Source organism: Pseudomonas artemisiae (genome assembly GCF_057128685.1).
This window is the reverse complement of record NZ_JBSKHS010000003.1, coordinates 1-57478: the sequence shown is the minus strand read 5'-3', so window position 1 is coordinate 57478 and position 57478 is coordinate 1. Positions and strand designations below refer to the sequence as shown.

Genomic DNA, 57478 nt, shown 5'->3' with positions numbered 1-57478 from the left:
CGCCATGCCCTTGAAGAACGCCTTGCCCACTTCATACGGGATTTTTTCCTGGGTCAGCTCTTGCTCGGTGCGGCCGATGGAGCTGATTTCCGGAATGGTATAGATGCCAGTCGGCACGTCGTTGACGAAGCGCCAGCTGCCATTGTCGACGATGGTACCGGCGGCGGACCGCCCCTGGTCATAGGCAGCGCTGGCCAGGCTTGGCCAACCGATCACGTCACCGGCGCCATAAATGGTGGGCACGCTGGTGCGATAGCTTTCGTCCACTTCGATCTGGCCACGGCTGTTAACCTTGATACCGATGTTTTCCAGGCCCAATTGGTCGGTATTGCCGGTACGACCGTTACACCACAGCAAGGCGTCGGCCTTGATCTTCTTGCCGGATTTGAGGTGCAGCACCACACCGTTTTCCAGCCCCTCCACCCGCTCGTATTCTTCCTGGTGGCGCACCATCACGTTGTTGTTGCTGAAGTGGTAGCTCAGGCCTTGGGAAATTTCCGAGTCCAGGAAGCTTAGCAACTGCTGGCGGTTGTCCACCAGCTCGACCAGTACGCCAAGGCCACTGAAGATCGAGGCGTACTCGCAGCCGATCACACCCGCGCCGTAGATGATCAGCTTGCGCGGGGTATGGGTCAGGCTAAGGATGGTGTCACTGTCATAAATGCGCGAGTGGGTGAAATCGATGTCTGCTGGGCGATAGGGACGGGAGCCGGTGGCAATGATCACCTGCTTGGCGATCAGCTTTTCCTGAGCGCCGTTGACGGAGATGACCTGGATGGTTTGCTCGTCGGAAAAGCTGCCGCTGCCGAAGAACACGTCCACGCGGTTACGCGCGTAATAGCTGGTGCGTGATGCCACTTGCTTGGCAATCACCCGTTCGGCGCTCTTGAGCACATCGGGGAAAGAGAACCAGCGAGGCTCGCCGATGATGCGAAACATCTCGTTGGTGTTGAACTGAATGATCTGCTTGACCGAATGACGCAGCGCCTTGGAAGGAATGGTCCCTAAATGGGTGCAGTTACCGCCCACCTGCCGGCGGTTGTCGACCATGGCCACCTTGCGCCCTCCCTTGGCGGCGTTCATGGCCGCCCCCTCACCTGCTGGACCGGACCCCAGCACCACTACGTCGTAGTTGTAGACAGCCATGCGTACTCCTTCAGAACAGGCCGCGGCGCCCATTGGCTGCCTACGGCTCGAAATGCCCGGGCCGGCATCAATTCATGTGCAATCCAGCCAAGCCTGCAAGCGGCGAACATTAACTGTTAGCTGGCTAATTGGCTATCTCAGTGTCGAGACAATTGTAGTTACACGCCCGGTAATAATCCGCTGTGCAGGCGTTCTTTGAAAGCAAAACCTAGTCACGTTTGGCCGCTACGAACTGATTTCATTTGCTCAGGTCCACTGCTAACACATATGGTTACAAATTCGCCCACCGCCATGCGAGCCGAGCGCAACATGAGCGTCAAGGCGTCTATTACGGGGACTCCCTCCATTCCAATCGATAATCGGGTACCTTCATGGCCTCATCACCAGGCAAAGGCAAAGCGATTTTTCGCGTTGTCAGCGGCAACTTCCTTGAGATGTTCGATTTTATGGTCTACGGCTTTTACGCCACGGCCATTGCCGCCACGTTCTTCCCCACCGATAGCGCCTTCGCATCGCTGATGCTGTCGCTGGCCACCTTTGGCGCGGGCTTCCTGATGCGCCCATTGGGCGCCATTGTATTAGGCGCCTATATCGACCGTCATGGTCGACGCCAGGGGTTGATTGTGACCCTGGGCATGATGGCCATGGGCACGCTGCTTATCGCTCTGGTGCCGGGCTATGCCAGCATCGGAGTGGCCGCGCCCATCCTGGTGCTGCTGGGCCGGCTTCTACAAGGCTTCTCGGCAGGGGTTGAGTTGGGTGGCGTGTCGGTGTACCTGGCGGAAATCGCAACGCCTGGGCGCAAAGGGTTTTTCGTTAGCTGGCAGTCCGCGAGCCAGCAGGTTGCGGTGATCTTCGCCGGGCTATTGGGCGTTATCCTGCATCATTTCCTCTCGCCGCAGGAAATGAGCGAATGGGGCTGGCGCGTGCCCTTCCTGATTGGCTGCCTGATCGTGCCGGTGATCTTCTTCATACGCCGCTCGCTGGAAGAAACCCCTGAATTCCAGGCCCGTATCCATCGCCCGACGCTGCGCGAAGTGCTCAGATCTATCGGCCAAAATTTCGGCCTGATCATCGCTGGCATGGCCATGGTGGTGATGACCACGGTGTCTTTCTACCTGATCACTGCCTACACCCCGACCTTCGGCAAGGCTGAACTGCATTTATCTGAATTTGATGCCTTGCTGGTGACCCTGTGCATTGGCCTGTCGAACTTCATTTGGCTGCCGGTGATGGGCGCGGTGTCAGACCGTATCGGGCGCAAGCCCTTGCTGGTGTCCACCACGGTATTGGCGATCATTACCGCCTACCCTTTGCTGGCATGGCTGGTGGGCTCGCCAAGCTTTACTCACCTGCTGATGGTGGGCCTCTGGCTATCCTTCCTCTATGGCTCGTACAACGGTGCCATGGTAGTGGCCCTGACCGAGATCATGCCCAAGGAAGTGCGTACTACAGGTTTCTCGCTAGCCTATAGCCTGGCCACCGCCACCTTCGGCGGCTTCACCCCCGCAGCCTGCACCTGGCTGATCCACGCCCTGGGCAACCAGGCAGCGCCTGGACTGTGGCTGAGTGGCGCGGCGGTGATGGGCTTGATCGCGACCCTGGTGCTGTTTCGCACCAACCCGCATTTGCGCACGGCCCACGCAGCGTAAAAAGTAGCAGCCTGGCTTGCCAGCGATCCCGTGATGCTACTGTTCGCCAGCTTCGCTTGCTCCTACAAAAAGGCCCCTTCTACGGTAAGGGGCGCAATAACAAAAAGCCCCGGGCCTTTACAGGCATCGGGGCTTTTGTACAGCGGGCTAACGCTTACTTGGGAAAGGCAGGCGGGTTGACCCCGGCCATGTCTTCCATCACGCGGATCACCTGGCAGCTGTAGCCGAACTCGTTGTCGTACCACACGTACAGCACAACACGGTTGTCGTTGCAGATGGTGGCTTCGGCGTCGACCACCCCGGCGTAGCGGGAGCCGACGAAGTCCGTCGATACCACTTCGGTGGAGCTGACAAAGTCGATCTGCCGAGAAAGGTCCGAATGCAGCGCCACATGGCGCAAGTATTCGTTCATCTCTTCACGGTTGCTTGGCTTGTCCAGGTTCAGGTTCAGGATGGCCATGGACACGTTCGGCGTAGGCACACGGATGGCGTTGCCAGTGAGCTTGCCGGCCAACTCTGGCAAGGCCTTGGCAGCGGCGGTGGCGGCGCCGGTTTCGGTGATCACCATGTTCAACGCCGCGCTACGACCGCGGCGCTCGCCCTTGTGGAAGTTGTCGATCAGGTTCTGGTCGTTGGTGTACGAGTGAACGGTTTCGACGTGGCCGTTGGCAATGCCGAATTTGTCGTTGATGGCCTTGAGCACCGGCACGATGGCGTTAGTGGTACAGGAAGCGGCCGACACGATCTTGTCTTCAGCGGTGATCGTCTGGTGGTTGATACCGTGAACGATGTTCTTCAGCTTGCCCTTGCCCGGGGCGGTCAGGATGACCCGGTCGATGCCAGGACACGCCAGGTGCTGGCCCAGGCCCTCGGCGTCACGCCATACGCCCGTGTTGTCCACCAGCAGGGCGTGCTGGATGCCGTACTGGGTGTAGTCCACCTCGTTGGGCGCCTTGGCGTAGATCACCTGAACCAGGTTACCGTTGATGTTCAGGGTATTGTGCTCTTCGTCCACCATGATGGTGCCGTCGAAGGAGCCATGAACCGAGTCGCGGCGCAGCAGGCTGGCCCGCTTGGTAAGGTCATCGTTGGAGCCCTTGCGCACCACGATGGCACGCAGGCGCAGGCCATCGCCACCGCCGGTTTTCTCGACCATGATGCGCGCCAGCAGGCGGCCGATGCGGCCAAAGCCGTATAGCACCACGTCCTGGCCCTTGCGGTGGCCCGCGTCGGTCGCCTGTTTGCCCACTACATCGGCCAGCTCGTCACGCACGAAGGCTTCGGGGCTGCGGCCGTTGGCTTCGGCCTTGAATTTGACCGCCAGCTTGCCCAGATCCACGGAAGCGGCGCCCAATGCGAGCTGGCTCATGGCCTGAAGCAGGGGGAACGTTTCGTGAACCGACAGCTCGCTCGAATCGACCTGACGGTGACGAGCGAAGCGGTGGGCCTTGAGCAGCGCGATCACGGAACGGTTGATCAGGCTGCGGCCATAGATCGAGGTCACCACGTTATTGTTGCGGTAAAGCTGACCAATCAACGGGATCATCGCTTCGGCGAGCGCTTCACGGTCGATCCATTCACCAAGACACTGGTCGGGCTTCTGATTCACGGTAACCTTCCACATGTAGGGGGACAAAAAAGGGGCTACATTATGGCTTCGACCGTTGCGTTCATGCAATCAGCACCCGCCAACACGGCTGCATAGACCGCCTGGGCATAGGTAAGTTCGCGCCCGCCATAGCCTTCTTTTTAGCCCCCTCACCACTGACAGCCGGCCTGCTCCACCGCTACAATCCTCGTTTGACCAGCACCTGGAGCCTTACCTTACCGTGCCAGTTCTGCGCCTTCCGCCGCTACCCTCCATGGCGAGTTCAGCCTCGCCGGTCAAACAGGCCTGGGGCAACCTGCCAGGTGCCGCCCTGAGCCTGGCCATTGCCGAGGCCGCCAGCACTGCCAAGCGCTTTACGCTGCTGCTGACGCCCGATAGCCAGGCCGCGGATCGGCTCGAACAGGAACTGCGCTTCTTCGCGCCAGGCCTGCCGGTGCTGCATTTCCCCGATTGGGAAACCCTGCCTTACGACCTGTTCTCGCCCCACCAAGACATCGTTTCCCAGCGCATTGCCAGCTTGTATCGGCTGCCTGAGCTGAGCCACGGCATTTTGGTAGTGCCCATTACCACCGCCCTACACAGGCTGGCGCCCACCAACTTCCTGCTTGGCAGCAGCCTGGTATTGGACGTGGGGCAGCGGCTGGATGTCGAAGCCATGCGCGCCCGCTTCGAGGCCGCTGGCTATCGGTACGTGGACACCGTGTACGAGCATGGGGAATTTACCGTACGGGGGGCGCTTATCGACCTGTTCCCCATGGGCAGCAAGCTGCCGTATCGAATCGACCTGTTCGACGACGAAATCGAAACCCTGCGCACCTTCGACCCCGAAACCCAGCGCTCCATCGATAAAGTCGATTCGGTGCGTTTGCTGCCGGCACGAGAATTCCCGTTGCAGAAGGAGGCCCTTACCCGCTTCAAGGCGCGTTTCCGGGAGCGGTTCGACGTGGACTTCAGGCGCAGCCCGATTTTCCAGGACCTTAACAGCGGTATCACGCCAGCAGGCATCGAATACTATCTGCCGCTGTTTTTCGAGCAAACCTCTACCCTGTTCGACTACCTGCCACACACCACGCAAGTGTTCTCGTTGCCGGGTATCGAGCAGGCGGCCGAACAGTTCTGGAACGATGTGCGCAATCGCTATGAAGAGCGTCGCATCGACCCATTGCGCCCGCTGCTACCGCCCGCGGAACTGTTCCTGCCCGTGGAAGATTGCTTTGCGCGGCTTAAAACCTGGCCACGCGTCGTTGCCAGCAGTGACGACCCAGGCATTGGAGCTGGCTTCGAGCGCTTCCCGGCCAGCGCCCTGCCCAACCTGGCCATCGAAGCCAAGGCCAGCCAGCCAATGGCGGCCTTGGCCAAGTACCTGGATGAATTCCCTGGCCGGGTATTGTTCACCGCCGAGTCCGCCGGCCGCAGGGAAGTGCTGCTGGACATGCTGGCGCGGTTCAAGCTCAAGCCGCAAACCGTCGATGGCTGGCCAGGGTTCGTGGCCAGTGACGCGCGTTTGGCGATCACCATCGCGCCCTTGGACGAAGGCCTGCAACTGGACGACCCAGCCCTGGCCTTGATTGCCGAAAGCCCGCTGTTTGGCCAGCGCGTGATGCAACGCCGGCGCCGCGATAAGCGCAGCGACGGTGGCAACAGCGACGCGGTGATCAAGAACCTGGCCGAGTTGCGTGAAGGCGCGCCCGTGGTACATATCGACCATGGCGTTGGCCGTTACCTGGGCTTGGCTACGCTTGAAATCGAAAACCAAGTGGCGGAATTTCTGACGCTGGAATACGCCGAGAACGCCAAGCTGTATGTGCCGGTGGCCAACCTGCACCTGATCGCTCGCTATACCGGCAGCGACGATGCCTTGGCGCCTCTGCACCGCCTGGGCTCCGAAGCCTGGCAGAAAGCCAAGCGCAAGGCAGCCGAACAGGTGCGCGACGTGGCCGCCGAGTTGCTGGATATCTACGCGCGGCGCGCGGCGCGCAAGGGTTACGCTTTCGGCGACCCGGCCTTGGATTACGAAACCTTCAGCGCGGGCTTCCCCTTCGAGGAAACCCCCGACCAGCAAGTGGCCATCGAGGCAGTACGCAGTGACATGCTCGCGCCCAAGCCCATGGATCGTCTGGTATGTGGCGACGTAGGCTTCGGCAAAACCGAGGTGGCCATGCGCGCGGCCTTTATTGCGGTGCATGGCGGCCGTCAGGTAGCCATTCTGGTACCCACCACCCTCCTCGCCCAACAGCACTACAACAGCTTTCGTGACCGCTTCGCCGACTGGCCAGTGCGGGTGGAAGTGATGAGCCGCTTCAAGTCCACCAAAGAAGTGAACGAAGCCGTGGCAGAGCTGGCCGATGGCAAGATCGACATTGTGATCGGCACCCATAAGCTGCTGCAGGATGACGTGAAGGTGAAGAACCTGGGCCTGGTCATCATCGACGAAGAACACCGTTTTGGCGTGCGCCAGAAGGAAGCCCTCAAGGCCCTGCGCAGCGAGGTGGACATTCTTACCCTCACCGCCACGCCCATCCCGCGTACCTTGAACATGGCCATGGCCGGCATGCGCGACCTCTCCATCATCGCCACCCCGCCCGCGCGGCGCCTGTCGGTACGCACCTTCGTGATGGAGCAGAACAAAAGCACGGTCAAAGAAGCCCTGCTGCGTGAACTGTTGCGCGGCGGCCAGGTGTACTACCTGCACAACGACGTCAAAACCATCGAGAAATGCGCCGCGGACCTGGCTGAACTGGTGCCTGAGGCACGCATCGGCATCGGTCATGGGCAGATGCGTGAGCGTGACCTTGAACAGGTGATGAGCGACTTCTACCACAAGCGCTTCAACGTGCTGATCGCCTCGACCATCATCGAGACGGGTATCGACGTGCCCAGCGCCAACACCATCATCATTGAGCGGGCCGACAAGTTCGGCCTGGCGCAGCTTCACCAGTTGCGCGGCCGCGTAGGCCGTAGCCACCATCAGGCCTACGCGTACCTGCTCACGCCATCGCGCCAGCAGATCACCCCAGATGCGGAAAAGCGCCTGGAGGCCATCGCCAATACCCAAGATCTAGGCGCAGGCTTCGTACTGGCCACCAACGATTTGGAAATTCGTGGCGCGGGTGAACTGCTGGGCGAAGGCCAGAGCGGCCAGATTCAAGCCGTGGGCTTTACGCTCTATATGGAAATGCTGGAGCGGGCAGTCAAGTCCATCCAAAAAGGTGAACAGCCCAACCTGGATAAACCCTTGAGCGGCGGCCCGGAAATCAACCTACGCCTGCCGGCGCTGATCCCGGACGACTACCTACCTGACGTGCACGCGCGGCTGATTCTGTACAAGCGTATCGCCTCTGCCGTGGACGAAGACGGTTTGAAAGACCTGCAAGTGGAAATGATCGACCGCTTCGGCCTGCTGCCAGACCCTACCAAGAACCTGGTACGTCTGACGTTGCTCAAGCTGCAGGCTGAAAAGCTAGGCATTCTGAAAATCGACGGCGGCCCCCAGGGCGGGCGCATCGAGTTTGCGGCCGAAACACCCGTGGACCCGATGGTGCTGATCAAGCTGATTCAAAGCCAGCCGAAGCGGTATAAATTCGAAGGGGCCACGCTGTTCAAATTCCAAGTCCCCATGGAACGGCCAGAGAAGCGCTTCAATACCGTCGAAAGCCTGCTTGAACAGTTGGCCAAAGCCGCGCGCCCTAATGGATAGCCTGTATCCGGCCCTGCCCGCCCGGGTGGCCCCCGCACCATGAACATGAGTGTGAATGCCTCCACCCAGGCGCGACCACGCCTGTGGTTGGGGAGTGTCGAGTTCACCGCGTTCGAGCCGCGCAATGGGCGCATGCAGCGCCAGGTGCAGCACCGTGCGGCCCTGGCCTTCGGCTATGGCGCCCACTACCTGCCAGCCTCCAGCCTGGCGCCGGCGAAAGTTAGTGGCGTCAAGCGTGTGACTCGCGATCTGGACCGTGAACGCGATGCCCGCAAGGCCCTCACCGACCTTGGGTTTCGTATCGCCACTCGGCAGAGCAAGGCGGTGCCAGAAAGCGCCGGTGAGCTCTACGAATTGCCCTCCGATGCCGCCTGGCTACGCTTTGTACTCCATGACCTGCCGCGGCTGCGGGACCAAGGTTGGGAAATCGAATTCGGCGAACATTTCAGTTTCCAGCTTACGCCGGTGGATGACTGGTACGCCGTGGTTGAAGAGGCTCGGGACCATGACTGGTTCGACTTGGAACTCGGGATCCTGGTCAACGGCGAGCGCCAGAGCCTGTTGCCCATTTTGCTTAATCTAGTGCGTAGCCACCCAGATATGCTCAAACCCAGCAGCCTGGCCCGCAAAAAGGATGATGAGCTGTTGGTAGTAGCGTTGCCTGGCGTACCGGGCGCCAAACGCGCCACCCAGGTGGCCCTGCCCTACGCCCGCCTAAAGCCCGTACTAGCGGCGCTGGGCGATGCGTACCAACAAGAAACAGGCGCGACCCGTTTGCGCCTGGCCACCCCGGACGCCTCGCGCCTCAATGCCCTTTCCAATTTGCCATTACAGTGGGAGGGTGGTGAGCGGCTACGGGCTCTGGCCACGCGCCTGAGTGATTTGGGTAATCACCCTAGCGCAGCGCCAGCAGGGCTCAGCGCTACCTTGCGTGGCTACCAGCTCGAAGGGTTGAGCTGGATGCAGAGCCTGCGAGCGTTGGAGGTGGGCGGCATCTTGGCAGACGACATGGGCCTGGGTAAAACCCTCCAGGCCTTGGCACACCTTCTTGCGGAAAAAGCCGCAGGCCGCCTGGACCGGCCGGCGATGGTCGTGATGCCCACCAGTTTGATCCCTAACTGGCAGGATGAAGCCAACCGCTTCGCGCCCAGTTTGCGAGTGCTTACGCTACAAGGCATCGGGCGTAAGCAACACTTCGATCAATTGCATACCTACGACCTGCTGCTGACCACCTATGCCCTGCTACCCAAGGATATCGATCGCATCAGTGGGTTGAAACTGCATGTACTCATTCTTGACGAAGCGCAGTACATCAAAACCCCTGGCAGCAAGGCTGCCCAAGCGGCGCGGCAGTTCGACGCTCGGCAGCGATTGTGCCTGAGCGGTACGCCGTTGGAAAATCACTTGGGCGAGCTATGGTCGCTGTTTCATTTTCTGATGCCGGGGTGGCTGGGAGACGCCAAAAGCTTCAATACCCAGTACCGCGTGCCCATCGAGCGACATGAAGACCAAGAACGCTTGCAGCACCTGAATGCGCGCATCAAGCCGTTTCTGCTGCGCCGCACCAAGGAGCAAGTGGCCACCGAGCTGCCCGCCAAAACCGACATCATCCAATGGGTTGAGCTCAACGATGCTCAGCGGGACCTGTACGAAACGGTGCGCTTGGCCATGGACCGCAAGGTCCGCGCGGAAATCACCCGAAAGGGCATGGCCCGCAGCCAGATCATCATCCTTGAGGCACTACTTAAACTCCGCCAGGTCTGCTGCGACCTGCGCCTGGTGGACAAAACGCGCGTGGGCGGCCCAGCCAGTAGCTCCGGCAAGCTACAGAGCCTGATGGAGATGCTGGAGCGTCTGATGGCCGAAAACCGCCGCGTGCTGGTGTTCTCCCAGTTCACCTCCATGCTGGAGTTGATCGAAGCAGAGCTGCAACAACGAGGTCTGGAGTATGCCCTGCTCACAGGTGCCAGCCGGGACCGCCGGGCACCGGTGGAGGATTTTCAACAAGGGCGCAAACGGATTTTTTTGATCAGCCTCAAAGCCGGCGGCGTGGGCTTGAACCTTACGGCCGCCGATACGGTGATCCACTACGACCCTTGGTGGAACCCGGCCGCCGAGCAACAGGCCACCGACCGTGCGTATCGCATTGGCCAGGATAAGCCTGTGTTCGTGTTCAAGCTGATTACCCGCGGTACAGTGGAGGAGAAGATCGCCCAATTACAACAGGAAAAAACCGCCCTGGCTGCTGGTGTGCTAGACGGCCGCCGGGCTGGAGATTGGCACTGGGAAACCGAGGATATCGAAGCCCTGTTCGAACCCCTGCCTGGCAAACGCTAAAGCTTGAGCCCCCGCGGGGCCACACTCAGGCGGTGAGCACCCGAGCCAGCACGCCCCTTACCTTACCGATGCCCTGGCCCAAGGCTGCTTCAATCTCTGCCATCGTGATCACCTCACTGCTTTTACCTGCCGCGGGGTTCACCACCAATGCCAAGCAGGCATAGGCCAGGTCGATTTCTCTGGCCAGAGCCGCTTCGGGCATACCGGTCATGCCCACGATGTCACAGCCATCGCGCTCCAGCCGGGTGATTTCGGCCACCGTTTCCAAGCGTGGGCCCTGGGTACAGGCATACACCCCAAAGTCGCTGAACCCATGGCCTTCGGCCTGCAGCGCCTCCACCAACTGCTGGCGCAGGGCTTCGCTATAGGGGTAGCTGAAGTCGATATGGGTAACGTGTTCCAGCTCATCAGCAAAGAAGGTATGCGCCCGCCCGCTGGTGTAGTCGATCAACTGGTGCGGAACACAAAGGTGCCCCGTGCCCATGGCCGGGTGGATACCCCCAACGGCATTGACCGCCAACACCGCATCGGCGCCAGCCTGTTTGAGGGCCCAAAGGTTGGCGCGATAATTCACCTGGTGCGGCGGCAGGCGATGGGGGTGGCCGTGACGGGCTAGGAAAAGCACGTCCCGGCCGGCATACTGGCCCACCAGTATCGGCGCCGAGGGAGCACCGTAGGGAGTTTCCATCTCCACCGCGCGTTGGATATCCAGGCCGTCCAATTGCGTCAGGCCGGTGCCGCCGATAATTGCATAGGTGGTCATGATCAAGCTCCTGGTTCGAGCAACCCACCCTGGCGCAGCGCACCCAGCGCCCGCAGCCAGTCAGGGTGTTGTCGGTAATCAGTGGTTACCACGGCGCGGCGGCGCATGCCAGCCAATCGAGGCGGGGGCGTTACGTTCAGGCGCTGGGTAGCGCTCAAGGCCAGTTCGGCGGCGCCGCGGTCGTTACAAACCAACCCCATGTCGCACCCGGCGACCAGCGCGGCTTCTATTCGAGCGGCGGCGTCTCCGACCACGTGGGCGCCAGCCATGGACAGGTCATCACTGAAGATCACGCCGTCAAAGCCCAACTCACCCCGCAAAATGCCCTGTAGCCAGCGCGCCGAGAAGCCAGCGGGCCGATCGTCCACAGCCGGGTAGATCACATGGGCCGGCATTAGCGCGGCCAGGCGATGACGCAGGGCCATGAAGGGCTGCATGTCTACCGCGCGCAGTACATCCAAGGGGCGCTCATCGACGGGTATGGCTACATGGGAATCGGCTTCGGCCCAGCCATGGCCAGGGAAGTGCTTGCCACAGGCCGCCATGCCGGCGTGGTTCATGCCCTCGATAAACGCGCCTGCAAGGGCGGTTACCGAGGCGGGCTCGCCACCGAAGGCGCGGGCACCGATCACAGCGCTTCGCCCGTGGTTCAAGTCCAGTACCGGGGCAAAACTCAGGTCCAGGCCGGCGGCAAGTACTTCGATGGCCATGATCCAGCCACAGGCCCTGGCGAGTTTTTGGGCATGCTCACCCATGGCCGCCTCACCGATATCACCCATGGCTGGAAGGCGCACGAACCCTTGGCGCAGCCGCTGCACCCTGCCACCTTCCTGGTCCACGGCCAGAATGAGATCGGGGCGGATCGCACGGATGCTGGCGCACAGATCACGTACCTGCCGGGGGTGTTCGATGTTACGGGCAAAGAGTATAAGGCCGCCCACTTGGGGCTGGCGAATCAGATGGCGGTCTTCGGCGGTTAGCCAGGTACCGGCGACGTCTACCATCAGAGAGCCTTGAAGGCTGGCGCTCATGGAAAATCCTTGGGCAAAGGCTGCGGGGCCGCTACTTTACCCAATCTGTGAAGGGCTGTCGCGGCGGCTCAGGCCTTGACCGGCGCTTTGCTGCGGGGCCGCAGTTGGGCGCTGCCCATCACCGGGTCGCTTACGCCGCTATCCGCGCGCATACCAGCCGCCAGGAAGGGCACCATCAAGCGCATCACCTGCTCGATGGAGGTATCCACGCCGAAGTCGTTTTCTGAAATAGCCCGCAAGGCTTTGATGCCGGACATGCTGAAGGCCGCGGCGCCAAGCATGAAATGCACCCGCCAGAACAGCTCCAGCGCGGGTATGCGCGGAGCGGCTTCGTTGACCAGGGTCATATAGCGGCGGAACACCTTCCCGTACATGTCTTCCAGATAACGCCGCAGGTGACCCTGGCTTTCGCTGAAGGCCAGCCCCAGCAACCGCATAAAGATGGACAGGTCGTTATTGCTGCGCGGTTGCACCGACATGGCCTGGTCAACAAGGATTTCGAGCAATTCTTCCAGGCTTGCCTTATGCTCCGGCCGTGCGCTGCGACGCTCCAGCTCGCGGTCCAGGCTTGCGCAGAACGGCCCGAGGAAGCGTGAGAATACCGCCTGGATAAGCGCCTTCTTGGACCCGAAGTGGTAATTTACCGCCGCCAGGTTGACACCGGCCTTGCCGGTAATCAGGCGCAGGGAGGTTTCAGCGAAGCCCTTCTCCGCGAACAGTTGTTCGGCGGCATCTAGAATGCGCTCCACGGTTTCCGACTGTGCCATGGTTGCTCCGGCTGACAAACGAGTGTTTGAAACATACGTTTGGCCCGTGGCGCTTGTCAAGCCAGCCGGGGATTTTCCAGCTATATGGGCTGGCGCTCAAGCACCCACGCCAACCGGCTGGGGATTGCCAAGCACTCAATACTGTATATAATTCCAGTCACTGTATAAAAAGCCAGAGCCAACGCCATGCAGAAACTTACGCCACGCCAGGCCGAGATACTCGCTTTCATCAAGCGTTGCCTCGACGATAACGGTTTCCCCCCTACCCGCGCCGAGATCGCTCAGGAGCTGGGCTTCAAGTCGCCCAACGCCGCTGAAGAGCACCTTAAGGCCTTGGCTCGCAAGGGCGCTATTGAAATGACCCCTGGCGCAAGCCGCGGCATTCGAATCCCTGGTGCCGAGCCCCGCGCCGCCAATGAAACCACCCTGCCCGTTATTGGCCGTGTGGCCGCGGGGGCGCCCATTCTTGCCGAGCAGCACATCGAGGATGCCTGCAACATCAACCCGGCCTTCTTCCATCCACGGGCAGATTACCTCTTGCGTGTACATGGGATGAGCATGAAGGACGTAGGTATCCTGGATGGCGACCTGCTTGCCATTCATACCTGCCGTGAAGCGCGTAACGGGCAGATCGTGGTAGCCCGGATCGGCGACGAAGTTACCGTCAAGCGTTTCAACCGCAACGGCGACAAGGTTCAGCTACTTGCCGAAAACCCGGAATTCGCGCCTATCGAGATCGACCTGCAAAAGCAGGATTTGGTCATCGAAGGGCTCAGTGTCGGTGTCATCCGTCGATAGTCAGGAGGCGACATGCAGCTTTCCCCGTTAATGCCCACCACCCTTCAACACCCTCAACTGTCACTGTTCGAAGCCTTTATCGCACCCTGCAATCAGGCTTTTCAGAAGGCACCCGCCGACAACTGGCCTGGCCATGGCCCTGAAGTGTTTAGTGAATTGAGCCTGCGCGGCGCTACGGGGAACTGCCTTAACCTACTGGCTCCGATGTTGCGGGAATTGAGCGAAGGTGAGCATATGCGCTGGCTTACGTTGGTAGCACCGCCTGCCAGCCTAACCCAGAGCTGGCTTCGAGAAGCTGGGCTCAACCGTGAGCGCATTTTGCTGCTACAGCCTAAGTCAAATCAGACACCACTACAGCTAGCGTGCGAGGCCTTGCGCCTGGGGCGTAGCCATACGGTAGTCAGTTGGGTAAACCCGCTCAGTGGGAGTAATCGTCAGCAACTCATTAACGCGGCTCACCAAGGGGAGGCCCAGAGTTTGAACATTCGCCTGGGCTAGAGGCGTTAATGGAGTACGCGGGTCCCTTCTTCGTGGTCGAATTCCCCTTCGACCAGTTTGCCCGCCATTTGCACGCCAACGCTCAACATCGCTTTGGCGACTTCAACATGCTGGCCCTGAAGAAATACCTTGGCGTCTTCAGAAAAATTCAGCGTCACTAACGAGCCCTCATCGTCGGCACGACGGAGCTCTATCCGACCGTCCGGCAATTCGACGATTTCAAGAAAAGACGTAGACATAACGTGAGGGTTCTCCAGGAAAGGCGGCCATTGTAACAGCCACCGGGCGGATCAGCACTCACTAAGCCCTTCTCTGAACCGCATGGCAAGCAATTTGAGCTGCTGACGCCAGTTTTCTAGCGTATCAGCGGTCAGTGGTGGGGCTTGTGGTGGCTCATCCAGGCTTACGGCCTGAATCAATGGCAGGGTTACATCCTGCTTAGGCTTCTTAGGCTCGCGAGGCGGTTGCCACAGGCGCGCATAGCCTGCCCCGAGCGAAGCGAGCCAAGTCTCTGGGTTACCCACCAACTCTACCAACTCACCCAACTGAGGGTTAGGCGCCGCAGCCAAGGCCTCAGGTGTTAGAAAACGCTCAAGGTTTGATGAGGCAGCGTCTGCCAGGCGGTAATAACCGGCAATCTCGTGACACAGCCCCAGTAGCGCGCCGTAGAGGTGAAACAGCACCGCTTCCCGCTCGGCCTGGGCCACGGACGCAGCATTTACCACAGAACCTTGCTCAGCGCGCTTAAGGGCATCAATGGCCAGGCCCGCGAAGTAAAGTTTCTGGTTGGTGCGTGTGTACAGCTCGTAAGCCATGTTCAACCTCCAGAAAGTGCCGAGCCAAGGCCCGGCGGCCTTTAGCGCTTGTCTTCCACCTTCCACGCCTTACCGTCGAAGAAGGCGCGCCAGCCAGTGGGCTTGCCGTCTACTTCCGTTTGCACGTACTGCTCCTTGGTTTTACGGCTATAGCGTATTACCGAGAAGCGCCCTTCAGGGTCTTTCACCGGCGCGTCGAAGAGGAAGTGATACTTAGGATCGATCTCGTCCTTGTGCGGCAACAACTCCCGCACCAGGGGCGCTCGGGTTTCGCGGTTTTTAGGGAACTGGCTGGCGGCCAGGAACAGCCCCGACGCACCGTCGCGCAGCACGTAGGTATCATCCACCTTCTCGCACTTAAGCTCCGGCATCTTTACAGCGTCCATTTTCGGCGGAGCGGCCTCACCGTTTTTCAGCAGCTTGCGCGTATTCTTGCAACTGGCATTGGTACAGCCGAAGAACTTGCCGAAGCGGCCGGTTTTGAGCTGCATCTCACTGCCACATTTGTCGCACTGAATGCTCGGGCCTTCGTAACCCTTGATGCGGAAGCTGCCCTGCTCGATCTCATAGCCCGCGCAATCCGGGTTGTTACCGCAGATGTGCAATTTACGGCTTTCATCAAGCAGGTAAGCGTCCATGGCCGTGGCGCAGATAGGGCAGCGGTGTTTGTTCAACAGTACCCGGGACTCGGATTCACCTTCGTCATCGGCCGCAATTTCATCACCTGGCACCAGATTGATGGTCGCCTTGCAACGCTCCTTAGGGGGCAGGCTGTAACCCGAGCAACCCAAGAACACGCCGGTTGACGCGGTGCGAATCATCATCGGTCGACCACATTCCTTGCACGGAATGTCGGTGAGCGTGGGCTGGTTGGCTCGCATGCCATTTTCGCTGGCCTCGGCGACCTCCAACTTGGCTCGGAAGTCATCGTAGAACTCATCCAGCACGTTTTTCCAGTCGCGCTCGCCCTGGGCCACATCGTCCAGGTGCTCTTCCATGCCAGCGGTAAAACCGTAGTCCATAAGGTTGGCGAAGCTTTCGCTCAAACGCTCGGTAACGATATCGCCCATCTTTTCGGAATAGAACCGGCGATTGTGCAGGGTCACATAGCCACGGTCCTGGATCGTGGAAATGATGGCCGCATAGGTCGATGGTCGGCCAATACCGCGTTTTTCCATTTCCTTCACCAGGCTGGCTTCGGAGTAACGCGCCGGCGGTTTGGTGAAGTGCTGGGTAGGGTCGAGCCTGAGCAGTTGAAGCGCCTCCCCCTGTGCCATTTCAGGCAGCACGTCGTCTTCACCGGGCTTGCTGACCTGGGGCAGTACCTTGGTGTAACCGTCGAACTTCAGAATGCGGCCCTTGGCACGCAGCTCATAGGCCCCTGCCACCACGGTCAGGGTAGTGGACAGGTACTGCGCCGGAGGCATCTGGCACGCCAGGAACTGCCGCCAGATCAGCTCGTACAGCCGCTCTGCGTCCCGTTCCATGCCGTTGAGCTGCGAAGGGTGCAGGTTCACATCCGAAGGACGAATGGCTTCGTGCGCTTCTTGAGCGCCTTCCTTGCTGCCATACACATTGGGGGTCGCTGGCAGGTACTGTTTACCAAAGTTACCCTCGATGTAGCTACGCGCCATCTCCAACGCATCCACCGACAGGTTGGTGGAATCGGTACGCATATAAGTGATGTAGCCCGCTTCGTACAAACGCTGGGCCATCATCATGGTTTTCTTTACCCCGAAGCCCAGGCGGTTACTGGCGGCCTGTTGCAAGGTAGAGGTAATGAAAGGTGCCGAAGGCTTGCTGCTGGTAGGCTTGTCCTCACGCTTGACCACGCTGAACGTCGAGGCTTTCAGTTGCTCGACCGCGGCCATGGCGTGGGTTTCGTTCAGCGGCTTGAAAGCCTCGCCGTTTTCACGGGCAACTTCGAAGCGTACCTTGGCCTTGCTGCTGGCCAGGTCTGCGTGCAGCTCCCAGTACTCTTGTGGAATGAACGCGCGGATTTCCCGCTCGCGTTCCACCACCAGCTTGACCGCCACCGACTGTACCCGCCCGGCGGACAGGCCCCGGGCGATTTTTTGCCACAGCAACGGCGAGACCATATAGCCCACTACCCGGTCCAGGAAGCGGCGCGCTTGCTGGGCGTTTACCCGGTCTATATCCAGCTGACCGGGCTGAGAGAACGCATCCTGGATAGCTTTTTTGGTGATTTCGTTGAACACCACGCGCTTGTAGCGTGCGTCGTCACCGCCTATGGCTTCGCGCAGGTGCCAGGCAATGGCTTCCCCTTCGCGGTCAAGGTCGGTCGCGAGATAGATGGTATCGGCATCCTTGGCGAGCTTGCGCAGCTCGTCGATGACTTTCTCCTTTCCTGGAAGAATCTCGTATTTGGCTTTCCATCCGTGCTCGGGATCAACCCCCATACGCGCTACCAACTGACGCTTGGCTTTTTCGCGCGGCGACAGCGCTGGCGTTTCGCTCGCGGCCTTACCCTTGCGGGCAGCAGGTTCCTTGGACGTGGAGGAACCGCTGGTAGGCAGGTCACGGATATGGCCGATGCTGGACTTCACCACGTACTGGTTGCCCAGGTACTTGTTGATGGTCTTGGCCTTGGCTGGGGATTCCACAATGACCAGCGATTTTCCCATGGATCGGAAGGTTCCTAAAAACAGAAATAGAAGGCGGTGACGCCTTTAGAGGCCCCGCTATATATAGTGGCAACCGAGTGAGGTCAAGGGCGCCACTTAAATGGCATCATCGGCGGAGGAGGCAAATACGCTCGCCTGCGCCTGCACCAAAGCAAAGCGCGGGACCTGTTCGCCGTCAACCTCCACCGACTCCAAGAACATCTCCAGCGGTCGCACCCACAGGCCATATTCCCCATACAAAGCCTGGTAGCACACCACCTGCTGTTCGGTTTCAGAATGGCGCGCCACGCCAAATACCCGGTATTTAGGGCCTTTGTAGTGACGATAGACGCCCGGTTGTAACAGCATATTTCGCCTCATTGTTTCAAACGGTGAAAACAAAAACCGGGGCGCCTGGCCCCGGTCATTGCCACGCTATGCAATCAGACTCGCTCGAACACCGTAGTGATGCCCTGGCCGAGGCCGATACACATGGTTGCTACCCCAAGAGTAGCCCCCTTTTGTTGCATTACATTAAGCAGAGTGCCGGAAATACGAGCCCCTGAGCAACCAAAAGGATGCCCCAACGCAATCGCACCCCCATGCAGGTTGACCTTCTCCTCTATTTTATCCAGCACTTTAAGGTCCTTGAGCACCGGCAGCGCCTGGGCCGCGAAAGCTTCGTTGAGTTCAAAGCAATCGATGTCGGCCACCGTCAGCCCCGCGCGCTTAAGTGCTTTCTGGGTAGCTGGCACGGGGCCATAACCCATGATGGACGGATCGACACCGGCCACCGCCATCGAGCGGATGATCGCCATGGGTTGCAGGCCCAGGTCCTGTGCCCGCTGGGCCGACATCACGATCATGCAAGATGCGCCATCGGTGATCTGCGATGAAGTGCCCGCGGTCACGGTACCGCCCTTGGGGTTGAAGGCAGGCTTGAGCGACGCCAGGCCTTCGAGGGTGGTTTCCGGGCGAATGGTTTCATCGTAGTCGAACACTTTGAGGAAGCCTTGCTCGTCATACCCCTCCATGGGAATGATTTCATTCTTGAACAACCCCTGCACCGTGGCTTTGTGCGCCAACTGATGCGAGCGCACGCCAAAGGCGTCCTGCTGTTCCCGGGTAATGCCATGCATCTTGCCCAACAACTCGGCGGTCAGCCCCATCATGCCCGACGCCTTGGCAGCGTGCAGGGACAACTGCGGGTTAGGGTCTACGCCGTGCATCATGCTCACGTGCCCCATGTGCTCTACCCCGCCGATGACGAACACATCGCCGTTACCGGTCTGGATCGCCTGCGCCGCCGTATGAAGGGCGCTCATGGACGACCCACACAGGCGGCTGACCGTCTGGGCCGCCGAGGTGTGGGGAATGCGGGTCATCAGCGAGGCCATGCGGGCGATGTTCCAGCCCTGCTCCATGGTCTGGTTGACACACCCCCAGATCACGTCCTCGACTTCGCTGGGGTCGACCTTGGGGTTACGCGCCAGCAGTTGGTCGATCAGGTAGGCCGACATGTTCTCGGCGCGGGTATTGCGATGCATGCCGCCCTTGGAGCGGCCCATGGGTGTACGACCAAAGTCGACGATCACCACATCTCTTGGATTCAGGCTCATAGTACAAATCTCGCTCTGTTATCGGGCGGCTCAACCGAAGAAACGTTGGCCGGTGCGGGCCATTTCGCGCAGTTTTTCGGTAGGGTGGTACAACGGGCCCAGCTCCGCGTAGCGGTCGGCAATGGCCACGAATTCCGCTACGCCGATGGCATCGATGTAACGCAGGGCGCCCCCACGGAAGGGAGGGAAGCCGATGCCGTAGACCAGGCCCATATCCGCTTCAGCAGCGGTTTCCACGATACCGTCTTCCAGGCAACGCACCGTTTCAAGGCACAGCGGCAGCATCATCGAGTTGATGATGTCTTCGTCGGTCACATCGCGATGCTCGTAAACCACAGGCTTGAGCACGTCGAGTACCGAGGCGTCGGCTACCTTGGCCGGCTTGCCGCGTTTGTCAGTTTCGTACGCGTAGAAGCCCTTGCCGTTCTTCTGCCCCAGCCGATTGGCGTCGTACAGCGCGTCTATGGCGGTGCGACGGTCGTCTTTCATGCGGTCTGGGAAACCCTCGGCCATCACGTCACGGGCATGGTGACCGGTGTCGATGCCAACCACGTCCATCAGGTACGCCGGGCCCATGGGCCAGCCGAATTTCTCCATTACCTTGTCGATGCGTACAAAGTCTACGCCCGCGCTGACCAGTTTGGCGAAGCCTCCAAAGTAGGGGAACAGCACACGGTTGACCAAAAAGCCTGGGCAATCGTTGACCACGATGGGGTTCTTGCCCATTTTCTTGGCATAAGCCACGGTGGTGGCAACAGCCTGCTCGCTGGATTTCTCACCACGGATCACTTCGACCAAGGGCATCATGTGCACAGGATTGAAAAAGTGCATGCCCACGAAGTTTTCCGGGCGCTTGAGCGCCTGGGCCAGCAGGCTGATGGAAATGGTCGAGGTATTGGAGGCCAGGATGGTGGTGTCTTTCACCTGCGCTTCGGCTTCGGCCAGCACCGCTTGCTTGACCTTGGGGTTTTCGACAACGGCTTCGACCACGATGTCTACCTGGCCAAAATCTCCATAGGACAAGGTCGGGCGAATGGCGTTAAGCGCCACGGCCATTTTCGCCGAGGTCAAACGGCCTTTTTCAACCTGTTTGCCCAGCAGTTTTGAAGCCTCGTTAAGGCCCTGCTCGATGCCCTTCTCGTTGATATCCTTCATCAGGATAGGGGTGCCTTTATAGGCCGACTGGTAGGCAATACCGCCGCCCATGATGCCCGCGCCCAGTACCGCGGCCTGTCTCACTTCACGTGCCTGAGCGTCGTACACCTTAGCCTTGCGCTTGAGCGCCTGATCATTGAGGAACAGGCCGATCAGGCTTTCGGCGGCAGAGGTCTTGGCCATTTTCGCGAAGCCTGCGGCTTCGATTTCCAGTGCCTTGTCACGGCCGAAGTTGGCCGCTTTCTGAATGGTTTTGATCGCTTCCACAGGCGCGGGATAATTCGGGCCGGCCTGGCCCGCCACGAACCCCTTGGCGGTTTCGAACGCCATCATTTGCTCGATGGCGTTGAGCTTGAGCTTTTCAAGCTTGGGCTGACGTCGGGCCAGATGGTCGATCTCGCCCGAAATGGCGCGGGCAAGCAGATCCAGGGCAGCTTCGCGAAGCTTTTGCGCAGGCACCACTACATCTACGGCACGCACTTTCAAGGCGTCGTCAGGGCGTTGTTCCTTGCCGGCGGCGATCCACTCGATGGCGTTATCGGCGCCAATCAGGCGTGGCAAGCGCACGGTACCGCCGAACCCTGGGTAGATACCCAGTTTGACCTCTGGCAAGCCAATTTTCGCAGCGGTGGACATCACCCGGAAGTCAGCCGCCAGGGCCATTTCCAGCCCGCCACCCAAAGCGATGCCATTGATCGCGACCACAGTGGGGAATGGCAAGTCTTCGAATGCGCTGAAGATCCGGTTCGCTTCCAGATTACCCGCGATCAATTCGGCTTCGGGCAGCTTGAAATTATCGACAAACTCGGTGATGTCGGCGCCTACGATGAACACATCCTTGCCGCTGGTCACCAATACGCCTTTGACCGACGTATTGGCCTTGAGCGCTTCGACCGCCTCACGCAGCTCGTTGAGGGTTAGGCGGTTGAATTTGTTGACGGACTCACCCTTGAGGTCGAAGTTGAGTTCGACGATGCCACTTTCAAGAGCCTTAACCGTGATGGCTTTACCTTCGTAAATCATCAACTGATCTCCAGGAATGGAAGCTGAACGTTACGTGCTGAAGCGGCCAGTTGGCCCACCCGCCAGCGCGCGTTCGGGGTATGAAACAGCGCTAAACGCTCGATTCATACGCCCGTTTGATTTGGGTGAGCACACCTTCAGCGAAAAGTGGTGGATTGTCAATCGCCCCGCAAACGCCGCCGTTTTCGGACTACTCGGTCACTTTAGATCATGCTTTGAGCGAGGTCAGCGGGTTGTACGCGGGGATAGGTCACAAGGCGTGACATAGAGGTCAGGCAGCCCTGCCGAGCCTGTTGCTCAGGTCAATGCCAATTGGCGTAAAACCTTATCAAGGGTAAGCGCTTGGTCCTCGCCACTGCCCTCGCCCCAAACGGCACAGACCATTTGCCCCTGCGCATACACCTTCCACACGTCAGCGGGCAATTGAGCCAGTTGTTCGAGCAGCGTCGGCTGATCGCAGGCTTCACGCCATTGATTCACCCACTGCCCTGGCTGGACTTGCCACCAACTCCAGTCTGCCCTGCCTTCGGCCAATCGAGCACGGTGGTATTGAGCGGCGGGTGTTGGCAGGTGTGCGGGCATCCAGTGGGGCCAGGTTTGCGGCGCCAGTTGCATACCCAGCCCCAGGGCCCTCGCACGCATGCGACACGCCATGCGCCCACTTTGCTTTCGGGACGGGCGCAGCCATGCGAGGGGGCTTAGTATCACTGCAAGGATTGACACCACTATCCAGACCGTCATAGAACTCTTCCCGCGTTTTTTACAAACAACCCCTCGGTAGCCTGCACGCAGCCACCCTGAAAGGGCCATAATCAAGCCAATATTTTTGCCTGGAGCAATGCGCCATGTCCTATCAACACATCCTTGCAGCAGTGGACCTGACCGAGGAATGCGACCCGGTCATCAAACGCGCGCGGGCGTTAGCCGAAGCCACTGGGGCGACGCTCTCGCTGGTGCATATCGTCGAACCCATGGCCATGGCCTTCGGGGGTGACGTGCCCATGGACCTGTCACAGCTGCAACAGCAGCAGTTCGACCAGGCCAAGGAGCGCATGACGACCCTGCGCGCGAAATTCCCAAACGTACAGGAAGAGTACTGCCACCTGACCTACGGCCAGCCACGCCAGGAAATTCACAAGCTCGCCAAGGATAAAAACTGCGACCTGATCATCGTCGGCAGCCACGGCCGTCATGGGCTTGGCCTGCTGTTGGGCTCGACCTCCAACGACGTGCTGCATGGCGCGCCCTGTGACGTGCTTGCGGTGCGGCTGGACAAAGCCAAAAACGACAAAGCCTGAAGCCACAGGCCGCTGTTCACCCATCAGTGGCGGCGGCCTGTGTTTTCAGCGATCAGGCATCAAGCTCGGCCCAGCGCTCAAGCAACCCGTCCAAGCGCGCCTGCAAGCTTTCCAGGCTGGCCAACACCGCGGCCGTTTCACTCGCGGGGCGCTGGTAAAAGCTGGGCGAAGCGATGTCCTGATTGACCTTCGCTATCTCCGCTTCCAAGGCCTCCATCTCTCCTGGTAGCGCTTCCAGCTCGCGCTGTAGCTTGTAACTAAGTTTCTTCTTGGCCGGCGCTGCCGCCGGGGCTTGGGTTGCCGCAGGCGCTGCTGCCGCTTGCTCTGCCTTGGCGGGCTTGGCATCCTTGACGCCCAGCAACTTGGCCGAACCGCCTTGGCGAATCCAGTCCTGGTAGCCGCCAACGTATTCACGCACCAAGCCGTCGCCTTCGAAGACCAGGGTGCTGGTGACCACGTTGTCGAGGAACGCCCGGTCGTGGCTGACCATCAGCACGGTGCCCTTGAAGCTCGACAACACCTCTTCGAGCAACTCCAGGGTTTCCACGTCCAGGTCGTTGGTGGGTTCGTCCAGCACCAGCAGGTTGGCCGGCTTGCTGAACAGCTTGGCCAGCAACAACCGCGCCCTTTCCCCGCCGGACAATGCCTTTACCGGCGTGCGGGCACGTTGTGGGCTGAAGAGGAAGTCCCCCAGGTAACTGAGCACATGGCGGCTCTGGCCATCGATCTCGATAAAATCCCGGCCCTCGGCCAGGTTGTCGATCACGGTTTTCTCCAAATCCAACTGCATGCGTAGTTGATCGAAGTAAGCCACTTCCAGGCGCGTGCCCTGCTCTACCTTGCCTTCGACAGGCTGCAAATCCCCCAGCAACAGCTTGAGCAGAGTGGTTTTGCCAGTACCGTTGGCGCCGAGCAGGCCAATGCGATCTTCGCGCTGCAGCACCATGGAGAAGTCTTTGACCAACAGCGGCCCGCCTGGGTGGGCATAGCTGACGTTCTCCAGCACGATCACCTGCTTGCCGGACTTGTCCGCGACATCCAATTGGATGTTGGCCTTGCCCTGCCGCTCGCGGCGCTCGCCCCGCTCCGTGCGCAAGGCCTTGAGGGCACGTACGCGGCCTTCGTTACGGGTGCGCCGGGCCTTGATACCTTGGCGAATCCAGACTTCTTCCTGGGCCAGGCGCTTGTCGAACAACGCATTGGCGGTTTCCTCGGCGGCCAGTTCGGCCTCCTTGTGCACCAGGAAGCTGGCGTAGTCGCCGTTCCAGTCGATCAGCTTGCCGCGGTCCAGCTCCAGGATACGCGTGGCCAGGTTTTGCAGGAAAGCCCGGTCGTGGGTGATGAACAGCACCGCGCCGCCAAAACCGGCCAAGGCCTCCTCGAGCCAGGCGATGGCCCCGATGTCCAGGTGGTTGGTAGGCTCGTCCAACAGCAACAGGTCGGGCTCGGACACCAACGCCTGGGCCAGCAGCACGCGCCTGCGCCAGCCGCCGGACAGCTCGGCGAGGGTTTTGTCCGCCGGCAGCTGTAAGCGGCTCAGGGTACTGTCCACCAACTGCTGAAGGCGCCAGCCATCCCGGGCCTCAAGTTCTTGCTGAACGTGCATGAGCGCGTCCAGGTCGGCGTCGGTCACGATGTTCTGGCTTAGGTGGTTGTACTGCGCAAGCAGCTCGCCCACGCCGGACAGCCCTTCGGCCACCACGTCGAAGACGGTGCGGTCATCGGCCCGAGGCAGCTCCTGAGGAAGCTCCCCGATCTTCAGGCCAGGGGCCCGCCAGATATCGCCCTCGTCGGGTTTCTGGTCGCCGCGTACCAACCGCAACATGCTGGACTTGCCAGTGCCGTTACGGCCGATGATGCAGACCCGCTCGCCGCGGGCAATCTGCCAGGAAACCTTATCGAGCAACGGCATGGCGCCGTAGGCGAGGGAAACATCGCTCAGTTTGAGCAGGGTCATGGGAATCTCCGGAAAAGCCGGCGCGTATTCTACCTTATGTACCCGCCGGGCACAGCAAGCGCCGGGCGGCATATGCTGAAACAACAGGCACGCTTTCGGGCCGTCGGGCAACAGGCTAAGCTAGCGGCCAATCTGTACGCCCCTCGGAAGTCTCATGCGCAGTCGACTGTCCCGCCTCGTTCCCGCCCTGCTGCTCGCGGTTATTCCTTTTGCTCCCGCCGCTCACGCCGGGGACCTGGCCCTTCAGCGCCAATATTATGACCAAGCCAAGGCTGCGTTGACCAAGGGCAACAGCGCGCCTTACTTCCAGTACAAGGCCATGCTGGTGGACTACCCGCTGGAACCTTATCTGGCGTATGAGGAGCTTACCGCCCGTCTGCCGGGGGCCAGCGACGAGGAAATCCAGGGGTTCATCCAGGCCCACGGCGACCTCCCCCAGATTAACTGGCTGAAGTTGCGGTGGCTGCGCATGCTGGCCGAGCGTGGGGACTGGCCCACCTTCGCGCGCTATTACGACCCCAAGCTCAATTTCACCGAACTCGATTGCCTGTTCGGCCAATACCAACTCACCCAGCCCAACCTGCGCGCTGAAGGCTATGCCAATGCCGAACGCTTGTGGCTGAGCGGCAAGGACCGCCCACCGGCGTGTGAGGCGCTGTTCGGGCGGTGGGCGGCCGAAGGGCAACTGACCGAGCAAAAGCGTTGGCAGCGGGCCAAACTGGCCGCCCAGGCCAAGAACTACACCTTGGCTACCGCCATGGTTAATGGCTTGCCTACCTTGAGCACTCAGGGGCAACGCCTGCTGGATGTCGCCCGTAAACCCGAGCTGCTGGACCAACCTGGCCTGTTCGTACCGGCGGACGAAGCCATGTCCGATGTAGTGAGCCTGGGCCTGCGCCGCCTGGCCAAGCAGGACCCAGAAAAGGCACTGGGCCTACTGGACAGCTATGCGGCCACCATGCACTTTTCTAGCGACGAAAAAGTGGCCATCGCCAAGGACATTGGTTTGGGGCTGGCTCGGCGCTACGACAGCCGGGCACTGAGCCTGATGACCCGTTACGACCCCGACCTGCGTGACGACACCGTAAGCGAATGGCGCCTGCGCCTGCTGCTGCGCCTGGGCCAGTGGCAAGAGGCCTACGACTTGACACGCCGGCTGCCCGCCAGCCTGGCGCAGACCAATCGTTGGAAGTACTGGGAGGCTCGAGCCCTGGAACTGGCGCGGCCTGACGATCCCCAAGTACCAGCCTTGTATCGCGCCGTGGCCAAGGAGCGGGATTTCTACGGTTTTCTGGCCGCCGACCGAGCCCAGGTCCCCTATCAGCTCACCAACCGCCCCCTGGCCCTTAGCCAGGCCCAGCTCAATAGCGTGCGCAACGCCCCCGGCATCAGGCGCGCCCTGGAGCTTTACCAACGCGGGCAGATCGTCGATGGGCGCCGTGAGTGGTACTACGTGTCGCGCCACTTCGACCGGGACCAAATGGTGGCTCAAGCCAAGCTTGCGTACGACATGGGCTGGTATTTCCCAGCCATTCGTACCATCAGTCAGGCCCAGTACTGGGACGACCTGAATATTCGCTTCCCCATGGCGCACCGAGACACCTTGTTGCGCGAAGCTCGCGCGCGAGGCCTGCATGCCAGCTGGGTATTTGCCATTACACGCCAGGAAAGCGCCTTCATGGACGACGCCCGTTCCCCCGTCGGGGCCATGGGTCTGATGCAACTGATGCCCGCCACTGCCAAGGAAACCTCTCGCAAGTTCAGCATTGCGCTGGCCTCGCCACAGCAAGTGATCGACCCGGACAAGAACATCCAACTCGGCGCTGCCTACCTGAGCGTGGTTCATGGCCAGTTCAATGGCAACCGGGTATTGGCCTCGGCGGCGTACAACGCGGGCGCGGGCCGTGTGCGACAGTGGTTACGGGGTGCCAACCACTTGAGTTTCGATGTGTGGGTCGAGTCGATTCCCTTCGACGAAACCCGGCAATATGTACAGAACGTACTGTCATACGCGGTGATCTACGGTGCCAAACTCAATACACCCCAGCCTATCGTGGACTGGCACGAGCGGTTTTTCGACGATATCTGATCGCGGCCAAGGCGCGCGCCTGAGCGAACACCCATAACCCATGGCCCTTTACAGAGCCATGGGGCTGGGTACTAAAGCAGGGTGACTGGCATCCCCACTTCCACTACTCCCCCGCCCTCACCAATAAGGTTTTGGCCGAACATGATGCCGCCTTCGAAGCGACGGTAGTCCTTGAGGGTATTGAGGGGCTCGCGGTCCCCATCACGTTCGTGGGTGTTGGGGTCGATGGTGGTTAATATGCAACGAGCGCAGGGTGAGGCTACACGGAAGGTTACGTCCCCAATTCGCAAGCGGCTCCAATTGTCTTCGGCATAGGCCTGGGCGCCTTCGATTACCAGGTTGGGGCGGAAACGCGGCATCATCATCTCGCGCCCCACTCGGCGAGAAAGGTCATCGACAGACGCCTGGTTGATCAGCAGCAGAGGAAAGCCGTCGGCGAAGGCCACCCGGTCTTCGGCTTCTGTGTTTCCGGCCCCAAGCGGCCGGGCCCGATGCTCAGGCACATACACCAAGCGCACCGACTGCCCAATGAGTTGGCTGGCCCACGCCGCCACCTCATCACCGGCATCGGGTACCCGCAAAGCGTCCTTCCAGATCACCACGCCCCGCAACTGGCTATCGGCTTCAGGCAAGGGTACCTCTAAGGCAGGCAAGCCCGGCGCGCTTAAGGTAAGGCCGCCGTTGGCGGCGTAGCGGGCCGAGATCCTGCCTAATACGGGCAAAGTACGCTGGGTCAAGCAACGGCCGCTGGTCTCGTCTACGAACATCCAACGGCGGTCCCCCGCCAGCCCTAACCGCTCCACGGCAGATGTCGACAGGGCTTCACCCAGGGTGGATTTGATAGGGTACCGATACAACGCTTGTAAACGCATGGCGGGCTTCCTCAAGGGGGCTCGCCTAGCTTAAACGATGCCTGGCCTCACAACGACTTAGCCGTGTTCCATTTCCAGGCGCTGACGCACCACTTCTACCAGACGGTCTGGTTGGAACTTGGAAAGGAAGTTGTCACAGCCCACTTTCTTGACCATCGATTCATTGAAGCTACCCGACAATGAGGTGTGCAGCACCACATAGAGGTCGCGCAAGCGAGGGTCCTGGCGAATCTCCGTGGTCAGCCGGTAGCCGTCCATTTCTGGCATTTCAGCGTCAGTGAACACCATCAGCAGCTTGCTACACACGTCCTCGCCAGCATCGGCCCACTTTTGCAACATACGCAGCGCCTTGAGCCCATCGCTGGCTACATGCAGTACGGCCCCGAGCTGGGAGAGTGTGTCCCGCAACTGAGCCAAGGCTACGGTGGAGTCATCCACCAGGAGGATTTCCCGGCCACGAGCATGGGCGAGCATTGAGTCTTCGAGTTTGTCTTTGGAAACCTTGGCGTTGTAAGGAACGATTTCGGCCAGTACCTTCTCGACGTCGATGATTTCCACTAACTTGTCTTCGACCCGGGTGATCGCCGTGAGGTAATGCTGCCGGCCCGCACTGGTAGGCGGCGGCAGAATGGCTTCCCAGTTCATGTTGATAATGCGGTCCACACCGCCCACCAAAAACGCCTGCACCGAGCGGTTGTACTCAGTCACGATAATGGTGCTGTCCGGGCCCGGTTCCAGTGGCCGCATGCCGATGGCTTGAGACAGGTCGATCACCGGCAGGGTTTGCCCACGCAGGTTGACTACCCCACACACGAACGCATGCCGTTGCGGCATCAGCGTCAGTTTGGGCAACTGCAATACTTCCTGAACCTTGAACACGTTGATCGCGAACAGTTGGCGGCCCGCCAAGCGAAACATGAGGATTTCAAGGCGGTTTTCACCCACCAGTTGGGTGCGCTGATCAACGCTGTCGAGTATGCCGGCCATGAAAGTCCCCGGGGGTTGGATAAGCCATGTACGGGCTATCGGCGCTCCCAGGTCAAACTTGAACGGCTCGCAAAGGCGTGGCCTGCAAGCCTTGTAAAAGGTACTTAAGCCTGCTGACTGAGCAGCGGGCAGTTGGCGGGCAAGTGCAGTCGCAGGGCGCCCGGGCGGGCGGTGAAGCGTAGATCGGTGCCAGTCAGCGGTTCGCCGTCGAGGTTGATGTCCAATCCTTGCGCGCTCTGGATTTCCACCCAAGGCAAGCGGGCGCGGATAAACAGGTTATCCATCCCGCCGCCACCCAGAAACTCCTTAAGGGTAGAAACCACTTCAGTGGGTGCGGGCAGAATGCTGATGTCCAACATGCCATCGTCCACTGTTGCCCCTGGGCACAACACATGGCCGCCCCCTGCCTGCCTACCGTTGCCGATCCCCAACGCCAGCAGCTCCCCTTCCCAATGAAAGTCTGGGCCATGCAGTACCCCGGAGGCAGCACGCAGCTCACTGAAACGGCTCAGCCCGGTAAAGAGATAGGCAGCGCCGCCCAGTACCTTTTTCAGGTCCTCAGAGGTGTTGGCGGTCACTTGGCTACCGAAGCCGCCGGTGGCCATATTGAGAAACAGCTGGCCGCCTACCTCGCCCAAGTCCACCGCCCGGGCTGGTTGCTCCAGCAAGGCCAGGGCAGGTTGGGGCTCCAAAGGCACGCCCGCGGCACGCGCGAAGTCGTTGGCGGTGCCCAACGGCATCAGCGCCAGGCTCACATCAGCCTTGCTTTGAGCTACCGCTTCGGCCACGTCCCGTAGGGTGCCGTCGCCGCCACCGGCGATCAAGGTCGGATAGCCTGCGGCGATGCCCTCTTCTACCAGGCGGGCGGCGTCACCGCCCTCCCAGGTAAGCCGTACGGCGATCTCCCAGCCCTGTTCGCGCTGGGCCTCGACCGCCGCGCGCACGTCTTCGTTGAGTGCCTGCTTACCGTGCAGAATCAGCCATGCCTTACGCGCTTGCATTCACCTACCCCTTCGCTAAAGTGCCAATGGGCATGTGACCACGGCCAACGGGAAAAGCGCCCGCGAACGAAACATTCTCAAACCAACAGTTCGCTCATGGGTATGAAGCCCAGCAAATCCCCTTCGGCTACTGCTTGCCCTTCTGGCACTTCCACCAGTCCATCGGCCCACGCAGCACTGCGCAGCACCCCGGAACTCTGATTGGGGTACAGCTGGGCATGGCCTGCATCAATTTGTGCGCGAAGAAACTCACGGCGCCCACCGGTTGGCCAGGTAAAGCCTGCGGCAACCTTCACACGCCGTGGCTCGGCACGCTCGCAGCCCATCCGCCGCAACAGGTAAGGCCGCGCCAGCAGCGCGAAGGTCACCAGTGTGGAAGCAGGGTTGCCCGGCAGGCCGATCACTACCGTGCCCTGATAGGTACCTACGGTCAGCGGCTTGCCAGGTTTGATGGCGAGCTTCCACAACGCCAATTCGCCACCTTCGCGCAAGGCCTGGCCCAGGTAATCAGCCTCTCCCACGGATACACCGCCGGTGGTGAGAATCAGGTCTACCCCTTGGAGCCCTTCGAGGGTGCGCCGGGTAAGGTCAAGGTCATCACCGATGATGCCGGCGTCTATCACCTCGCAGGCGCTGCGCTCGAGCCAACTGCACAGCAGCTGCCGATTGCTATTGTAGATCTGCCCAGGGCCTAGCGGGCTGCCGGGGGCGACCAGCTCGTCCCCGGTGGACAGTACCGCCACTCGCGCTTTACGGCTTACGCTCAAGGTGGCCACGCCCAGGGTAGCCGCCAGCCCCAGCTCAATAGGGCCCAGGCGGGTGCCGGCACTCAATACGCGATCGCCCGCCCGGCACTCCTGCCCCTGTGGCCGCACGTTCAGGCCTACTTTCGCAGGCTGAGTGAAGCCGACCCGGCCATCGGGAGCGACTTCAGCGTTTTCCTGCATGTGCACGCAGTCCGCACCCTCGGGCATGGGGGCACCGGTGAAAATTCGTGCGCAGGTGCCCGGTTGCAAGGGCGCGGGGGCTTGGCCCGCGAAAATCCGTTGCGTTACCTCCAAGGGCGCACCTGTCCATGAGGCTGCGGCCAAGGCATAACCATCCATGGCGCTGTTAGGCCATGGGGGTAGGTCTGTGCTGGCACTCACCCCCTCGGCTAATACACGCCCATCCGCGGCAGCCAGGGGTAGGGTTTCGTTTCCCAGCGCAGGCGCTGCGTCGGCCAAGGCCAGTAGCCGTTCAGTAGCCTGGGCCAGCGTGATGAGGCCCCGCGGGTTGGGCTCAACCACGGCTTTCACAAGGCGCGGCTTTCTTAAGGTGTGGCACGAAGTTACAAGGCCGGTAGCGGTTATCCAACTGCTCGGCAAGGATGCCATCCCAACCAGTGCGGCAGGCATTGGTAGAGCCCGGCAAGCAGCACACCAGAGTACCGTTGGCCAGGCCGGCCAACGCCCGGGATTGCACCGTGGACGTGCCAATGTCTTTAAGGGAAATATGGCGGAACAACTCGCCGAACCCGTCAATGTGTTTGTCCAGCAGGCAGGCGACCGCCTCAGGAGTGCTGTCACGCCCGGTGAAACCGGTACCGCCAGTGATCAGTACCACTTGAACCACCTCGTCGGCGATCCATGTGGCGACCTGGGCGCGGATTTTGTACAGGTCATCCTTGAGCAGCACCCGCGCGGCCAGGCCATGGCCAGCGGCGGTCAGGCGGTCAACGAACAGTTGGCCTGAGGTGTCGGTTTCTTGAGTGCGGGTGTCGCTGACCGTCAATACCGCGATATTGAGGGGCACGAAAGGAGCATCGGCCTTGGTATTCATGGCACGTTCCAGTTGTTGAGGAAAACGCTCGGTGTTATATCACAGCCACCTACTCCACGCCTGAGCCTGCCATGGATTCTCTGCCCTTACCCCAGCCACCTACCTCCGTTTTGCTGCTGGCCGGTGGTCAAGGGTCGCGTGTAGGCGGCGCGGACAAGGGCCTGCTGCCTTGGCGTGGCAAGCCGATGATTGAACACTTGTACGCCTGGGTGCGGCCACTGACCGACGACTTGATCATCTCCTGCAATCGCAATACCGAGCGCTATGCCCCGTACGCAGATCGGCTGGCTATCGATGCTGAGCCCGGCTACCCAGGCCCAATGGCAGGGCTGCTGGCAGGGCTGCGGCTGGCGCGGCATTCACGGCTGCTAGTGCTGCCCTGCGATGTACCGGGTATCGATAGGGCCTTGCTTGCAAGCATGCTGGCCCATCAGGCCAAGGCCCCCGCGGCACCCTTGATCCTGCGCCAGGGCGGCGCTTGGGAGCCCTTGTTGTGTGTGCTGCCAACCGCTGTCAAACTTGCCTTCGAACAGGCTTGGGGCCAAGGCGAACGCAGCCCCCGCAAGGTGATGCTGGCCTTGCGGCCGCAAGCGTTGGATTGCCCGGCCCAAGACCCTCGGCTGCGTAATTTGAATACCCTCACGTTGATGCAGGACAATAACGCCCCCTCTGCCGCCGGCCCCTAAGGAACTTGCCGTGCCCGGCTGCGTCATACGGGGGTTATCACTTAACACTCTTTCCGGAGACTTGAAATGTCCAACAGGATTCTTCCCGCACTGATGCTCGCAGCGGGCCTTGCCGCTTTGGCGGGATGCTCCACCCCGACCGTCATCACCCTGAACGATGGCCGTGAAATCCAGGCAGTTGACTCGCCTAAGTACGACGAAGACTCCGGCTTCTACGAAATCGAGCAACTCGACGGCAAGCAGACCCGCGTCAACAAAGACCAGGTTCGTACCGTTAAAGAGCTCTGATCGTTGTAAGACTGCACCGGTATCAAGGGCTTGTGGAGGTTAATCAGCACCGGTAATCTTTCGGTATCGGAGTGTAGCGCAGCCAGGTAGCGCGTCTTGTTCGGGACGAGAAGGCCGCAGGTTCGAATCCTGTCTCTCCGACCATATCGCTGCGCTGGGTAATGTCCTGGCCTGAAATACCAAAAGCCCGCCTTGCGCGGGCTTTCTTGTTTCCATCGTAATCGCCGCCGTTGTATTGAGGGGATAGTGTCAGCACGTCCTTGCCTTCGGTAGCGCCAAGCCAGGTGAAGTGCTCCGGCATGGGCGCAACCGTTGGGGCGAAAATAAGGGCGTTCCCGACATCGCCGGTGGCCAGGCCCGGGCCGCTGAGCGTCCAGCGACTGCACGCGCCATACTTGCCCTGGATGTCCAGCACAAAGGTGCCGTTGTGACCACCGCCCATGCTGGTAAAGCCCTACACCCCGCGGCGCGGCCGGTCGCGAGCCAGCTCGGCTGCTACGCGGGTACACATGCGCCTGTACTAGTAGCCGGCCAGGGTTCCCGCTCGTTCACAGAGGCCAATCTCGTATGCGCAGGGCTAGTACAGCCCCTCGCTATTAGGCGCGCTGCGGTTTGTGCTTAAGCCTTTCCACCCCACCCATCACCAGCACGAAGAACACGGGGACGAATATCACCGCCAAGGTCGCGGTCAGCATCCCGCCGATCACGCCGGTGCCGATGGCCTGTTGGCTAGCGGAACTGGCGCCGGTGGCGAACGCCAAGGGCACTACACCGAGAACGAACGCCAACGAGGTCATCACGATGGGCCGCAAACGCAGCCTGGCCGCGCGGATAGCGGCTTCGAAGCGGTCCATCCCCTGGTCATGCAAGGTTTTGGCGAACTCGATGATCAGGATGGCGTTCTTGGCCGAGAGGCCAATCAGCGTGATCAAGCCCACCTTGAAGAACACATCATTAGGCATGCCACGCAGGGTCACGGCCAGTACCGCGCCCACAACCCCTAGTGGTACCACCAGCAGCACCGCCAGTGGGATCGCCCAGCTTTCGTAGAGCGCCGCCAGGCACAGGAACACCACTAACATCGATAAGCCCAGTAACAAGGGCGCTTGCCCACCTGATATCTGTTCCTGCAAGGACAAGCCGGTCCACTGTAGGCCAAAGCCTTTAGGCAGGCCCAAGGCCAGGCGTTCGAGTTCTTCCATGGCTTGCCCGGTACTATGCCCCGGCGAGGGTTCCCCCGACAGGCTGATGGCGGGGTAACCGTTGTAGCGGTTGAGCTGGGCTGGGCCACGGGCCCATACCGCCTTGGCGAAGGCGGACACCGGTACCATGTGCCCCTGGGTATTTCGCACCTCCAGGGCCAATACATCTTCCACCTGCTGCCGGCGGTCGCCCTGGCTTTGCACGATCACCTGCTGCATGCGCCCGGCATTGGGGAAGTCGTTGACGTAAGCGGAGCCCAGGGCGATGGACAGCACATTGGCGATCTCCGCAAAGGACACGCCCATGGCATTGGCCTGTTGGCGGTCCACCTCAATCTGGACCTGCGGGGTTTCCGCCAGGGCGGATTCACGCACGTTCTGCAGCACGGTACTGCCCCGGGCCTTGCCAAGCAATTCGTCCCGAGCCCGTTGCAAGGCTTGGTAGCCCTGCCCCGCGCGATCCTGTAGCCGTACCTCGAAGCCGCCAGAGGTACCCAACCCCTCCACGGGGGGCGGCAGCAAGCTGAACGCCATGGCGTCTTTCAAGCCAGAGAATACCGCGCTGGCGCGGTCGGCGATGGCTTGAGCGGAGTTTTCGGTGGCGCGTTCGGACCAATCTTTGAGGGTGGTAAAAGCCAGGGCTGCGTTTTGCCCGCTGCCAGAGAAGCTAAAGCCCAGAATCATCACCGTGTTGGCCACGCCGGGCTCTTGGGCATTGTGGCCCTCTATCTGCTTGGCCACCGCCACGGTGCGGTTCTGGCTGGCGCCCGGTGGAAGCTGAACGTCGGTGATGGTGTAACCCTGGTCCTCCACGGGCAAGAACGAAGACGGCAAGCGCACGAATAACACCGCCAGCAGCCCCACCACCAGCACAAAGCCCAGCATCCAGCGGCCAGCCCGGTGCACTGCCCGCCGTACCCAGCCTTCATAATGGTCACTGGCCTGGTCGAAGCGGCGGTTGAAGGCACCGAACAACCCGGTTCTAACGGCATGCCCGCCTGGGGCCAGGGGCTTGATCAAGGTGGCGCACAGCGCCGGGGTGAGGCTGAGCGCCAGGAAGGCCGAGAACAAGATAGCCACGGCCATCGAGACAGAAAACTGCTGGTAGATCACCCCGACCGACCCGGGCATGAACGCCATGGGAATGAACACCGCCGTGAGCACTAGGGTAATGCCGATGATCGCGCCGCTGATTTCGGTCATGGCCTTGCGAGTAGCGTCCCTGGAAGACAGCCCTTCCTGAGCCATCAGACGTTCTACGTTTTCTACCACTACGATGGCGTCATCCACTAGGATGCCAATGGCTAAGACCATGCCGAACAGCGTCAGCACGTTGATGGAAAACCCAAGCAACAGCATCACGGCCAGTGTGCCCATCAAGGCCACGGGCACCACCAACGCGGGGATGAGCGTATAGCGGATATTTTGCAAAAACAGGAACATCACCACGAACACCAGAGCCATGGCTTCGATCAGGGTGTGAATCACCTTGGTGATAGAAATATGTACGAAAGTCGAGGTGTCGTAGGGAATGTCGTATTTCACCCCAGCAGGGAAATACCGAGCCAGCTCATCGAGTTTGTTCCGCACCTGCGTGGCAGTGCTCATGGCGTTGCCCGCTGGAGCCAGTTGCACCCCAATGGCGACCGAGGCCTGGCCATTCAAGCGGGTAGCAAAGTTATAGCTCTGCGCGCCCACCTCTACGCGGGCCACATCCCCCACCGTTATATTTGCCCCGTTCGGGTTGGCTTTAAGCACGATGCCAGCAAACGCCTCCGGCGTGGTCAACTGCCCTTGCACGATCACGGTAGCGGTCATCTCTTGATCGGCAGACGTTGGCAAGTCACCGATACCCCCGGCGGACACCTGTACGTTCTGCTCGGCGATCGCCTGGCTTACATCAGCCGGGGTCAGGTGGTAGGCCACCAGTTTTCGCGGGTCCACCCAGATGCGCATGGCCCGCTCGGCACCGAACAGTTGCGCCTTGCCCACTCCATCGAGGCGCTTGAGTTCGTTGATCACATTACGGGCCAGGTAGTCGCTCAGGGCGGTTTCATCCAGGCGTCCATCGGTGGAGGTCAGGGTAGCGATCAGCAAGAAACCGGCCGACGTTTCCTCGATCTGCAGCCCCTGCTGGGTCACCGCGCGTGGCAGCCGAGGCTCGACCACCTTCAGGCGATTCTGCACATCGACCTTGGCCAGCTCCGGGTCGGTGCCCGGCTGGAAGGTAATGGTCAGGGTGGCCGTGTTCTGGCTGCTGCTGGCGCTGAAATACAGCAGGTGGTTGACCCCGTTGAGCTCCTGCTCGATCAGGCTGACCACGCTTTCGTCAATGGTTTGCGCCGAGGCGCCTGGGTAGGTGGCCGTCAGTTCGATTTGAGGTGGCGCCACGTTGGGGTACTGGGCCACGGGCAAGCGCGGCAACGCCAGCAGCCCTGCCAGCAGAATGAACAACGCAATCACCCAGGCAAATACTGGACGCCCGATAAAAAACTGCGCCATTAACGCTGCTCCTTGCCAGGCGCCAGTGGCGCGGCTTCTTGGGCTTCGACCTGCTGGCCAGGCTGTGCGTGCTGTACCCCCTCGATCACCACGCGGTCACCCGCCGCCAGGCCGGCCTTCACCACCCAGCGGTTGTTCTGAGCACTACCCAACTCGATGGGGCGCTCCTGAACCTTACCGTCGGCACCCACCACCAGTACCAAGGCTTTACCAGCCGCGTCGCGCTGCACCGCACGCTGCGCGACGGTAATCCCCTGAGCATCCCGCGCCTGGTCGAGCCGTACACGAACGAAACTGCCCGGCAACAGGGCGCGGTCTGGGTTGGGGAACTGGCTGCGCAGGGTGATTTGCCCCGTGCTCTGCTCTACCGTGAGGTCGGAGAACAACAACTGCCCTTTCAACGGGTACTCCGCTCCGTCTTCCTGAATCAGGGTGGCACTGACCTGGGTGTGCGAGAGCGGCTGCACCTGCCCTTGTTGTAGCGAGCGGCGCAGTTCGCTCAATTGCCGGGTGGACTGGTTCACATCGGCATAGATAGGTTCGAGCTGCTGGATGATCGCAAGGGGCGTAGTAGCGTCCTGCCCTACCAGCGCCCCTTCGGTGACCAGGGCCTTACCGATACGGCCCGCGATTGGGGCCTTAACGGTGGCATAACCCAGGTTCAGGCGCGCCCGCTTCAGGGCGGCGCGATTGGCCGCTACGTCTGCTTCGGCCTGCAGGTAACTTGCCTGGGCGTTCTCCGCGTCCTGTCGACTGACCGCATCTATACCCGCCAATTCCGCGTAACGCCGGGCTTGTAGCCGCGTTTGATAAAGCGTGGCCTCGGCTTTTTTCACCCCCGCCTCGGCGCTGTCGACCTCCGCCTGCAGCGGCTCGGGGTCGATCAAGAACAGCACATCCCCTTCTTTAACGTCACTGCCTTCACGGTACACCCGCTTGAGTACGATGCCCGCAACCCGCGCACGCACTTCGGCGGTACGAGGCGACACCAGGCGGCCATTGAGCTCTGTGGTCAGGGTCAAGGCTTGCGGCTGAACGGTTTCGACAGTGACGTGCGCGGGAGGGGCGGCCGGGGCGTCCTCGGGTTTATTACAACCCGCGAGCAGGGCCAGGCTTACGCACAACACGCGCACCGGGGCGAAAGTATGGGCGAACGACAGCATGGCAACGCTCCTGAAGGTGGCGCGCCATGCTAATGCTACTTCGCCGTTTTGGCGTAAATATGTGTTGAGCGCTTGTAAACAAATGTTAAGCGCTAGCTGCGCCAGCACCTGTGTGCCAGGCCTGACCTGCCTTAACGCTGGCTGGCGGCCCGCCCGATGCCCCACCCCAGGAGTGGGGTCAGACCCTCGATCACGCCGAAAATCAAGCCAGTACGCACGGCCTGGAACAGGTGTGGTTTGCGCAGGCTTGCCCCTTTGCCGATCGCGGCGGCGAAGGCATCCGTAGACATGGCGAGGGCCAGGAAGATAAGAGATAGCGGGTTCACGAGTAACTTCCAGTCGGGCTCTGAGACAACGACACCACCACGCGCCCGACCCTAGGCATGGAGATGTCGTTGGTCTCGCCTACCAAAAGGTGTCAGCGCCACGGCAGGCTGCCGAGAATGTTGACGCGAACGCTTCAGAACCCCCTCTGAAGCAGGCTACTCCCCAACGGGGCCGCCACTATAGCCGAGCGGGCCAGTTAACGACACTGCTAATCGGCTAGGGCACCCTTAAGGCAAGGTCACTATTGAACCTGCGCTGCGCACCGGTGAGCGGGTCCATGAACGCCAGCGACCGTGCCAGCAGCTGCAACGGCCGGGCAAAGTCATCCGGCTGCTCCGCTGGCGTAACGTTCGGGTAGAACGGATCGTTGCAAATGGGCGCGCCCAGCCCTGCCATGTGCACCCTGAGCTGGTGCGTGCGCCCCGTAACGGGAGATAACGCGTAATGCCACAGTGGCCCGTCGGCTTTGAGCACCTGCACCAAAGTTTCACTGTTGGGCTCACCCGGTGCTTCGCGCATGCAAAAGAACGGCTCGCCTCGGACGATCCGGCTTCGCCGCACATGGGGTAAGGGCAACTGGGGCAACGCTGGCGCCACGGCCTCATAGCGCTTGTCGATACGGCGGGTTGGAAACAGCTGCTGATACGCCCCACGGGTTGCCACGTTGGTGGAAAACATCACCAGCCCCGCGGTGTGCCGGTCGATACGGTGCAGCGGTACCAGGTGACCGTTGCCGGTGGCGCGAATGAGCCGGCGCAGCAGCGTTTCTTCCACGAACGCCCCGGCCGGTGTGACGGGCAAGAAGTGAGGCTTGTCGGCGATCAGCAGGTGCTCGTCCTGGTACAGCACTCGCTCGGTTACAGGGATGGGCCGCTCCTCAGGCACTTCTCGGTAATAGTGAATCTTCAGGCCCGCGCGGTAAGGTTGCTCCAGGGCAAGGGGCTGCCCCTGGGCATCGAGCACGCGCTGGCGAGCAAAACGGTCGACCCATTGATCACGGCCCACAGCCGGGAAGTGATCGGCCAGGCAATCGAGTACCGTGGCCCAGGCTCCAGGTGGCAGGCAAAGGGTGCTGGCCTGAGAGCGGGCGGGGTCGAAGGGCGTGGCGGGCATGGGTGGCTCCAGAGTGACTGAGCCGTGATTATCCCCTGCCCCGCTGTGTACTCAAAGCACCACGCTCTGCTTTTGCCCCGCTGCCATGGCCTTGGCCTGCGCTTCCAACCAGCGCAGTACGTCGACCGCATCCCAACGGGCGGGGTCGAACAAGGCATAGGCCTGGCCCTGAAAGCCCACAACGTCTAACCGCTGGTGATAGCCCGCGCGCTGAAACAGCGCTTCGATCTCCGCAAAGCAGGTGTTGAAGTGCAGCTTGCCGAAGGGCGTCTTACCTTCCATGACCAGCCCGTCGAGCCGCAGGTCTAGTACCGCTTCGAACACGGCTTCTGGCGACATGCGGTTTACACTGGCTTTGAGCTGCTGAATGTTGATCACGATGCTTTCCTTAGTGTGCGGGCGCAAGGTCGCTTCCTACTGTATTTTTATACAGCCTATAACACGAAGCCACAAAGGCAACGAAGCTCGTGTGCCAAGCTTGCGCGATCCATTCCTGGGCATTGTGCAACGACTATTAGCGATTTGGCACAGGGTTGGTTATTTCAGAAAATGAACCACCTGGTCTTCATCAAACGGCCAGTCCAATTCCGCACCCGTGTCAACCCGCCGTAACACAGGTACCCGAGCTTCATAACGTTCAGGTAGGTAAGCGGCCTCACGCAGGTCAATGAGCTCTACCCACAAGCCATGCTCTACCAGTGCTACCAAGGCAGCTTCGGCCAGGGCGCAGCGTGGGCAATTGATGATCACGAACAGTTGGCATTCGGGGCACATGGCGGCATCAACCTTGACCTGGACCTGGGGCTTAGCAGTCTAGCCCTGCGCTGACCGCTCAGCCACGGCCTCACCTGCGACGCTTAAACAACCTTACACGGCGCTTCCAGCAAAATGCTGTTACGAAGCGCTGAACCTTGACGACGAAACGGGACTCGAACCTCAAAGCCAACCTAAGGAGGACGCCATGACTCGCGATACTATTACTACGGCACAAGACGTGCTGACCGCGGATTTCCAAACGCTGATCCGCGATAGCGAGAAGCTGCTGGAACACACCGCTACCCTGGCCGGTGAACAGGCCGAAGAGCTGCGCGGGCAGATCAAGGCCAGCCTGGTGAAGGCACGGGCTGCGCTCAAGCAGACAGAAGTCGAACTGCGCGAACAAGGGGCGGCGGCACTGGTTGCGGCCGAAGATTATGTGCAGGCCAACCCGCTGCCAGCCATCGGTATCGCCGCTGGCGTAGGCTTCTTGGTGGGCTTGCTGGCTACAAGGCGCTGATATGAACCGGGACGATTCCTCGCTGCCACCGCCGACGGGCCAGACCACCGGCTCCCACGGTCGCCGGCTGGGTGGCGCCTTGCTGGGCTGGTTGCACAGCCATATCGAACTGCTGGGCATTGAATTTCAGGAGCAAAAAGCGCGCACCCTAAGCCTGCTGCTATTTGCCGGCTTGGCGCTGGTGTTCGCTTTGCTGGCACTGGTGGCCCTTTCTGGGTTGATCCTGATCCTGCTTTGGGACAATTACCGCATTCCAGGCATGATTGGCCTGTGTGCGTTCTACCTGCTTGCCGGGTTGTTCTGCGCGATTAAACTCAAGGCCGCGATATTTGACGAGTCCTCGCCGTTCCACGCCACCCTTGAGGAATTGGCCAACGATCGGGAGCGCCTGCTGCCATGAGCCGACACGTACCTAATGGCGCCACGCGCCGTGAAATGCGCAAGGCGGTCATCCGCCTGCGCATGGAAATGCATCGCCAGGAAATCCGCCAGGAGGCCAAGCAGCTTGTTAACCCGTTTTCGCGCCTGCGGACCATGGGCGAAGGCTTGAACAAAAACCTGCGCGCGCGCCATGCCCCGTTGTGGGGTATGGGTGCCGTCAGCCTGTTGGGCTTTTTGTCCGGCAAGGGCGCACGTAAAGGTGGTATTGGTTCAGCCGCTCGGCTAATCAAATTGGGCGTAAGCCTGGTGCCCCTGCTCAAGCTGTTGCAAAACGCAAACCGGCACTGACTCAACCGCCGGTGCCAAGGCCGCTTACCTTACCGTAAGCGGCTTTTTTGATGGCGCCACTACAGCTTACCGAGGCGGCAACGTTTTAGCCGTTGCGGCTTTGCCTCAATGGGAACAAGCTCCGAAGGTGTAAATTTTCGATGGAGAAGCGCCTTGGATTGGCAAACACTGCTCACCCGCGAACGCCTGGGCAAGCCCCTACATAGCGCCGATGAGCTCGGCCGTACCCCCTTTCACAAAGACCATGACCGGATCATCTTCTCCGGTGCCTTCCGCCGCCTGGGGCGCAAGACCCAAGTGCACCCGGTATCAAGCAACGACCATATCCACACCCGCCTTACCCACTCCCTTGAAGTGAGCTGCGTGGGCCGCTCCCTGGGCATGCGCGTTGGTGAGACCCTGCGCGACGAACTGCCCGCTTGGTGTGACCCGTCGGATTTGGGCATGGTGGTGCAATCGGCGTGCTTGGCCCATGACATCGGCAACCCGCCTTTTGGCCATTCCGGTGAAGACGCCATTCGGTACTGGTTTCAGCAAGCCGCCGGGCGCGGCTGGCTCGACAGCATGAGCGATGGCGAGCGCCTGGATTTTCTAAACTTCGAAGGCAATGCCCAGGGCCTGCGGGTGCTGACGCAACTGGAGTATCACCAGTTCGAAGGCGGCATGCGCCTGACCTATGCCACCCTCGGTACTTACCTGAAGTACCCCTGGACGGCCCGCCATGCAGACTCTCTGGGCTACAAGAAGCATAAGTTTGGCTGCTACCAAAGCGAATTGCCACTATTGGAGCAGATCGCCGGGCGGCTGGGGCTGCCGTTGCTCGAGCCCCAGCGGTGGGCACGGCACCCACTGGTGTACCTGATGGAAGCGGCCGACGACATTTGCTATGCCCTGATCGACCTGGAAGACGGGCTGGAGATGGGCCTACTGGAGTACAGCGAGGTGGAGGCCCTGTTGCTGGGGCTGGTAGGCGATGACCTGCCAGATACCTACCGGCAGCTGGGCCCGCTGGACTCACGCCGACGAAAACTGGCCATTTTACGCGGCAAGGCGATCGAGCACCTGACCAATGCCGCCGCCCGCGCCTTCGTGGAGCAACAGCCCGCCTTGCTGGCCGGTTCCTTGACCGGAGACTTGGTAGAGCACATGGACGGCCCGGCCAAGCTCTGCGTTTTGGGCGCCAAGGACATCGCCCGGCAGAAAATTTTCCAGGACAAACGCAAAACCCTGCATGAGATAGGCGCCTATACCACGCTGGAGATCTTGCTCAATGCGTTCTGTGGCGCGGCCCTGGAACAGCATGGCGGCAAGCCGCTATCGTTCAAGAACCGGCGCATCCTCGACCTGATGGGCAGCAATGTGCCGCAACCGTCCTGGCCCCTGCATGCGGCGTTCATGCGCATGATCGACTTTATCGCCGGGATGACCGATAGCTACGCCAGTGAAATGGCCAGCGAAATGACAGGGCGCGCCATTCCGGTATGACCCTGCAAGGAAAACTCTGATAAGCCCGGGCCCATCCCGGGTTAGCAACCTGCCCCGCACCCAACTGAGCTAATGTCCCGCTCCTTGTCGCAGTAAGGAAGCAGGAATGGGTTCGGTATTTATCATTGAAGATCACCCGGTCATTCGCCTTGCAGTACGGATGGTGCTTGAGAACGAAGGCTATGAGGTTATTGGCGAGACCGACAATGGCGTGGATGGCATGCGCATGGTCCGCGAGTGCAACCCTAGGCTGGTCGTACTGGACATCAGCCTGCCCAGGCTGGATGGCTTGGAGGTGCTGGCGCGCTTCCAGGCCATGGGCATGCCCTGGCGGGTACTGGTACTCACCGCCCAGGCGTCCCAACTGTTCGCCATACGCTGCATGCAACTGGGCGCCGCGGGGTATGTGTCCAAGGTCGAAGACCTCACCGAATTGCTAAGCGCGGTGCGCGCGGTATTCGCCGGCTATACCTATTTCCCCAGCCAGGCGCTGACCGCCGCGGACGACCCGGAGCGCGGAGTGGAGTTGGGGCTGTTTCATCAGGTCAACGATAGGGAATTGATGGTGTTGCAACTGTTTGCCCAGGGCAGGACGAACCGGGAAATCGCCGAAGGGATGTTTCTGAGCAACAAAACCGTGAGTACGTACAAAAAGCGCTTGATGCACAAGCTGAAGGCAAAATCGCTGGTGGAGCTATTGGACATCGCCAAGCGTAACGGGGTGGTGTAAGGCAGGCCGACAGGCTGCGATGGCACTTGATCTCCCGCCTGACGCCAAGGGCCAGCGCAGCGCCATAGTTGAAACCCTGTAAGGCAAGCGATGGCCCAGGCGTGTTTGCGCCTAAGCCGAGCCGGTCAACCCAGTGCAGTCGCAGCCTTGGCAATTTCCGCAGCCGACGCCAGCGCTTCCACACCCCGGCATAGCTCAACGAGGTGCTGCGCCTGGCTCCCTGGCAAAATGTCCTTGGCAAGGTCAAGGAATTTGGCCTCTAGTTGCTGATCAGTCATTGGCACCTCCACGCTTCCTATCGCGTGCTTAATGTACTTATGCAGCGTACGCCCATCATTGAGGGTAATAGTCATGTCGACCTGCTCAGGCTTGATGGCAGGGTCAATGGCCGCTACTACGCGATTGCGCAAACTGACCACAGTGGGATCGAGTACCGCCTGATCACTGTACTGACGTTCACCCGCTGCACCCTGAACGATGGCCACGGCCACCGAATGGTAGATGCTGAACTTCCCCTCCAAGCCGATTTTTGGGGCTTTTTTACCCGTCAGCTCCAGAACCAGGGGATGAACCTTCAACTCCACCTTGGCAATCTGCTCAGGCTTGAGCTTGTATTCGTTGCGCAACTGAATGGCCGCATCGATGGCCGGGTGAATCACGATTCCGCACGCAAATGGCTTGTAGGTGTTGAGGGTAGACTCATAGTGGGTGCCTAACCCCTCAGTGATCTGGCTGAAATCTTGTTTAGTGCTGATGGTATGAGCCCAGCCACGCTTGGCCTCGATCATGGCATCCGAACTGGTGTAGTTCTGCTCCGCCAGCAAGGCTGCAAACAGCCCATTGCTCGCGGCGCGGCCTGGGTTGAAGCTTTTGTTCATGGAGCCGAAAGACTCCCTCAGGCCCACCGGTTGCGAAGCAGCCAGGCCAAGAGCCCAAACCATTTGCTGCTCTGTCAGGCCAAGTAATTTGCCAGCGGCCGCCGCGGCACCGAATACCCCTGCCGTGCCTGTGATATGCCAGCCAACGTCGTAATGCTCTGGGTAAACGGAGTTGCCGATACGACACTCGGTTTCAACGCCCAGAACCAGCGCATTGAGAAACGCTTTGCCAGACACCGGGCGGTATTCGGACAACGCCAGAATTGCTGAAACCACCGGGCCAGCGGGGTGAATGATGGTTTTCAAGTGAGTGTCGTCAAAATCGAAAATATGGCTGGAAACGCCATTGATGAACGCAGCGTTCATGATGTCGAAACGCTCTTTGCGCCCGAGCAGACTGGCTTGTTCCGGGCCTGAAAAAGGCGTGAGCGCAACGATCGCCCGCTCGACTGTCTCGTGGCGAGAGCCCCCGACGGCTACACCGACCCAGTTCAACAGCGTGCGACACCCTTCCTTTCGGACGTTGGCCGGCAAGTCTTCATACCGCGCTTTTACCAGATAGGCAGCCAACGTGCGGGTCACACCCTGGCCCTCCAGCCCAGGGCTGGCAACAGCTGAGGTTGAGGTTGAGGGCGATGCCGGCTCAGCGGAAAACACCAGCCCCGGTGCGGCAGTGGCGGCGGAGGCAATGGCGCCGGCCTTCAGCAATGTGCGGCGGTTCATTGAGTTCATGAGTGTTCCTGTGCTTGTAATTGTTGGAATACACGCGCGCTAGCGCACCGGACAATCATGCAGCACAAACCCTGCTAAGTTAATTGCAATAATCCTGGGTATTTATGCATGTCGAACATGAATGTCGAGATGGGCGATCTACGTGCGTTGGTCGCTGTCGCAGAACTGGGCAGCTTCAGCGCGGCCGCGCGAGAGCTGCACCTTTCACAGCCCGCGTTGTCGCGCCGCATTTCAAAAATGGAGGGTAATCTGGGTGTCCGGCTGCTGGAGCGGACAACGCGACGCGTCGAGCTAACGGCGACTGGACGCGAGTTCGCCCGTAAAGCGCGTCAGGTGGTAAACACCTTTGATGAGTCGTTTTTGGGGATCACCGAGGGAACCAGCACGCTCCGGGGTGAAGTCACCGTCGCCTGTGTGCCGACGGCAGTGAACCATTGCCTGTTGGGTATACTGACTGAATATCAGCGCCTGTATCCACGCATCCTCGTACGGGTGCTCGACGACGGTGCAAGTGATGTGCTTTCAACCGTAGTCCGTAATGAAGCCGATTTTGGCATCAATTACATCGGTGCGCAGGAAGCGAATCTGGATTTCATCCCGCTGTTCAGGGAGCGTTTCGTAGTCGCCTGTCCTCATGACCATGCCCTGGCCTCTCGGCGTTCTGTTACTTGGGCAGAGCTCGCCAAACACGACTGCATCGCGGTGACCAAGGCTAGCGGCAATCGCCTGCTGCTTGACCTGGCACTGGCCGATATTCTTAAACTGCCCACCGCGATCTGTGAAGCCAGGCATGTCCGGACCGTGGTCGACATGGTTGCCGCCGGCCTTGGGATCGCGGCGGTGCCTCAATTGGCAATCCCGCCTCACCTCACGCGAGCTGAGGTACGCGTTGTGCCGCTCACCAAGCCTGTGGTCAATCGCACCATCGGGCTGATCAAACGCAAAGGCAGAGTGTTGTCACCTGCGGCCGAGCGTCTGTACCAGATGATGTTGGGGTTCGATCAGAGCGGCACGTCAGCCCCATAAACCCTCAGGCGCGGCTGGAGTCCACGACCGTGGCTTAATGGGGCGCCAGATTTCCAAATGAATAACTGATAAACTGCGCGCCGTAATTACTCAGAGGATTTTTTCATGGCTACTAACCGCTCCCGTCGCTTGCGCAAAAAACTGTGCGTAGATGAGTTCCAGGAATTGGGCTTTGAGCTCAATCTGGAATTCAAAGAGGACTTGGATGACGCAGCAGTAGACGCTTTCCTCGACGATTTCCTCACCGAGGCCATGGATGCTAACGGCCTGGACTATGTTGGGGGCGATGACTTCGGTCTGGTCTGCCTGGCAAAACGTGGCTCGGTTACCGAAGAGCAACGCGCTATCGTAGAAGCATGGCTCAAGGCCCGCAGTGAAGTGACCAAGGTTGATGTCAGCCCACTGCTGGACGCATGGTATCCAGAAAAGCCGGTTCAACCGGCTGCTTGACGCTCAAGCGCGCCCAAAAAGAGAAGGCCACCCCAGGGTGGCCTTTTTCATTCGCAGGCTTTGTATTTCAAATCGGGCACGCTACTGCGCTGGCCTAACTCAGGCTGATAATTACCGAACAGGGCGGCCCAACCGGGAAAAATTCCTACGACCGGTCCCGGGCCCGGCAGCGCATCAGGCATAATGCGCAACGTTAGCGGGAGCCTTCACCTTTTCATGCTCCTATTTATCAGCACGCACTAGGCTATCAGTTCATGATCAAACACCTTCGACCGATGTTTGTCGCCGCCAGCCTGCTTCTGGCATTCACCGCACCCCTCCAGGCCGCTACCTCTGGCCTCTCGCCCAAGGTCGAACAGGCTCTGAAGGCCAGCAAACTCAACGACAATGCCCTCTCCTTGGCGCTGATACCGCTCAGCGGGCCGGGGTCTGCGAATCTGTTCAACGCCGACGTTTCGGTGAACCCTGCTTCTACCATGAAGCTGGTCACCACGTTTGCCGCTCTGGAGCTGCTGGGGCCGACCTTCCAGTGGAAAACCGAGTTCTATACCGACGGCACTTTGAGCAACGGCGTGCTGCGGGGAAACCTCTACGTTAAAGGCGGCGGCGACCCTAAGCTCAACATGGAAAAGCTGTGGCTGCTGATGCGCGACTTGCGCGCCAATGGCGTACAGCAGATCACCGGAGATTTGATCCTCGATCGAAGCTTCTTCAAACAGCCCCAATTGCCGGTCTTCAACGACGACGGCAACGATGAAAACGCACCCTTCCTGGTACGCCCCGACGCCTTGATGATCAACCTCAAGGCCATGCGCTTCGTGGCCCGCAACGACAGTGGCAAGGTTAACGTGGCGGTGGAGCCCCCCATTGGCACCATCCACCTGGATAATCAGGTCAAGGCCATACCCGGCAGCAAATGCACCGGGCAGGTTCGCTACAATCCCGTTCCTCAGCCTGATGGCATCAATGTGGTGGTCAGCGGGCAATTGGCCGAAGGCTGCAGCTCACAGACCTATCTGTCTCTGCTGGACCATTTCGCCTACTCAGCCGGCGCCATTCGGGCCATTTGGTCAGAACTGGGCGGCAGCATCGCCGGGGCTGACCGTGACGGCGTGGCACCGAGCAATGCCAAGCTGCTGGCCCGGGCCTTCTCGCCGGACCTTGCCGAGGTGATCCGCGACATCAACAAGTACAGCAACAACACCATGGCCCAGCAGCTGTTCCTGACCATAGGCGCGCAATTCCGTACCGATGCCGACCCGGACGATGCCAAGGCCGCTCAACGCATGGTGCGCCAATGGCTGGCGAAAAAGGGCATCACCGCGCCTCATTTGGTCATGGAAAACGGCAGCGGCTTGTCCCGCGCCGAGCGGGTAAGCGCGCGGGAAATGGCCACTTTGCTGCAAGCGGCTTGGCGCAGCCCATATGCTGCTGAATTTATGAGTTCCATGCCGCTGGTAGGCATGGACGGCACCATGCGCAAGCGCCTCAAGCGCACGGCCATGAACGGTGAGGGCCATATCAAAACCGGTACTTTGAACACCGTGCGTGCCATCGCCGGCTTCAGCCGCGATGTCAACGGCAACACCTGGGCGGTTGTGGCCATTCTCAACGACCCTAAGCCTTGGGGCGCCCGCTCGGTACTGGACCAAGTGCTGCTGGACCTCTACAACCAGCCGCGCACGGCCAGCACTGCCGCCCTACCCTGACCTGCCACGCCTAGGGGGCGCCAGCAGCCCCCTAAGTGCGCCAAACGGCATTACTTGGCCTGAATCCGCCACGCACGGTGAATGCGCTCATTACGGGCGAAGTCTTGGTCGATGGTCTGGGCAGTGATCTCCTCTACCGCGTAACGGTCCGCCACGCTTTCATCCAGGCGGAAACGCCGGAAGTTATTGGAGAAGTACAGCACGCCGCCCTTGGCCAGCCTGGCCATGGCCAGGTCCAGGAGCCGAACGTGATCACGCTGTACATCGAATACCCCCTCCATACGCTTGGAGTTGGAGAAGGTCGGCGGATCGATGAACACCAGGTCGTATTCTTCCCGCGCTTCTTCCAGCCAGGTCATCACATCGCTGTGGACCATCTGATGGCGTTCGGACAAACCGTTGAGCGCCAGGTTGCGCCGGGCCCAGTCCAGGTAAGTGCGAGACAAGTCAACACTGGTGGTGGCGCGGGCGCCACCCTTGGCGGCATGCACGGTAGCCGCGCCGGTGTAACAGAACAGGTTGAGGAAGCGCTTGCCGCTGGCCTCGCGCTGGATGCGGGTACGCAGTGGACGATGGTCCAGGAATAGCCCGGTGTCCAGGTAGTCAGTGAGGTTGACCAACAACCGCGCGCCGGCCTCGGCTACCTCCATAAAGGCCCCCTGCTCGCCCTGGCGCTCGTACTGCCGAGTGCCGGCCTGGCGCTCGCGGCGCTTGAGCACCACCTGCTTAGGGCCCACACCCAAGGCTACTGGAATGGCGGCCAAGGCGTCAAACAGCCGCCCCTGGGCTTTTTGCGGGTCAACGGATTTGGGCGCGGCGTACTCTTGTACATGCACCCAACCTTGATAAAGGTCGATCGCAAAGGCGTATTCGGGCATGTCTGCGTCATACACGCGGTAGCAGGTGATTTGTTCGCGGCGGGCCCACTTGCCCAACTGGCGCAGGTTCTTCTGCAACCGATTGGCGAACATTTGCGCGCCTTCACTGAGCCGGGCGGCTTCAACGGCTACGCCAGGGGCTGGAATGGGCATTGGCTGCGGATCAGCTTCGCCCACGGCTGACGGAGCGCGACGTTCGCCGGTGACGAACTGCTGAGGCTGCACGTCCAGCAGCAGCAGCTTGCAAGGCAAGGCGCCGTTCCAGAAGGCGTATTGCTTATGGCTGCGAATGCCCATGCGCTTGCCCAGGTCTGGCGCGGCAGTGAAGATCGCGGCCTGCCAGTTCAGGCAGGCTTGGCGCAGGCGCTCGCCCAGGTGCTGGTACAGGTACACCAGGCTGGCTTCATCGCCCAAGCGTTCGCCGTAGGGGGGGTTGCATACTACAAGGCCTTTTTGGTTCTGATCGGGCCGAGGCTCGAAGGTGGCCAACTCGCCTTGGTAGATCTTTACCCATTCGCTCAGGCCCGCGCGCTCGATGTTGTTACGGGCGGGCTGAATCAACCGAGGGTCGGCTTCATAACCGCGAATCCAGGCAGGTTTGCGAGCCAGCCCGGCGTGGGCGCGAGCACTGGCCTCTTCGTGGATTTTGCGCCACAGGGCCGGTACGTGGCCAAGCCAGGCGCTGAAGCCCCACCGCTCGCGGCGCAGGTTCGGCGCCAGGTCAGCGGCGATCATTGCCGCTTCTACCAGGAAGGTGCCCACACCACACATCGGGTCGGCCAGGGCGCCCCCTTCGGCGGCGATCTTCGGCCAGCCAGCGCGGATCAGAATCGCGGCCGCCAGGTTCTCTTTAAGTGGCGCCGCGCCCTGCTGCAAGCGATAGCCGCGCTGGTGCAGGCTATGGCCGGAGAGGTCCAGGGAGAGGATGGCTTCACCGCGGTCCAGGCGCAGGTGGATGCGCAGGTCAGGGTTGAGCTTGTCGATGCCCGGGCGTTGCCCATCTGGGCCCCGCAGGCTATCGACGATTGCATCCTTGACCTTTAAAGCGCCGAAGTGGGTGTTATCGATGCCTGAACCGTGGCCGCTGAACTCCACTGCCAGGGTACCCGTGGGGTCCAGGTGCTCGGCCCACTCGACCTCGCGCACGCCTGCGTACAGGTCTTCAGCGTCGCGCATGGAAAAGCGCTTGAGCACCAAGAGCACCCGGTTGGCCAAGCGGGACCAGAGGCACAGCCGGTAGGCGGTCTCCATGGTCGCCTGCCCGCGCACTGCGGCGGTATGTTCGCGCACCTCTTCCAGGCCAAGGGTGGCGGCTTCTTCTGCCAACAAGCCTTCAAGGCCCTTGGGGCAGGTAAGGTAAATCTCAAAAATATCCGACATTCGTTTGTGCCTGTGCAGTGCCGGGGACGCATCCACCGGGTCGGTTAATCGGGCGCTGTTTCCGCCAACGCCGCCATGGCACAACCTGTGCCTGCCACCAGAACGCCCCTTGCGTAAAAAGGGATTAGACGTTCAGGCAGCGTTGAATCGTATTTCGTCACAATTTTTGCGACCTCTGGTCGTGCCTTCGGGAAGGTACGAAAACAGCGATCCTGTTGGCAAATCCTGCCCATTACGCTTGTTTAGCGCCCTGGAATCAGTGCCTTGGCTGAGTTCCAAGCAGCCATGGGTGGTGCTTTGTTATGGCTAGAAGCACTAAAGGTGAATATCTTATTACAAATCGTTCATTCCATCGGGCGCCAAGGTTCGTTAGAACTAAACCCGAGCCGCACTGCAACGGTGTGGCTCAAGGCCTGCCACGCCGGCAGCAGGCTCCTTATCACCGGCAGTCAATACTGCCCGGCCCAGCAGTGGCCGACGGGACATAAGTCAACAAACGAGGGCTACACCCTATGAGAAGACTCAAGCGTGATCCGTTGGAACGAGCATTTCTTCGCGGCTATCAGAACGGCCTTAGTGGCAAATCCAGGGAGCTCTGCCCCTTTACCTTACCTTCGGTCCGCCAGGCGTGGATCAACGGTTGGCGAGAGGGGCGTGGCGACAATTGGGATGGCATGACCGGGACAGCCGGGCTCCATAGGCTCAACGAACTTCACGCGGTCGGCTGACAGCCGACAGGCTCTTTCTCCTACCAGCCGTCCAGCATCAGCGGCGGCCTTCCAGCTCAGGTGCAAGGCACTTGAGTTGGAAGGTACTTACGGGGGTTCAGGCTCAAGGCCACCCCCGTTACCTCAGCCCCCGGTGTTTCTAAGGGTGCAACCTGCCGGGCAGCGCGCCAATGGCATCCACTGCCTCGCGAATCAGGCTCGGCCCTCGATAGATAAACCCTGAATACACCTGTACCAAGCTGGCACCGGCCTGGATCTTCTCGGCCGCGTGGGCGCCCTCGGTGATGCCCCCCGCTGCGATGATAGGCAGCGCACCCTTGAGCTCGGCTGCCAGCACGCGCACGGTATGGGTGCTCTTGTCCCGCACAGGCGCGCCAGACAAGCCACCCGCTTCTTCAGCATGGGGCAGGCCTTGCACGCCCTCGCGTGACAGCGTGGTGTTGGTAGCGATCACCGCATCCATGCCAGTGGCCATCAGAGCCGCGGCCACTTGAGCAGTTTCTTCGTCGGTCATGTCCGGGGCGATCTTGATCGCCAGTGGCACTCGGCGGCCGGTGGCCAGGGCCAAGGCTTCACGCCGGGTTGCCAAGGCTCCGAGCAACGCTTTGAGGGAGTCACCGAACTGTAGGCTGCGCAGCCCCGGTGTATTGGGCGAGCTGACGTTGACCGTGACATAGCTGGCATGATCGTAGACCTTGTTCAGGCAGATCAGGTAGTCATCCTGGGCCCGCTCAACGGGGGTGTCGACGTTCTTGCCAATGTTGATACCTAGCACGCCCCCATACCGCGCGGCTTTCACCCGGCCCACCAAGTGGTCCACGCCCAGGTTATTGAACCCCATGCGGTTGATGATGGCCGTGGCTTCGGGCAACCGGAACAACCGCGGCTTGGGGTTGCCTGGCTGTGGCCGTGGCGTCACGGTGCCGACTTCGATAAAGCCGAACCCCAGCTGGGCGAAGCCTTCGATGGCGGTACCGTTTTTGTCCAGCCCGGCGGCAAGGCCCACTGGGTTGTCGAAGCGCAGGCCCATCACGGTAGTGGGCACAGGCGCTGGCGCCTTGGTCAGACAGCGGTTGATGCCCAGCCGCCCGCCTGCCCCGATAAGGTCCAGCGACAGGTCGTGGGAGGTTTCCGCGGACAGTTTGAACAGCAGTTGGCGGGCCAGGTCGTACATGGTCGGCGTGCTCGGCTTGGGTCAAAAAACAGCCGGCAGTATATAGCCCTGAAAGTGCTTTGTGGGCACTGGCATAGCGATTGCTCGGCCGTTCAGGCACCACTGAGCGCGGCAGCACTTGCACGCTTAACCTAAGCAACCAACAGCGGCGCCAGGCTTGCCCGCTCCAGCCACACCTTGGGCGCCGTTGTGCTTGAAAAAGGCCCACCTATGACCGCGACAACACTGGATCCTCGAACCGCCTGGGTGGCTGGCAGCGATGGCCCGGAAAAAACCAGCATCGAACTGGGCTACATGCCCCTGACTGATTGCGCCTCGGTGGTGGTAGCCGCCACTCAGGGCTTCGCTGAGCCCTACGGGTTGCACATCAACCTGCGTCGCCAGGCTTCCTGGGCAGGCTTGCAGCATAAGCTGGTCAGCGGCGAGCTGGACGTGGCCCATGCCCTGTACGGGTTGGTGTATGCCGTGCAGCTGGGCATCAGCGCAGGCCCGGCCCGAGACATGGCGGTGTTGATGGGCCTGAACCGCAATGGGCAAAGCCTGAACCTGTCCGCCGCCCTGGCCCAAAGCGGCATCACCGACGGGCCTGGGTTGAGGCGGCACGTACAGGCCGGCGGGCGCCGCCTGACGTTCGCCCAGACTTTCCCCACTGGCACCCACGCCCTGTGGTTGTATTACTGGCTGGCCAGTCATGGCATCAACCCGCTCAGCGATATCGACAGCGTGGTGGTGCCGCCGCCACTGATGGTAGAACACCTGCGCGCCGGGCGCATTGATGGGTATTTCGTGGGCGAACCTTGGGCGGCCGGTGCAGTGGACGATCAACTGGCGGTTACCTTGAGTACCAGCCAGGCGGTGTGGCCTGACCACCCTGAGAAGGTGCTGGCGTGCACCCAGGACTTCGTGAGCACCTACCCTAATACCGCCCGGGTGTTGATCATGGCAGTGCTGGAGGCCAGCCGCTTCGTGGAGCAGGACCTTGCCGCCACCGCGCACCTGCTCAGTGCCCAGGCCTACCTTAATGCCCCGCTTCAGAGCATCGTCCACCGTTTGCAAGGCCAGTACCAGGATGGCCTCGGCCATGCCTGGCAAGACCCTCACCCCTTGCGCTTTTTCGATCAAGGCCAGGTGAACCTGCCGTATGTGTCCGATGGCCTGTGGTTCATGACCCAGTTCCGCCGCTGGGGCCTGCTGCGTGAAGCACCGGCCTATGAAACCATGGCCCGGCAGGTGCAGCAGCTGGAGCGTTACCGCGAGGCCGCACAGGCCTTGGGCATCGCCTGCGACAGCGCCGATTACCGCCGTAGCGTGCTGTTGGACGGCACACCTTGGGATGGAAGCGACCCGGAAGGCTATGCCCTGGGCTTTGCGATCGACAGTGCTACGAGGGGTTGAGGCCATGCTGCGAATACTGCTGATCGACGACACCGCCTTAAAACTCGGCCGCCTGCGCGCCGCCCTGACCGGGGCAGGCTTTGAGGTAATGGAAGCGGCGGGCATGACCATTGACCTGCCCGGCGAAGTAGAGCGGTTGCGCCCCGATGTGATTCTGATCGACACCGACTCGCCAGGCCGTGACGTTATGGAGCAGGTCATTCTGACCAATCGAGATCGCCCTCGGCCTATCGTGATGTTTACCGATGAGCACGACCCGCGGGTGATGCGCCAGGCCATCCGCGCCGGGGTGAGTGCGTATATCGTCGAAGGCATCCAGGCCGAGCGGCTGCAACCGATCCTGGATGTAGCCATGGCGCGCTTTGACAGTGATCAGGCGCTACGGGCGGAGCTTAACGCCCGGGACCAGCAACTCGCCGAGCGCAAGCGCATTGAGCTGGCCAAGGGGCTGCTAATGAAGCTAAAAAGCTGCGACGAGGCCGCCGCCTATACCCTGATGCGCAAGCAAGCAATGAGCCGCCAGCAGAAGCTGATTCAGGTCGCCGAGCAGATCATCGCCATGAACGAGATGCTTGGCTAGGCCTTCCTTGAGGGTAAGCGCCGGCTGGCCCAAGAATTGCTGTAGCTCCACCTGAAGCCTGATGGCTTTCATACAGTTTAGCTCGGGCAGCCAATGGCGGTTGCCGGGCCCACGACAAAGACGTCGCTTCCACCTGCCCAGGCAGGCTGGCAGCGGCGTCTTTTGCTTTTTGGCTCCCAGGGCTCACAGCCATGCCTGCGCCCTCCCCTTGCCCGACGAGGTCTTCGATGAACAGCAGTTTTTGGAAAGCCGGCCACGCGCCTACTTTGTTTGCCGCCTTTTTGTACTTCGACCTGAGCTTTATGGTGTGGTACTTGCTCGGCCCTCTGGCCGTGCAGATCGCGACTGATCTACACCTGACCACCCAAGAACGTGGGCTGCTGGTAGCCACGCCCATTCTGGCCGGGGCCATTCTGCGGGTGATCATGGGCTGGCTGGCCGATCGCCTGTCCCCGAAGACCGCGGGGCTGATTGGCCAATGCCTGGTGATCGTGGCCCTTGCCCTGGCTTGGCGGCTGGGCATTCACAGTTTTGAACAAGCCCTGCTGCTAGGGGTAGGGCTGGGCGTGGCGGGTGCGTCCTTTGCGGTGTCCTTGCCTTTGGCCTCTCAATGGTACCCGGCTCAACACCAGGGCAAGGCCATGGGCATCGCTGGCGCGGGCAACTCAGGTACGGTGTTCGCCGCGTTGTTCGCGCCAGCGCTGGCGGCAGGTTTTGGCTGGACCAACGTGTTTGGCTTTGCGCTGATTCCGCTGCTAGTCACCCTAGTGGTGTTTGCCCTGCTGGCCCGCAATGCGCCGAACCGCCCCACACCCAAGGCCCTGGCCGACTACAGCAAAGCCTTGGGCGATAAAGACAGCTGGTGGTTTATGTTCTTCTACGCCATCACCTTTGGTGGCTTTATTGGCCTGGCCAGCGCGTTGCCTGGCTACTTCAACGATCAATACGCGTTAAGCCCGGTCACAGCCGGCTATTACACCGCGGCCTGCGTATTTGGCGGTAGCTTGATGCGCCCCCTGGGCGGCGCCTTGGCAGACCGAATCGGCGGCATTCGCGCGCTGCTTGCCATGTACAGCGTGGCAGCGGTGTGCATCGCCGCCGTGGGCTTCAACTTGCCCAGCGCGATGGCCGCCTTGGCATTATTCGTGGTGACCATGCTGGGCCTGGGTGCCGGCAACGGCGCCGTGTTCCAGTTGGTACCCCAGCGGTTCCGTCAGGAAATCGGTGTCATGACTGGGCTGATCGGCATGGCCGGTGGCGTGGGCGGTTTTCTGCTGGCGGCAGGGCTGGGCGCAATTAAAATGCATACCGGCAGCTATCAACTGGCGTTGTGGGCCTTCGCCCTGCTGGCCGTGGTGGCCTGGTTCGGCCTGTACAGCGTCAAGCGCCGCTGGCGCACCACCTGGGGCGCATCAGCTGTAACGGCCGCGCGGGTCTAATACCCATGCTGCGCCTGGAGTGCGCACAAGCCAGCGCCACTGGGCCACGGGCCGAGAATCAGGACGCACTGCGCCTGGTGACCCCTGCCCCGGACCTGGCGGCCAGCAAAGGCTACCTGTTCGCCTTGGCCGATGGCGTGAGCCAATGCGCCGACGGCGGCCTGGCCGCCCGGGCCACCCTCCAGGCCCTGGCGCTGGACTACTACGCCACGCCGGAAACCTGGCCAATCACCCGCGCGCTGGACACCTTGCTGGGCGCTCAGAACCGTTGGCTGCGCGCTAACGGGGGTGGCCAGCCATTGCTCACCACCCTCACGGCCTTGGTGCTACGGGGTAACCGGTATACCCTCGCCCACGTGGGGGACTGCCGCGCCTATCGCTGCAACCACCACGGCCTACAGCGGTTAAGCCAGGATCACGTGTGGGAACAGCCCGGGATGCAGCATGTGCTCAAGCGAGCGCTGGGGCTGGACCAACAGGTGTTGGTGGACTATCAAGAAGGCGAATTGAGTGCTGGCGAGCATTTCGTGCTGCTTAGCGATGGTGTATGGGCCTACGTTCAAGACCGGGAAATCAACCGCGTACTGGCTGAAGCGCCCAGTCTTCAAAACGCTGCGGATACCCTGGTAGCGTTGGCTCATCGCGCGGGCAGCCAAGACAACGCCAGTGCCCTTGTGGTGCGGGTGGCGGCCTTGGGCGCCGCCAACCTGGCGGACAGCCTGGCTCAGTTGCAGGCTTGGCCGTTGCCGCCCGTGCTCAAACCTGGGCAACGGTTCGAAGGCTGGCATATCCAAGCTTTAGTCGCTCAAAGCCGACAGTCATTGGTGTACCTGGCCCTGGATGCCGGGCAAGAACCTTGGCTGCTTAAAACCCTGGCCCCCGCCATGCATAGCGACGAGCCAGAACAACGGCGGTTGCTGTTGGAGGAATGGTTTCTGCGCCGCGTGGCCGGCAGGCCCTTCCCGGAGGTACATAACAACCATCGGCGCCAGCACTTGTATTACGCCATGCGCCAATACCCCGGGCAGACCCTGGCCGATCGCCTCAGGCAAGGCCCTCTGCCCTTGGCTGCCTGGCACAACCTGGCTGAACATCTTATCCAGGCCCTGGGCCTGTTGCACCGACGTAATTTGATTCACCGGGATATCAAGCCGGAAAACCTGCTGTTAGGCCCTGATAACACTTTCAAGGTGTTGGATTTTGGCCTTGTACATTGCCCCGGGCTATCCGGGGTCAATACCGAGCAGGTAGCCGGCACACCGGGTTATATCGCGCCCGAGGCCTATGAAGGCGCGGAACCAGGCCCTGGCCAGGATATCTTCGCGGCGGGCGTGGTGCTGTATCAGGCCCTGACGGGTCACCTGCCCCATGGTGTGATTGACGCCTTTCAACGGCCGCGTTTCACACCCCCGCCCCCGCCAAGCCGCTATCGACCCGAGGTGCCGCAATGGCTGGATGCTCTGTTACTCAAAAGCCTTGAGCCGGACCCTGGGCACCGATATGAAACCGCCGAGCATTGGTTGCTGATGTTACAACGTGGTGAACAGCAACCACTCGAACGGCTGCCTCGACCTCTGCTGGAACGGGCACCTCTAGAGGTATGGCGCGCGGTGGCCCTTGCGTCCCTGCTGGCCAACCTGCTGGGCGTATTGGTGTGGTTGCATGGGTGACTGTGTTTTGGCCTAAGATTTTTTCGCGAGCGTGCTCGCTCCTACAGGCGAGCAACCTGGAGGGCTTTCGAGTGGGCAAAAAAAAGCCCGGGCAATGCCCGCAATGCTGTTCACTTAAGCGGAGCAGCCTTGCGGTTAACCGGATACCGGGTTTTTGACATCTTCACCACCCTGGGCCTCGCTGGCCTAGGGCGTTTTGTTATGAAGAGCACACCAATGCTGCCACGTAGTTCCTCCAGGCGCCTCGGCGTATGTGATGGCGACACGGCCCCGGCCATGACCACCAGATGACTGGCAATGTGCTGACAGGCAAACTTGAAACTTACTTCGCTGGGCGCCCGCTTGTGAGCGACCGCAGCCTGACTGGCCTCCCGGCGCA

At 60.8% G+C, this 57478-nt stretch carries 48 protein-coding genes, 1 tRNA gene, 2 pseudogenes and 1 riboswitch (1 of these 52 cut by a window edge); of the genes and pseudogenes, 23 read left to right on the top strand and 28 right to left on the bottom strand.

Going from position 1 to position 57478, the window contains the following annotated elements:
- On the bottom strand, positions 1–1146 hold the 5' portion of the coding sequence (sthA, locus tag ACWKV4_RS04600; protein ID WP_483830863.1) for a Si-specific NAD(P)(+) transhydrogenase. It extends 249 nt beyond the left edge of the window; only the first 1146 of its 1395 coding nucleotides appear in the window; the start codon lies at positions 1144–1146; its stop codon lies beyond the left edge, outside the window.
- Between the two features lie 371 nt (positions 1147–1517).
- On the opposite strand from sthA, the gene tcuC reads away from it, so the two are divergent.
- Entirely contained in the window at positions 1518–2798 is a 1281-nt protein-coding gene (gene tcuC / locus ACWKV4_RS04595; protein ID WP_483830864.1) for a tricarballylate/proton symporter TcuC, read from the top strand.
- 154 nt (positions 2799–2952) lie between these two features.
- On the opposite strand, the gene ACWKV4_RS04590 is transcribed toward tcuC, so the two are convergent.
- Entirely contained in the window at positions 2953–4422 is a 1470-nt protein-coding gene (locus ACWKV4_RS04590) for a glyceraldehyde-3-phosphate dehydrogenase (RefSeq protein ID WP_483830865.1), read from the bottom strand.
- Positions 4423–4627: 205 nt separating this feature from the next.
- Here ACWKV4_RS04590 and mfd point away from each other — a divergent pair, with 205 nt between their 5' ends.
- Both mfd and ACWKV4_RS04580 read left to right on the top strand, forming a co-directional pair.
- Positions 4628–8104 carry a transcription-repair coupling factor gene (gene mfd, locus ACWKV4_RS04585; RefSeq protein WP_483830866.1) on the top strand — a complete coding sequence of 1159 codons (3477 nt, stop codon included), beginning with the start codon at positions 4628–4630 and terminating at the stop codon, positions 8102–8104.
- Positions 8105–8143: 39 nt separating this feature from the next.
- A complete protein-coding gene (locus ACWKV4_RS04580; protein ID WP_483830867.1) occupies positions 8144–10441 on the top strand; it encodes a DEAD/DEAH box helicase in 2298 nt (765 codons plus the stop codon).
- Positions 10442–10466: 25 nt separating this feature from the next.
- On the opposite strand, the gene ACWKV4_RS04575 is transcribed toward ACWKV4_RS04580, so the two are convergent.
- The 3 genes from ACWKV4_RS04575 to ACWKV4_RS04565 form a co-directional block, all read right to left on the bottom strand.
- On the bottom strand, positions 10467–11204 hold the full coding sequence (locus ACWKV4_RS04575; protein WP_483830868.1) for an S-methyl-5'-thioinosine phosphorylase: 738 nt from the start codon (positions 11202–11204) through the stop codon (positions 10467–10469).
- Positions 11205–11206: 2 nt separating this feature from the next.
- Positions 11207–12235 (bottom strand): beta-N-acetylhexosaminidase, encoded by a 1029-nt coding sequence (nagZ, locus tag ACWKV4_RS04570; RefSeq protein WP_483830869.1) that lies wholly within the window; start codon positions 12233–12235, stop codon positions 11207–11209.
- Between the two features lie 68 nt (positions 12236–12303).
- On the bottom strand, positions 12304–13002 hold the full coding sequence (locus tag ACWKV4_RS04565) for a TetR/AcrR family transcriptional regulator (RefSeq protein WP_483830870.1): 699 nt from the start codon (positions 13000–13002) through the stop codon (positions 12304–12306).
- Between the two features lie 186 nt (positions 13003–13188).
- Here ACWKV4_RS04565 and lexA point away from each other — a divergent pair, with 186 nt between their 5' ends.
- Entirely contained in the window at positions 13189–13800 is a 612-nt protein-coding gene (lexA, locus tag ACWKV4_RS04560; protein WP_483830871.1) for a transcriptional repressor LexA, read from the top strand.
- A 12-nt stretch (positions 13801–13812) separates the two neighbouring features.
- Complete coding sequence (gene sulA / locus ACWKV4_RS04555; protein WP_483830872.1) at positions 13813–14298, top strand: SOS-induced cell division inhibitor SulA; 486 nt, start codon at positions 13813–13815, stop codon at positions 14296–14298.
- A gap of 5 nt (positions 14299–14303) precedes the next feature.
- On the opposite strand, the gene ACWKV4_RS04550 is transcribed toward sulA, so the two are convergent.
- The 7 genes from ACWKV4_RS04550 to ACWKV4_RS04520 all read right to left on the bottom strand — a co-directional run bounded on the left by ACWKV4_RS04550 (position 14304) and on the right by ACWKV4_RS04520 (position 22275).
- Positions 14304–14537, bottom strand: a complete 234-nt coding sequence (locus ACWKV4_RS04550; protein WP_483830873.1) for a hypothetical protein — start codon at positions 14535–14537, stop codon at positions 14304–14306.
- A gap of 51 nt (positions 14538–14588) precedes the next feature.
- Complete coding sequence (locus ACWKV4_RS04545) at positions 14589–15113, bottom strand: DUF6586 family protein (RefSeq protein WP_483830874.1); 525 nt, start codon at positions 15111–15113, stop codon at positions 14589–14591.
- 41 nt (positions 15114–15154) lie between these two features.
- A complete protein-coding gene (gene topA, locus ACWKV4_RS04540; protein ID WP_483830875.1) occupies positions 15155–17758 on the bottom strand; it encodes a type I DNA topoisomerase in 2604 nt (867 codons plus the stop codon).
- Positions 17759–17854: 96 nt separating this feature from the next.
- Entirely contained in the window at positions 17855–18106 is a 252-nt protein-coding gene (locus ACWKV4_RS04535) for a DUF1653 domain-containing protein (RefSeq protein WP_483830876.1), read from the bottom strand.
- Positions 18107–18180: 74 nt separating this feature from the next.
- Positions 18181–19356 carry an acetyl-CoA C-acyltransferase FadA gene (gene fadA / locus ACWKV4_RS04530; RefSeq protein ID WP_483830877.1) on the bottom strand — a complete coding sequence of 392 codons (1176 nt, stop codon included), beginning with the start codon at positions 19354–19356 and terminating at the stop codon, positions 18181–18183.
- Positions 19357–19386: 30 nt separating this feature from the next.
- Positions 19387–21534 carry a fatty acid oxidation complex subunit alpha FadB gene (fadB, locus tag ACWKV4_RS04525; RefSeq protein ID WP_483830878.1) on the bottom strand — a complete coding sequence of 716 codons (2148 nt, stop codon included), beginning with the start codon at positions 21532–21534 and terminating at the stop codon, positions 19387–19389.
- 297 nt (positions 21535–21831) lie between these two features.
- Entirely contained in the window at positions 21832–22275 is a 444-nt protein-coding gene (locus ACWKV4_RS04520) for a hypothetical protein (protein WP_483830879.1), read from the bottom strand.
- Between the two features lie 104 nt (positions 22276–22379).
- On the opposite strand from ACWKV4_RS04520, the gene ACWKV4_RS04515 reads away from it, so the two are divergent.
- Positions 22380–22832 (top strand): universal stress protein, encoded by a 453-nt coding sequence (locus ACWKV4_RS04515; protein WP_483830880.1) that lies wholly within the window; start codon positions 22380–22382, stop codon positions 22830–22832.
- Between the two features lie 52 nt (positions 22833–22884).
- Here ACWKV4_RS04515 and ACWKV4_RS04510 read toward each other — a convergent pair whose 3' ends face one another.
- Positions 22885–24789, bottom strand: a complete 1905-nt coding sequence (locus ACWKV4_RS04510; protein ID WP_483830881.1) for an ATP-binding cassette domain-containing protein — start codon at positions 24787–24789, stop codon at positions 22885–22887.
- 154 nt (positions 24790–24943) lie between these two features.
- Between ACWKV4_RS04510 and ACWKV4_RS04505 the strand changes: the two genes are divergently transcribed.
- Positions 24944–26878, top strand: coding sequence for a transglycosylase SLT domain-containing protein (locus ACWKV4_RS04505; protein WP_483830882.1), 1935 nt, complete (start codon positions 24944–24946; stop codon positions 26876–26878).
- Positions 26879–26949: 71 nt separating this feature from the next.
- Here ACWKV4_RS04505 and ACWKV4_RS04500 read toward each other — a convergent pair whose 3' ends face one another.
- The 5 genes from ACWKV4_RS04500 to moaB form a co-directional block, all read right to left on the bottom strand.
- Complete coding sequence (locus tag ACWKV4_RS04500) at positions 26950–27750, bottom strand: MOSC domain-containing protein (RefSeq protein ID WP_483830883.1); 801 nt, start codon at positions 27748–27750, stop codon at positions 26950–26952.
- 57 nt (positions 27751–27807) lie between these two features.
- Complete coding sequence (locus tag ACWKV4_RS04495) at positions 27808–28737, bottom strand: chemotaxis protein CheV (RefSeq protein ID WP_483830884.1); 930 nt, start codon at positions 28735–28737, stop codon at positions 27808–27810.
- Positions 28738–28841: 104 nt separating this feature from the next.
- Entirely contained in the window at positions 28842–29738 is an 897-nt protein-coding gene (gene yegS / locus ACWKV4_RS04490) for a lipid kinase YegS (RefSeq protein ID WP_483830885.1), read from the bottom strand.
- 77 nt (positions 29739–29815) lie between these two features.
- On the bottom strand, positions 29816–31027 hold the full coding sequence (locus ACWKV4_RS04485; RefSeq protein ID WP_483830920.1) for a molybdopterin molybdotransferase MoeA: 1212 nt from the start codon (positions 31025–31027) through the stop codon (positions 29816–29818).
- Positions 31020–31559, bottom strand: a complete 540-nt coding sequence (gene moaB / locus ACWKV4_RS04480; protein ID WP_483830886.1) for a molybdenum cofactor biosynthesis protein B — start codon at positions 31557–31559, stop codon at positions 31020–31022. Before moaB ends, ACWKV4_RS04485 begins: the two co-directional genes overlap by 8 nt.
- Positions 31560–31630: 71 nt before the next feature.
- Between moaB and mobA the strand changes: the two genes are divergently transcribed.
- The 3 genes from mobA (at position 31631) to ACWKV4_RS04465 (ending at position 32677) form a co-directional block, all read left to right on the top strand.
- The gene (gene mobA / locus ACWKV4_RS04475) at positions 31631–32245 is read left to right on the top strand and encodes a molybdenum cofactor guanylyltransferase MobA (RefSeq protein ID WP_483830887.1); all 615 of its coding nucleotides are present in this window, start codon (positions 31631–31633) and stop codon (positions 32243–32245) included.
- A gap of 66 nt (positions 32246–32311) precedes the next feature.
- Positions 32312–32533, top strand: coding sequence for a YgdI/YgdR family lipoprotein (locus ACWKV4_RS04470; protein ID WP_483830888.1), 222 nt, complete (start codon positions 32312–32314; stop codon positions 32531–32533).
- Between the two features lie 67 nt (positions 32534–32600).
- Positions 32601–32677, top strand: a tRNA-Pro gene (locus ACWKV4_RS04465).
- A 452-nt stretch (positions 32678–33129) separates the two neighbouring features.
- Here the strand turns inward: ACWKV4_RS04465 and ACWKV4_RS04460 are convergent.
- From ACWKV4_RS04460 to ACWKV4_RS04435, 6 genes and pseudogenes are all read right to left on the bottom strand, one after another.
- Positions 33130–36237 carry a multidrug efflux RND transporter permease subunit gene (locus ACWKV4_RS04460; protein WP_483830889.1) on the bottom strand — a complete coding sequence of 1036 codons (3108 nt, stop codon included), beginning with the start codon at positions 36235–36237 and terminating at the stop codon, positions 33130–33132.
- On the bottom strand, positions 36237–37400 hold the full coding sequence (locus tag ACWKV4_RS04455) for an efflux RND transporter periplasmic adaptor subunit (RefSeq protein WP_483830890.1): 1164 nt from the start codon (positions 37398–37400) through the stop codon (positions 36237–36239). Before ACWKV4_RS04455 ends, ACWKV4_RS04460 begins: the two co-directional genes overlap by 1 nt.
- 137 nt (positions 37401–37537) lie before the next feature.
- Positions 37538–37726 (bottom strand): annotated as a pseudogene (locus ACWKV4_RS04450) (hypothetical protein); the annotation flags it as partial.
- Between the two features lie 4 nt (positions 37727–37730).
- Positions 37731–37898: riboswitch (yybP-ykoY riboswitch) on the bottom strand.
- A gap of 45 nt (positions 37899–37943) precedes the next feature.
- Positions 37944–38840: a pseudouridine synthase gene (locus ACWKV4_RS04445; RefSeq protein WP_483830891.1), complete on the bottom strand. Its 897-nt coding sequence runs from the start codon at positions 38838–38840 to the stop codon at positions 37944–37946.
- 51 nt (positions 38841–38891) lie between these two features.
- Positions 38892–39218, bottom strand: coding sequence for a transcriptional regulator (locus ACWKV4_RS04440; RefSeq protein WP_483830921.1), 327 nt, complete (start codon positions 39216–39218; stop codon positions 38892–38894).
- 159 nt (positions 39219–39377) lie between these two features.
- Positions 39378–39614, bottom strand: a complete 237-nt coding sequence (locus ACWKV4_RS04435) for a glutaredoxin family protein (RefSeq protein ID WP_483830892.1) — start codon at positions 39612–39614, stop codon at positions 39378–39380.
- 187 nt (positions 39615–39801) lie between these two features.
- Between ACWKV4_RS04435 and ACWKV4_RS04430 the strand changes: the two genes are divergently transcribed.
- The 5 genes from ACWKV4_RS04430 to ACWKV4_RS04410 all read left to right on the top strand — a co-directional run bounded on the left by ACWKV4_RS04430 (position 39802) and on the right by ACWKV4_RS04410 (position 43060).
- Positions 39802–40116 carry an ElaB/YgaM/YqjD family protein gene (locus ACWKV4_RS04430; protein ID WP_483830893.1) on the top strand — a complete coding sequence of 105 codons (315 nt, stop codon included), beginning with the start codon at positions 39802–39804 and terminating at the stop codon, positions 40114–40116.
- Position 40117: 1 nt separating this feature from the next.
- Positions 40118–40516 carry a phage holin family protein gene (locus tag ACWKV4_RS04425; protein ID WP_483830894.1) on the top strand — a complete coding sequence of 133 codons (399 nt, stop codon included), beginning with the start codon at positions 40118–40120 and terminating at the stop codon, positions 40514–40516.
- Positions 40513–40845, top strand: coding sequence for a hypothetical protein (locus tag ACWKV4_RS04420; RefSeq protein WP_483830895.1), 333 nt, complete (start codon positions 40513–40515; stop codon positions 40843–40845). Before ACWKV4_RS04425 ends, ACWKV4_RS04420 begins: the two co-directional genes overlap by 4 nt.
- Positions 40846–40998: 153 nt before the next feature.
- Positions 40999–42330 (top strand): deoxyguanosinetriphosphate triphosphohydrolase, encoded by a 1332-nt coding sequence (locus ACWKV4_RS04415; protein ID WP_483830896.1) that lies wholly within the window; start codon positions 40999–41001, stop codon positions 42328–42330.
- Positions 42331–42436: 106 nt separating this feature from the next.
- A complete protein-coding gene (locus ACWKV4_RS04410) occupies positions 42437–43060 on the top strand; it encodes a response regulator (protein ID WP_483830897.1) in 624 nt (207 codons plus the stop codon).
- Between the two features lie 125 nt (positions 43061–43185).
- Here ACWKV4_RS04410 and ACWKV4_RS04405 read toward each other — a convergent pair whose 3' ends face one another.
- Positions 43186–44670, bottom strand: a complete 1485-nt coding sequence (locus ACWKV4_RS04405; protein WP_483830898.1) for an MmgE/PrpD family protein — start codon at positions 44668–44670, stop codon at positions 43186–43188.
- 117 nt (positions 44671–44787) lie between these two features.
- On the opposite strand from ACWKV4_RS04405, the gene ACWKV4_RS04400 reads away from it, so the two are divergent.
- From ACWKV4_RS04400 to dacB, 3 genes are all read left to right on the top strand, one after another.
- The gene (locus ACWKV4_RS04400; protein ID WP_483830922.1) at positions 44788–45696 is read left to right on the top strand and encodes a LysR family transcriptional regulator; all 909 of its coding nucleotides are present in this window, start codon (positions 44788–44790) and stop codon (positions 45694–45696) included.
- A gap of 105 nt (positions 45697–45801) precedes the next feature.
- Positions 45802–46146 carry a YggL 50S ribosome-binding family protein gene (locus ACWKV4_RS04395; protein WP_483830899.1) on the top strand — a complete coding sequence of 115 codons (345 nt, stop codon included), beginning with the start codon at positions 45802–45804 and terminating at the stop codon, positions 46144–46146.
- Between the two features lie 254 nt (positions 46147–46400).
- Positions 46401–47855, top strand: a complete 1455-nt coding sequence (gene dacB, locus ACWKV4_RS04390) for a D-alanyl-D-alanine carboxypeptidase/D-alanyl-D-alanine endopeptidase (RefSeq protein ID WP_483830900.1) — start codon at positions 46401–46403, stop codon at positions 47853–47855.
- Between the two features lie 50 nt (positions 47856–47905).
- On the opposite strand, the gene rlmKL is transcribed toward dacB, so the two are convergent.
- On the bottom strand, positions 47906–50113 hold the full coding sequence (gene rlmKL, locus ACWKV4_RS04385) for a bifunctional 23S rRNA (guanine(2069)-N(7))-methyltransferase RlmK/23S rRNA (guanine(2445)-N(2))-methyltransferase RlmL (RefSeq protein WP_483830901.1): 2208 nt from the start codon (positions 50111–50113) through the stop codon (positions 47906–47908).
- 512 nt (positions 50114–50625) lie between these two features.
- Here rlmKL and rmf point away from each other — a divergent pair.
- Entirely contained in the window at positions 50626–50841 is a 216-nt protein-coding gene (gene rmf / locus ACWKV4_RS04380; protein WP_168084199.1) for a ribosome modulation factor, read from the top strand.
- A gap of 139 nt (positions 50842–50980) precedes the next feature.
- Here rmf and ACWKV4_RS04375 read toward each other — a convergent pair whose 3' ends face one another.
- Positions 50981–52015, bottom strand: coding sequence for a quinone-dependent dihydroorotate dehydrogenase (locus tag ACWKV4_RS04375; RefSeq protein WP_483830902.1), 1035 nt, complete (start codon positions 52013–52015; stop codon positions 50981–50983).
- 210 nt (positions 52016–52225) lie between these two features.
- Between ACWKV4_RS04375 and ACWKV4_RS04370 the strand changes: the two genes are divergently transcribed.
- The 4 genes from ACWKV4_RS04370 to ACWKV4_RS04355 all read left to right on the top strand — a co-directional run bounded on the left by ACWKV4_RS04370 (position 52226) and on the right by ACWKV4_RS04355 (position 57099).
- A complete protein-coding gene (locus tag ACWKV4_RS04370) occupies positions 52226–53410 on the top strand; it encodes a CmpA/NrtA family ABC transporter substrate-binding protein (RefSeq protein ID WP_483830903.1) in 1185 nt (394 codons plus the stop codon).
- A gap of 4 nt (positions 53411–53414) precedes the next feature.
- On the top strand, positions 53415–53990 hold the full coding sequence (locus tag ACWKV4_RS04365; RefSeq protein ID WP_483830904.1) for an ANTAR domain-containing response regulator: 576 nt from the start codon (positions 53415–53417) through the stop codon (positions 53988–53990).
- A 227-nt stretch (positions 53991–54217) separates the two neighbouring features.
- A complete protein-coding gene (locus tag ACWKV4_RS04360) occupies positions 54218–55429 on the top strand; it encodes a nitrate/nitrite transporter (protein WP_483830905.1) in 1212 nt (403 codons plus the stop codon).
- A 5-nt stretch (positions 55430–55434) separates the two neighbouring features.
- Positions 55435–57099, top strand: coding sequence for a bifunctional protein-serine/threonine kinase/phosphatase (locus ACWKV4_RS04355; protein WP_483830906.1), 1665 nt, complete (start codon positions 55435–55437; stop codon positions 57097–57099).
- 110 nt (positions 57100–57209) lie between these two features.
- Here the strand turns inward: ACWKV4_RS04355 and ACWKV4_RS04350 are convergent.
- A pseudogene (locus ACWKV4_RS04350) lies at positions 57210–57478 on the bottom strand (IS4 family transposase); the annotation flags it as partial.

Coding starts and splice junctions, on each gene's coding strand:
- nagZ (WP_483830869.1), bottom strand. CDS start 12,235: ATGAGCGCCAGCCTTCAAGGCTCTCTGATGGTAGACGTCGCCGGTACC.
- ACWKV4_RS04455 (WP_483830890.1), bottom strand. CDS start 37,400: ATGCTGTCGTTCGCCCATACTTTCGCCCCGGTGCGCGTGTTGTGCGTA.
- ACWKV4_RS04590 (WP_483830865.1), bottom strand. CDS start 4,422: ATGTGGAAGGTTACCGTGAATCAGAAGCCCGACCAGTGTCTTGGTGAA.
- dacB (WP_483830900.1), top strand. CDS start 46,401: ATGATCAAACACCTTCGACCGATGTTTGTCGCCGCCAGCCTGCTTCTG.
- ACWKV4_RS04365 (WP_483830904.1), top strand. CDS start 53,415: ATGCTGCGAATACTGCTGATCGACGACACCGCCTTAAAACTCGGCCGC.
- ACWKV4_RS04435 (WP_483830892.1), bottom strand. CDS start 39,614: ATGTGCCCCGAATGCCAACTGTTCGTGATCATCAATTGCCCACGCTGC.
- ACWKV4_RS04410 (WP_483830897.1), top strand. CDS start 42,437: ATGGGTTCGGTATTTATCATTGAAGATCACCCGGTCATTCGCCTTGCA.
- ACWKV4_RS04535 (WP_483830876.1), bottom strand. CDS start 18,106: ATGCTGTTACAACCGGGCGTCTATCGTCACTACAAAGGCCCTAAATAC.
- ACWKV4_RS04565 (WP_483830870.1), bottom strand. CDS start 13,002: ATGGCACAGTCGGAAACCGTGGAGCGCATTCTAGATGCCGCCGAACAA.
- ACWKV4_RS04360 (WP_483830905.1), top strand. CDS start 54,218: ATGAACAGCAGTTTTTGGAAAGCCGGCCACGCGCCTACTTTGTTTGCC.
- lexA (WP_483830871.1), top strand. CDS start 13,189: ATGCAGAAACTTACGCCACGCCAGGCCGAGATACTCGCTTTCATCAAG.
- mobA (WP_483830887.1), top strand. CDS start 31,631: ATGGATTCTCTGCCCTTACCCCAGCCACCTACCTCCGTTTTGCTGCTG.
- ACWKV4_RS04420 (WP_483830895.1), top strand. CDS start 40,513: ATGAGCCGACACGTACCTAATGGCGCCACGCGCCGTGAAATGCGCAAG.
- ACWKV4_RS04520 (WP_483830879.1), bottom strand. CDS start 22,275: ATGACGGTCTGGATAGTGGTGTCAATCCTTGCAGTGATACTAAGCCCC.
- rlmKL (WP_483830901.1), bottom strand. CDS start 50,113: ATGTCGGATATTTTTGAGATTTACCTTACCTGCCCCAAGGGCCTTGAA.
- ACWKV4_RS04550 (WP_483830873.1), bottom strand. CDS start 14,537: ATGTCTACGTCTTTTCTTGAAATCGTCGAATTGCCGGACGGTCGGATA.
- ACWKV4_RS04375 (WP_483830902.1), bottom strand. CDS start 52,015: ATGTACGACCTGGCCCGCCAACTGCTGTTCAAACTGTCCGCGGAAACC.
- ACWKV4_RS04470 (WP_483830888.1), top strand. CDS start 32,312: ATGTCCAACAGGATTCTTCCCGCACTGATGCTCGCAGCGGGCCTTGCC.
- ACWKV4_RS04355 (WP_483830906.1), top strand. CDS start 55,435: ATGCTGCGCCTGGAGTGCGCACAAGCCAGCGCCACTGGGCCACGGGCC.
- ACWKV4_RS04495 (WP_483830884.1), bottom strand. CDS start 28,737: ATGGCCGGCATACTCGACAGCGTTGATCAGCGCACCCAACTGGTGGGT.
- ACWKV4_RS04370 (WP_483830903.1), top strand. CDS start 52,226: ATGACCGCGACAACACTGGATCCTCGAACCGCCTGGGTGGCTGGCAGC.
- ACWKV4_RS04460 (WP_483830889.1), bottom strand. CDS start 36,237: ATGGCGCAGTTTTTTATCGGGCGTCCAGTATTTGCCTGGGTGATTGCG.
- ACWKV4_RS04580 (WP_483830867.1), top strand. CDS start 8,144: ATGAACATGAGTGTGAATGCCTCCACCCAGGCGCGACCACGCCTGTGG.
- moaB (WP_483830886.1), bottom strand. CDS start 31,559: ATGAATACCAAGGCCGATGCTCCTTTCGTGCCCCTCAATATCGCGGTA.
- ACWKV4_RS04545 (WP_483830874.1), bottom strand. CDS start 15,113: ATGGCTTACGAGCTGTACACACGCACCAACCAGAAACTTTACTTCGCG.
- ACWKV4_RS04395 (WP_483830899.1), top strand. CDS start 45,802: ATGGCTACTAACCGCTCCCGTCGCTTGCGCAAAAAACTGTGCGTAGAT.
- yegS (WP_483830885.1), bottom strand. CDS start 29,738: ATGCAAGCGCGTAAGGCATGGCTGATTCTGCACGGTAAGCAGGCACTC.
- rmf (WP_168084199.1), top strand. CDS start 50,626: ATGAGAAGACTCAAGCGTGATCCGTTGGAACGAGCATTTCTTCGCGGC.
- ACWKV4_RS04510 (WP_483830881.1), bottom strand. CDS start 24,789: ATGACCCTGCTCAAACTGAGCGATGTTTCCCTCGCCTACGGCGCCATG.
- ACWKV4_RS04430 (WP_483830893.1), top strand. CDS start 39,802: ATGACTCGCGATACTATTACTACGGCACAAGACGTGCTGACCGCGGAT.
- fadA (WP_483830877.1), bottom strand. CDS start 19,356: ATGAGCCTGAATCCAAGAGATGTGGTGATCGTCGACTTTGGTCGTACA.
- ACWKV4_RS04515 (WP_483830880.1), top strand. CDS start 22,380: ATGTCCTATCAACACATCCTTGCAGCAGTGGACCTGACCGAGGAATGC.
- ACWKV4_RS04505 (WP_483830882.1), top strand. CDS start 24,944: ATGCGCAGTCGACTGTCCCGCCTCGTTCCCGCCCTGCTGCTCGCGGTT.
- ACWKV4_RS04500 (WP_483830883.1), bottom strand. CDS start 27,750: ATGCGTTTACAAGCGTTGTATCGGTACCCTATCAAATCCACCCTGGGT.
- fadB (WP_483830878.1), bottom strand. CDS start 21,534: ATGATTTACGAAGGTAAAGCCATCACGGTTAAGGCTCTTGAAAGTGGC.
- tcuC (WP_483830864.1), top strand. CDS start 1,518: ATGGCCTCATCACCAGGCAAAGGCAAAGCGATTTTTCGCGTTGTCAGC.
- ACWKV4_RS04445 (WP_483830891.1), bottom strand. CDS start 38,840: ATGCCCGCCACGCCCTTCGACCCCGCCCGCTCTCAGGCCAGCACCCTT.
- ACWKV4_RS04405 (WP_483830898.1), bottom strand. CDS start 44,670: ATGAACTCAATGAACCGCCGCACATTGCTGAAGGCCGGCGCCATTGCC.
- sulA (WP_483830872.1), top strand. CDS start 13,813: ATGCAGCTTTCCCCGTTAATGCCCACCACCCTTCAACACCCTCAACTG.
- ACWKV4_RS04425 (WP_483830894.1), top strand. CDS start 40,118: ATGAACCGGGACGATTCCTCGCTGCCACCGCCGACGGGCCAGACCACC.
- topA (WP_483830875.1), bottom strand. CDS start 17,758: ATGGGAAAATCGCTGGTCATTGTGGAATCCCCAGCCAAGGCCAAGACC.
- ACWKV4_RS04400 (WP_483830922.1), top strand. CDS start 44,788: ATGAATGTCGAGATGGGCGATCTACGTGCGTTGGTCGCTGTCGCAGAA.
- ACWKV4_RS04575 (WP_483830868.1), bottom strand. CDS start 11,204: ATGACCACCTATGCAATTATCGGCGGCACCGGCCTGACGCAATTGGAC.